At 71.3% G+C, this 56,825-nt stretch carries 53 protein-coding genes and 1 pseudogene (2 of these 54 only partly in view); 24 read left to right on the forward strand and 30 right to left on the reverse strand.

Features of this window, described 5'->3' with window-relative positions; all coding sequences use genetic code 11:
- The 3 genes from EGT67_RS14255 to EGT67_RS14265 all read right to left on the reverse strand — a co-directional run.
- A protein-coding gene (locus EGT67_RS14255) for a pirin family protein (RefSeq protein WP_127916745.1) crosses the window boundary here: on the reverse strand, positions 1-635 show its 5' portion. It extends 424 nt beyond the left edge of the window; 635 of the gene's 1,059 nt are visible here — the first part of the coding sequence; it begins with the start codon at positions 633-635; the stop codon falls past the left edge of the window.
- A 75-nt stretch (positions 636-710) separates the two neighbouring features.
- On the reverse strand, positions 711-1,586 hold the full coding sequence (locus EGT67_RS14260; RefSeq protein ID WP_127916746.1) for a DMT family transporter: 876 nt from the start codon (positions 1,584-1,586) through the stop codon (positions 711-713).
- A gap of 4 nt (positions 1,587-1,590) precedes the next feature.
- On the reverse strand, positions 1,591-2,943 hold the full coding sequence (locus EGT67_RS14265) for a DEAD/DEAH box helicase (RefSeq protein ID WP_127916747.1): 1,353 nt from the start codon (positions 2,941-2,943) through the stop codon (positions 1,591-1,593).
- Between the two features lie 112 nt (positions 2,944-3,055).
- Between EGT67_RS14265 and EGT67_RS14270 the strand changes: the two genes are divergently transcribed.
- Positions 3,056-3,529: a nucleoside deaminase gene (locus EGT67_RS14270; RefSeq protein ID WP_421958134.1), complete on the forward strand. Its 474-nt coding sequence runs from the start codon at positions 3,056-3,058 to the stop codon at positions 3,527-3,529.
- A 57-nt stretch (positions 3,530-3,586) separates the two neighbouring features.
- Here the strand turns inward: EGT67_RS14270 and gndA are convergent, their stop codons facing one another.
- The 4 genes and pseudogenes from gndA to EGT67_RS14290 form a co-directional block, all read right to left on the reverse strand.
- Complete coding sequence (gene gndA, locus EGT67_RS14275) at positions 3,587-5,047, reverse strand: NADP-dependent phosphogluconate dehydrogenase (RefSeq protein WP_127916748.1); 1,461 nt, start codon at positions 5,045-5,047, stop codon at positions 3,587-3,589.
- A 541-nt stretch (positions 5,048-5,588) separates the two neighbouring features.
- Positions 5,589-7,442 (reverse strand): annotated as a pseudogene (locus EGT67_RS14280) (DEAD/DEAH box helicase); the annotation flags it as partial.
- Between the two features lie 286 nt (positions 7,443-7,728).
- Entirely contained in the window at positions 7,729-8,694 is a 966-nt protein-coding gene (locus EGT67_RS14285; RefSeq protein WP_127916750.1) for a M56 family metallopeptidase, read from the reverse strand.
- Between the two features lie 28 nt (positions 8,695-8,722).
- A complete protein-coding gene (locus tag EGT67_RS14290; RefSeq protein WP_127916751.1) occupies positions 8,723-9,181 on the reverse strand; it encodes a BlaI/MecI/CopY family transcriptional regulator in 459 nt (152 codons plus the stop codon).
- Between the two features lie 134 nt (positions 9,182-9,315).
- On the opposite strand from EGT67_RS14290, the gene EGT67_RS14295 reads away from it, so the two are divergent.
- The 4 genes from EGT67_RS14295 to EGT67_RS14310 all read left to right on the forward strand — a co-directional run bounded on the left by EGT67_RS14295 (position 9,316) and on the right by EGT67_RS14310 (position 14,408).
- Positions 9,316-10,623, forward strand: coding sequence for an alpha/beta hydrolase (locus EGT67_RS14295; protein WP_127916752.1), 1,308 nt, complete (start codon positions 9,316-9,318; stop codon positions 10,621-10,623).
- Positions 10,620-13,172: a bifunctional lysylphosphatidylglycerol flippase/synthetase MprF gene (locus tag EGT67_RS14300; RefSeq protein WP_127916753.1), complete on the forward strand. Its 2,553-nt coding sequence runs from the start codon at positions 10,620-10,622 to the stop codon at positions 13,170-13,172. The genes EGT67_RS14295 and EGT67_RS14300 overlap by 4 nt, the downstream gene beginning before the upstream one ends.
- 85 nt (positions 13,173-13,257) lie before the next feature.
- On the forward strand, positions 13,258-13,791 hold the full coding sequence (locus EGT67_RS14305; protein WP_127916754.1) for a hypothetical protein: 534 nt from the start codon (positions 13,258-13,260) through the stop codon (positions 13,789-13,791).
- Positions 13,788-14,408: an RES family NAD+ phosphorylase gene (locus tag EGT67_RS14310; RefSeq protein WP_127916755.1), complete on the forward strand. Its 621-nt coding sequence runs from the start codon at positions 13,788-13,790 to the stop codon at positions 14,406-14,408. Before EGT67_RS14305 ends, EGT67_RS14310 begins: the two co-directional genes overlap by 4 nt.
- Before the next feature lie 26 nt (positions 14,409-14,434).
- Here the strand turns inward: EGT67_RS14310 and EGT67_RS14315 are convergent, their stop codons facing one another.
- Entirely contained in the window at positions 14,435-14,845 is a 411-nt protein-coding gene (locus EGT67_RS14315) for a RidA family protein (RefSeq protein ID WP_127916756.1), read from the reverse strand.
- Positions 14,846-14,927: 82 nt separating this feature from the next.
- On the opposite strand from EGT67_RS14315, the gene EGT67_RS14320 reads away from it, so the two are divergent.
- A complete protein-coding gene (locus EGT67_RS14320) occupies positions 14,928-15,311 on the forward strand; it encodes a winged helix-turn-helix transcriptional regulator (RefSeq protein WP_127916757.1) in 384 nt (127 codons plus the stop codon).
- 116 nt (positions 15,312-15,427) lie between these two features.
- Complete coding sequence (locus EGT67_RS14325; RefSeq protein ID WP_127916758.1) at positions 15,428-17,323, forward strand: alkyl/aryl-sulfatase; 1,896 nt, start codon at positions 15,428-15,430, stop codon at positions 17,321-17,323.
- A 39-nt stretch (positions 17,324-17,362) separates the two neighbouring features.
- On the opposite strand, the gene EGT67_RS14330 is transcribed toward EGT67_RS14325, so the two are convergent.
- From EGT67_RS14330 to EGT67_RS14340, 3 genes are all read right to left on the reverse strand, one after another.
- Positions 17,363-18,211: an ABC transporter ATP-binding protein gene (locus EGT67_RS14330; RefSeq protein ID WP_127916759.1), complete on the reverse strand. Its 849-nt coding sequence runs from the start codon at positions 18,209-18,211 to the stop codon at positions 17,363-17,365.
- Positions 18,208-19,203, reverse strand: a complete 996-nt coding sequence (locus EGT67_RS14335) for a FecCD family ABC transporter permease (protein WP_241566053.1) — start codon at positions 19,201-19,203, stop codon at positions 18,208-18,210. Before EGT67_RS14335 ends, EGT67_RS14330 begins: the two co-directional genes overlap by 4 nt.
- Before the next feature lie 116 nt (positions 19,204-19,319).
- A complete protein-coding gene (locus tag EGT67_RS14340; RefSeq protein ID WP_421958135.1) occupies positions 19,320-20,795 on the reverse strand; it encodes a FecCD family ABC transporter permease in 1,476 nt (491 codons plus the stop codon).
- 168 nt (positions 20,796-20,963) lie between these two features.
- Here EGT67_RS14340 and EGT67_RS14345 point away from each other — a divergent pair, with 168 nt between their 5' ends.
- Positions 20,964-21,710: a hypothetical protein gene (locus EGT67_RS14345; RefSeq protein ID WP_127916761.1), complete on the forward strand. Its 747-nt coding sequence runs from the start codon at positions 20,964-20,966 to the stop codon at positions 21,708-21,710.
- Positions 21,711-21,860: 150 nt separating this feature from the next.
- On the opposite strand, the gene EGT67_RS14350 is transcribed toward EGT67_RS14345, so the two are convergent.
- Both EGT67_RS14350 and EGT67_RS14355 read right to left on the reverse strand, forming a co-directional pair.
- Positions 21,861-22,214 (reverse strand): hypothetical protein, encoded by a 354-nt coding sequence (locus EGT67_RS14350; protein ID WP_127916762.1) that lies wholly within the window; start codon positions 22,212-22,214, stop codon positions 21,861-21,863.
- 76 nt (positions 22,215-22,290) lie between these two features.
- On the reverse strand, positions 22,291-22,857 hold the full coding sequence (locus EGT67_RS14355; protein ID WP_127916763.1) for a hypothetical protein: 567 nt from the start codon (positions 22,855-22,857) through the stop codon (positions 22,291-22,293).
- A gap of 204 nt (positions 22,858-23,061) precedes the next feature.
- Between EGT67_RS14355 and EGT67_RS14360 the strand changes: the two genes are divergently transcribed.
- On the forward strand, positions 23,062-23,526 hold the full coding sequence (locus EGT67_RS14360; RefSeq protein ID WP_127916764.1) for a PaaI family thioesterase: 465 nt from the start codon (positions 23,062-23,064) through the stop codon (positions 23,524-23,526).
- Between the two features lie 35 nt (positions 23,527-23,561).
- Here the strand turns inward: EGT67_RS14360 and EGT67_RS14365 are convergent, their stop codons facing one another.
- From EGT67_RS14365 to EGT67_RS14380, 4 genes are all read right to left on the reverse strand, one after another.
- Positions 23,562-24,935, reverse strand: coding sequence for an NAD(P)/FAD-dependent oxidoreductase (locus EGT67_RS14365; RefSeq protein WP_127916765.1), 1,374 nt, complete (start codon positions 24,933-24,935; stop codon positions 23,562-23,564).
- A 162-nt stretch (positions 24,936-25,097) separates the two neighbouring features.
- On the reverse strand, positions 25,098-26,471 hold the full coding sequence (locus EGT67_RS14370; protein ID WP_127916986.1) for an MFS transporter: 1,374 nt from the start codon (positions 26,469-26,471) through the stop codon (positions 25,098-25,100).
- A 560-nt stretch (positions 26,472-27,031) separates the two neighbouring features.
- Entirely contained in the window at positions 27,032-28,057 is a 1,026-nt protein-coding gene (locus EGT67_RS14375) for a tyrosine-type recombinase/integrase (RefSeq protein ID WP_241566036.1), read from the reverse strand.
- Between the two features lie 90 nt (positions 28,058-28,147).
- The gene (locus EGT67_RS14380; RefSeq protein WP_127916767.1) at positions 28,148-29,647 is read right to left on the reverse strand and encodes an adenylate/guanylate cyclase domain-containing protein; all 1,500 of its coding nucleotides are present in this window, start codon (positions 29,645-29,647) and stop codon (positions 28,148-28,150) included.
- Between the two features lie 317 nt (positions 29,648-29,964).
- On the opposite strand from EGT67_RS14380, the gene EGT67_RS14385 reads away from it, so the two are divergent.
- Positions 29,965-30,198 carry a hypothetical protein gene (locus EGT67_RS14385; RefSeq protein ID WP_127916768.1) on the forward strand — a complete coding sequence of 78 codons (234 nt, stop codon included), beginning with the start codon at positions 29,965-29,967 and terminating at the stop codon, positions 30,196-30,198.
- Positions 30,199-30,205: 7 nt separating this feature from the next.
- Here the strand turns inward: EGT67_RS14385 and EGT67_RS14390 are convergent, their stop codons facing one another.
- Positions 30,206-30,979 (reverse strand): SigB/SigF/SigG family RNA polymerase sigma factor, encoded by a 774-nt coding sequence (locus EGT67_RS14390; protein WP_277750154.1) that lies wholly within the window; start codon positions 30,977-30,979, stop codon positions 30,206-30,208.
- Between the two features lie 318 nt (positions 30,980-31,297).
- Here EGT67_RS14390 and EGT67_RS14395 point away from each other — a divergent pair, with 318 nt between their 5' ends.
- The 5 genes from EGT67_RS14395 (at position 31,298) to EGT67_RS14415 (ending at position 38,480) form a co-directional block, all read left to right on the forward strand.
- Positions 31,298-31,660, forward strand: a complete 363-nt coding sequence (locus tag EGT67_RS14395) for a hypothetical protein (RefSeq protein ID WP_127916770.1) — start codon at positions 31,298-31,300, stop codon at positions 31,658-31,660.
- A gap of 1,196 nt (positions 31,661-32,856) precedes the next feature.
- Entirely contained in the window at positions 32,857-34,542 is a 1,686-nt protein-coding gene (locus EGT67_RS14400; protein WP_206612392.1) for a sensor histidine kinase, read from the forward strand.
- Positions 34,543-34,557: 15 nt separating this feature from the next.
- A complete protein-coding gene (locus EGT67_RS14405; protein ID WP_127916771.1) occupies positions 34,558-37,029 on the forward strand; it encodes a glycoside hydrolase family 65 protein in 2,472 nt (823 codons plus the stop codon).
- Positions 37,030-37,066: 37 nt separating this feature from the next.
- A complete protein-coding gene (locus tag EGT67_RS14410) occupies positions 37,067-37,972 on the forward strand; it encodes a universal stress protein (protein WP_127916772.1) in 906 nt (301 codons plus the stop codon).
- Positions 37,973-38,057: 85 nt separating this feature from the next.
- Complete coding sequence (locus tag EGT67_RS14415; protein ID WP_127916773.1) at positions 38,058-38,480, forward strand: Hsp20/alpha crystallin family protein; 423 nt, start codon at positions 38,058-38,060, stop codon at positions 38,478-38,480.
- A 3-nt stretch (positions 38,481-38,483) separates the two neighbouring features.
- Here EGT67_RS14415 and EGT67_RS14420 read toward each other — a convergent pair whose 3' ends face one another.
- Genes EGT67_RS14420 through ppsA form a run of 3 tightly spaced genes read right to left on the reverse strand, consistent with a single transcriptional unit; the run spans position 38,484 to position 42,112 of the window.
- Positions 38,484-39,365 carry a universal stress protein gene (locus EGT67_RS14420; RefSeq protein WP_127916774.1) on the reverse strand — a complete coding sequence of 294 codons (882 nt, stop codon included), beginning with the start codon at positions 39,363-39,365 and terminating at the stop codon, positions 38,484-38,486.
- Positions 39,362-39,778 carry a CBS domain-containing protein gene (locus EGT67_RS14425; protein ID WP_127916775.1) on the reverse strand — a complete coding sequence of 139 codons (417 nt, stop codon included), beginning with the start codon at positions 39,776-39,778 and terminating at the stop codon, positions 39,362-39,364. The genes EGT67_RS14420 and EGT67_RS14425 overlap by 4 nt, the downstream gene beginning before the upstream one ends.
- 3 nt (positions 39,779-39,781) lie before the next feature.
- Entirely contained in the window at positions 39,782-42,112 is a 2,331-nt protein-coding gene (gene ppsA / locus EGT67_RS14430) for a phosphoenolpyruvate synthase (RefSeq protein WP_127916776.1), read from the reverse strand.
- 150 nt (positions 42,113-42,262) lie between these two features.
- Here ppsA and EGT67_RS14435 point away from each other — a divergent pair, with 150 nt between their 5' ends.
- Positions 42,263-43,240 (forward strand): Acg family FMN-binding oxidoreductase, encoded by a 978-nt coding sequence (locus EGT67_RS14435; protein WP_127916777.1) that lies wholly within the window; start codon positions 42,263-42,265, stop codon positions 43,238-43,240.
- Between the two features lie 34 nt (positions 43,241-43,274).
- Here the strand turns inward: EGT67_RS14435 and EGT67_RS14440 are convergent, their stop codons facing one another.
- The 3 genes from EGT67_RS14440 to EGT67_RS14445 are packed head-to-tail and all read right to left on the reverse strand — an operon-like array spanning position 43,275 to position 44,663.
- The gene (locus EGT67_RS14440; RefSeq protein WP_127916778.1) at positions 43,275-43,571 is read right to left on the reverse strand and encodes a hypothetical protein; all 297 of its coding nucleotides are present in this window, start codon (positions 43,569-43,571) and stop codon (positions 43,275-43,277) included.
- Between the two features lie 27 nt (positions 43,572-43,598).
- Positions 43,599-43,748, reverse strand: a complete 150-nt coding sequence (locus EGT67_RS25100) for a hypothetical protein (protein WP_164877569.1) — start codon at positions 43,746-43,748, stop codon at positions 43,599-43,601.
- A 24-nt stretch (positions 43,749-43,772) separates the two neighbouring features.
- On the reverse strand, positions 43,773-44,663 hold the full coding sequence (locus EGT67_RS14445; protein ID WP_241566037.1) for a universal stress protein: 891 nt from the start codon (positions 44,661-44,663) through the stop codon (positions 43,773-43,775).
- A gap of 151 nt (positions 44,664-44,814) precedes the next feature.
- Between EGT67_RS14445 and EGT67_RS14450 the strand changes: the two genes are divergently transcribed.
- Positions 44,815-45,444, forward strand: a complete 630-nt coding sequence (locus tag EGT67_RS14450; RefSeq protein WP_127916780.1) for a response regulator transcription factor — start codon at positions 44,815-44,817, stop codon at positions 45,442-45,444.
- Here the strand turns inward: EGT67_RS14450 and EGT67_RS14455 are convergent.
- The 4 genes from EGT67_RS14455 to EGT67_RS14470 form a co-directional block, all read right to left on the reverse strand.
- The gene (locus tag EGT67_RS14455) at positions 45,428-48,067 is read right to left on the reverse strand and encodes a cation-translocating P-type ATPase (RefSeq protein ID WP_127916781.1); all 2,640 of its coding nucleotides are present in this window, start codon (positions 48,065-48,067) and stop codon (positions 45,428-45,430) included. The genes EGT67_RS14450 and EGT67_RS14455 overlap by 17 nt on opposite strands.
- 87 nt (positions 48,068-48,154) lie before the next feature.
- A complete protein-coding gene (locus EGT67_RS14460) occupies positions 48,155-49,633 on the reverse strand; it encodes a bifunctional aminoglycoside phosphotransferase/ATP-binding protein (protein ID WP_127916782.1) in 1,479 nt (492 codons plus the stop codon).
- A 6-nt stretch (positions 49,634-49,639) separates the two neighbouring features.
- A complete protein-coding gene (locus EGT67_RS14465) occupies positions 49,640-49,810 on the reverse strand; it encodes a zinc transporter permease (RefSeq protein WP_127916783.1) in 171 nt (56 codons plus the stop codon).
- Complete coding sequence (locus EGT67_RS14470) at positions 49,807-50,784, reverse strand: 1-phosphofructokinase family hexose kinase (protein ID WP_127916784.1); 978 nt, start codon at positions 50,782-50,784, stop codon at positions 49,807-49,809. The genes EGT67_RS14465 and EGT67_RS14470 overlap by 4 nt, the downstream gene beginning before the upstream one ends.
- A gap of 140 nt (positions 50,785-50,924) precedes the next feature.
- Here EGT67_RS14470 and EGT67_RS14475 point away from each other — a divergent pair, with 140 nt between their 5' ends.
- From EGT67_RS14475 to EGT67_RS14500, 6 genes are read left to right on the forward strand one after another with little or no spacing between them, the layout of a single operon-like run.
- On the forward strand, positions 50,925-52,064 hold the full coding sequence (locus tag EGT67_RS14475) for a 4Fe-4S dicluster domain-containing protein (RefSeq protein WP_127916785.1): 1,140 nt from the start codon (positions 50,925-50,927) through the stop codon (positions 52,062-52,064).
- Positions 52,061-52,525 (forward strand): cyclic nucleotide-binding domain-containing protein, encoded by a 465-nt coding sequence (locus EGT67_RS14480; RefSeq protein WP_241566038.1) that lies wholly within the window; start codon positions 52,061-52,063, stop codon positions 52,523-52,525. Before EGT67_RS14475 ends, EGT67_RS14480 begins: the two co-directional genes overlap by 4 nt.
- Positions 52,522-53,355, forward strand: coding sequence for an FAD/NAD(P)-binding protein (locus EGT67_RS14485; RefSeq protein ID WP_127916786.1), 834 nt, complete (start codon positions 52,522-52,524; stop codon positions 53,353-53,355). The genes EGT67_RS14480 and EGT67_RS14485 overlap by 4 nt, the downstream gene beginning before the upstream one ends.
- Entirely contained in the window at positions 53,355-54,125 is a 771-nt protein-coding gene (locus EGT67_RS14490) for an NADH-quinone oxidoreductase subunit B family protein (RefSeq protein ID WP_127916787.1), read from the forward strand. Before EGT67_RS14485 ends, EGT67_RS14490 begins: the two co-directional genes overlap by 1 nt.
- Complete coding sequence (locus EGT67_RS14495) at positions 54,115-55,431, forward strand: Ni/Fe hydrogenase subunit alpha (protein ID WP_127916788.1); 1,317 nt, start codon at positions 54,115-54,117, stop codon at positions 55,429-55,431. The genes EGT67_RS14490 and EGT67_RS14495 overlap by 11 nt, the downstream gene beginning before the upstream one ends.
- On the forward strand, positions 55,428-55,931 hold the full coding sequence (locus EGT67_RS14500) for a hydrogenase maturation protease (RefSeq protein ID WP_127916789.1): 504 nt from the start codon (positions 55,428-55,430) through the stop codon (positions 55,929-55,931). Before EGT67_RS14495 ends, EGT67_RS14500 begins: the two co-directional genes overlap by 4 nt.
- Here the strand turns inward: EGT67_RS14500 and EGT67_RS14505 are convergent.
- Complete coding sequence (locus tag EGT67_RS14505; protein WP_127916790.1) at positions 55,873-56,205, reverse strand: hypothetical protein; 333 nt, start codon at positions 56,203-56,205, stop codon at positions 55,873-55,875. The genes EGT67_RS14500 and EGT67_RS14505 overlap by 59 nt on opposite strands.
- 172 nt (positions 56,206-56,377) lie before the next feature.
- Between EGT67_RS14505 and EGT67_RS14510 the strand changes: the two genes are divergently transcribed.
- A complete protein-coding gene (locus EGT67_RS14510; RefSeq protein ID WP_127916791.1) occupies positions 56,378-56,716 on the forward strand; it encodes an RNA polymerase-binding protein RbpA in 339 nt (112 codons plus the stop codon).
- Between the two features lie 83 nt (positions 56,717-56,799).
- On the opposite strand, the gene EGT67_RS14515 is transcribed toward EGT67_RS14510, so the two are convergent.
- Positions 56,800-56,825, reverse strand: the final stretch of a protein-coding gene (locus EGT67_RS14515; RefSeq protein WP_127916792.1) for a lipase family protein. 1,156 nt of this gene lie beyond the right edge of the window; only the last 26 of its 1,182 coding nucleotides appear in the window; the start codon falls outside the window, past its right edge — the gene reads right to left on this strand; its stop codon occupies positions 56,800-56,802.

Raw genomic sequence — 56,825 nt, forward strand, 5'->3', positions numbered from 1 at the left:
TCGAGGTCCACCAGCCAGATCGCGACGTCCGAGTCCGTCTCGGCCGCCCACGAGTTGGCGGGCGGTGCCAGCGGGTCACGGTCGCCGAAGCGGCCGGCGATCACCCGCACGCGCGCGGCGGCGGACCCGCCGTCGACCGTCACGTCGGGGATGTCCTCGTTCCAGAGCATCGTGAACTCGGCCGGTGCGGACTTGCTGCGGGCCGGCAGGTTCAGCCAGATCTGGTACAGCTCGAAGTCGTTGTCGCCGTCCTGGTTCAGCAGCGGGAACATCTCGGAGTGGCTGACCCCGCCGCCGGCGGTCACCCACTGCACGTCACCGCCGCCGTAGCGGGCGCCGGCGCCGGTGGAGTCGGCGTGGTCGACGAAGCCGCGCCGCACGACCGTCACGGTCTCGAAGCCGCGGTGCGGGTGCGCGGGGAAACCGGGCACCGTGGTGCCGTGGTACATGTTCCAGCCGGACGGGTTGCCGAAGTCCTGGCCCAGCGGACGGTCGGACACGTCGACGGCGGGCGTCATGTCCGGGGTGCCCGGCGGGTAGTGGTCGACGTGATGGACGGCGAACAGGAACGGATCCAGGGCCGGCCACGGGCCGCCGAGGCGGAAGACCTGTCCCGTACGGGTGGACGAGCTCATGATTCCTCCATGTGATTGAAGATTTGACTTCATTCTCGACGAATGGAACGTCGGGGTGCTCGGCGGGCATTCCCGTCAGTCCGCGACCGGTTCCGGTGCCGGGTGCCGTGCGGCCTCGTCCCGGGAGAGCGCGACGGTGGTGTACACCATCACCGCGAGCGCGAGGACGACGACCGCGACCGCCGGACCCGACACCCGCAGGCGCTCGTCGAGCACGGTCATCCCCAGGAAGATCGCGATCACCGGTTCGCCGATCGTCATCGCCGGCAGCGACGCCGACAGCGGGCCCACCTGGAACGCGCGCTGCTGCAGGTAGACGCCGACGATGCCGGCGGCGAGCAGCGCGTACGTCTGCCACGCGCCCAGCACCTCGGGCAGCCCCCGCTCGAACAGGTCGGTGACGTACTTGGTGAACGCCACGGCGACGCCGTACAGGGCGCCGCTCGCCCCGCCGAGCAGCAGCGCCCGCCAGCCCGCGTCGATCCGCGGCGACCAGCCGATCAGCGTCGCGACGACGATGACGGCGACCACCGCGGTCAGCGGGACCGCCCACGCATCCCACGGCGCGTCGGTGTTGCCCTCGGTGGGGTTGCCGACCACGAGGAACACCGCGAGCGACACGGTCAGGGCCCCGGCGAGCAGCCACGCGCTCCGGGTGAACCGGTAGCCGGAGAACCGCGCCGACAGCGGCAGCGCGAACAGCAGCGCGGTCACCAGCAACGGCTGCACCACCAGCACCGACCCGAGCGCCAGGGCCACCACCTGCATCAGGTAGCCGCCGCCGTCCCCCAGCAGCCCGGCCCACCAGCGCGGGCTGCGGATCAGCGACGCGATCAGCGCCTGGTCCTCCGGGACCGCCGACGCCGCGCTCTGCTGCGCGACGGACGCGCACGCGAACAGGAACGCGGCGATCAGCGCGCACACGATCGAGGCGACCGGCAGCCCGGGCATGGGCTCAGTGTCCTCCGCGGCGGCGCCTGCCGTGCCCGGAACCCGGTCCCGCCGAACGCCGGCGGTCGCCCTGCGCCCGGTATCCGGGGCCGCGCCCGCCCGTCCGGCCCGGGCCGCCGGACTGCTGGGTTCGCGGCGGTTCGGCCTGCGGGGGCGTCGACGCGCGCTCCGGGACCGGTGTGCCGCTCGGCTCCCGCGCCCCGGTCACCGCGATCCAGCCGCGGTCCCTGCCGCCGACGGCGAGCGCGGCGGCGTCGACCCCGGCCGCGCGCATCACCTTCTCGGCGGGGCCGCGCTCGTCCTCGGTCACCACCGTCACCACGACACCGGATTCCCCGGCGCGGGCGGTGCGTCCGGCCCGGTGCAGGTACGCCTTCGGCTCGGTCGGCGGGTCGACGTGCACGACGAGCGAGATGCCGTCGACGTGGATCCCGCGCGCCGCGACGTCGGTGGCCACGAGCACCGGCAGGGTGCCGTCGGCGAACTCGGTGAGCACCCGGGTGCGGTGGCCCTGCGGCTTGTCGCCGTGGAGGGCGCCGGCGTCCACGCCGGCCGCGCGCAGCTCGTCGGTGAGCCGGTCGACGCCCGCCTTGGTCCGCACGAACAGCAGCGTCCGGCCCTCCCGGGCGGCGATCCGGGCGACGGTGTCGTACTTGATCGCCCGCGGCACGTGCAGCACGTGGTGCTCCATCGTGTCGACGGTGGCGACGGCCTCCGCGGTCGCGTGGGTGACCGGGTCGTGCAGGTAGCGTGCGACGAGCGTGTCGACCTCGCCGTCGAGGGTCGCGGAGAACAGCAGCCGCTGCGCCGCCGCGGGGGTGCGGTCCAGGATCTCGGTGACCTGCGGCAGGAACCCCAGCTCGGCCATGTGGTCGGCCTCGTCGACGGTGGTGACGCGGACGTCGTCGAGCGTGATCGTGCCCTGCGCCAGGTGGTCGGCCAGCCGGCCCGGCGTCGCGATCACGACGTCCACGGTGCGCGCGAGCTTGACGGCCTGCCCCTTGAACGGGACACCGCCGACGATCGTGGCCGTGCGCAGCCCGAGCGCGAGCGCCGACTCGTCGAGCGCCTTCTCGATCTGGGCGGCCAGCTCGCGGGTGGGTGCCAGGACCACCGCACGCGGGCGGGAGGGCCGGCTCGCCCCACCCTTGAGGCGCACGAGCAACGGCAGACCGAACGCGAGGGTCTTGCCGGACCCGGTGGGGCCCCGGCCGAGGACGTCGCGTCCGGCGAGGATGTCGGGAATCGTCGCGGCCTGGATCGGGAACGGCGCCGAGATGCCCTCACGACCGAGGGAATGCACCAGCGTGGTGGGCAATCCGAGCTGGGCGAAGGTTGCAGCGGGACGGTCGGGCATGAGGTCGGCGAGCCTTCCGGTTGTGAAGTCACAGGCTACCGCGGGTGACAATCACGGTTGACGAGTGAAAGAGGAGGTATTCGTGTCCGAATCCGGGAGCACAGATCGATTGGTGACCGAGACCGAGTTCCGGCATCTGCAACGGTGCGTCGAACTCGCGGCCGAGGCGCTGCTGGCGGGCGACGAGCCGTTCGGGTCGGTTCTGGCGACCGCCGACGGCACCGCCGTCGCGGAGGACCGCAACCGCATCGCGGGCGGGGACCGTACCCGGCACCCCGAGTTCGAGTTGGCGCGCTGGGCCGCGGAGAACCTGAGCGTGGAGGAACGGGCCGGCGCGACGGTCTACACGTCCGGCGAGCACTGCCCGATGTGCGCGGCCGCGCACGCGTGGGTGGGACTGGGCCGGATCGTCTACGTCGCCTCCACCGAGCAGTTGGTGTCGTGGCTGGACGAGATGGGGGTGCCGCCGGCGCCGGTGCGCCCGCTGCCGATCCAGGACGTCGCGCCGGGCGTGACCGTGGTGGGCCCCGTCCCCGAACTGGTCGAGGACGTGCGCCTGCTGCACCGCCGGCTGCACGGGGCGTGACGCACGACGGGGGCGGACGCCGCAGCGTCCGCCCCCGTCGCCGGTCCGTTTACCGGCTCAGGCCTCGATCTCGGAGCGGTCGCCGCTCCAGAGGGTGTGGAACTTGCCCGGCATGTCGACGCGTTCGTAGGTGTGGGCGCCGAAGAAGTCGCGCTGGCCCTGTGTGAGCGCGGCCGGCAGCCGCTCGGCGCGCAGGCCGTCGTAGTACGACAGCGACGACGCGAACGCGGGCACCGGGATGCCCAGGGTGGTGGCGGTGACGACGACCCGACGCCAGCTGTCGATCGCGTTCTCGATGGCCTCACGGAAGTACGGCTCGACGATCAGCGACGTCAGATCCGGGTTGGTGTCGTACGCCTCCTTGATCCGGTTCAGGAAGCGGGCGCGGATGATGCAGCCGCCGCGCCAGATCGTGGCCATGTCGCCGGGGGTGAGGTCCCAGCCGTACTCGTCGCTGCCGGCGCGGATCTGGTCGAAGCCCTGCGCGTACGCGACGATCTTCGACGCGTACAGCGCGCGGCGGATGTCCTCGGTGAACTGCGCGACATCGGTCGGCTTGGCACCCAGCTCGCCGGACGCGAGCCCCTGCGCGGCCTTGCGCTGCTCGCGCGAACCGGACAGCGCGCGGGCGAACACGGCCTCGGCGATGCCGGTGACCGGCACACCCAGATCCAGCGCGGACTTGACCGTCCAGCGGCCGGTGCCCTTCTGCTCGGCGGCGTCGACGATCACGTCGACCAGCGCCTTGCCGGTCTTGGCGTCCTTCTGGCGCAGCACCTCGGCGGTGATCTCCACCAGGTAGCTCTCGAGATCGCCGGCGTTCCACTCGGTGAACACGTCGGCGACCTGCTCGGCGTCGAAGCCGAGCGCGTCGCGGAACAGGTTGTAGGCCTCGCCGATGAGCTGCATGTCGGCGTACTCGATGCCGTTGTGCACCATCTTCACGAAGTGGCCGGAGCCGTCCGGGCCGATGTGCGTGCAGCACGGGGTGCCGTCGACGTGCGCCGAGATCGACTCGAGCAGCGGGCCGAGCGCCGCGTACGACTCCTTGGGGCCGCCCGGCATGATCGACGGACCGTTGAGCGCACCCTCCTCGCCGCCGGAGATGCCGGCGCCGACGAAGTGCAGGCCCCGCTCGCGCAGCGCCGCCTCGCGGCGGATCGTGTCCGTGTACAGCGCGTTGCCGCCGTCGATGATGATGTCGCCGGGCTCCATCGCGCCGGCGAGTTCCTCGATGACCGCGTCGGTGGCGTCGCCGGCCTTGACCATGATCAGCACGCGTCGCGGCTTCTGCAGCGCGCCGACGAACTCCTCGATGGTCTCGGTGCGGACGAAGTCGCCCTCGTCGCCGTGCGCGGCCAGGAGCGCATCCGTCTTCGCGATGCTGCGGTTGTGCAGGGCCACCGTGTGTCCGTGGCGGGCGAAGTTGCGGGCGATGTTGGAACCCATGACGGCGAGCCCGGTGACGCCGATCTGGGCGCGGGCAGCCTCGGTGCTGGCAGAAGTCTCGGAGGTCATGAATACAGCTTCCCCCGAGACCCCACCGTGACGCGAACCGGCCCCGCTGTTCGGGATGTGACACCCGCAACGCAGTCGGCCCCGGCCGCCCTGGAGGGGGCGGCCGGGGCCGACTGTCGGTCATGGACCGGGGTGTTCGCTACCGGTTGCGGTCCCGGCTCGGACCGGTGAAACCGTCGTAGCTGCGACGCTCGGTGCGGCTACGGAACCCGTTGGAGCGCTGCTCGGACGGGGCGCCCGTCTGGCGACGGTCCCCGAAGCCCCGCTCACCGCGATCGTCGCGGCGGGGAGCACGGTTGTCGCGGTCACCGAAGTCGCGGCGCGGACGGTCGTCCCGGTTGTAGCCGCCACCGCGGTTGTCACCGTCGTGGCGGGGTCCCCGATTGTCGAAGTCGCGGCGCGGGCCACGGTTCTCGAAGTCCCGGCGCGGCGCGCGATTGTCCGAGCGATGGTCGTTGTCCCGGCGCGGCCCGCGGTCCCGATCGCCGAAGCTGCGCTCGCCGCGGTTCTCGCGGAAGCCGCCACCGCGGTTGTCACGGTCGCCGTAGTCCCGGCGGGGACGGTCGTCGCGGTTGTAACCACCACTGCGGTTGTCACGGTCACCGAAGCTACGTTCGCCGCGGTTCTCGCGGAAGCCGCCACCGCGGTTGTCGCGATCGCCGAAGTCCCGGCGGGGGCGGTCGTCGCGGTTGAAGCCGCCACCACGGCTGTCACGGTCACCGAAGTCGCGGCGCGGACGGTCGTCGCGGTTGAAGCCCGCGCCACGGTTGTCACGATCGCCGAAGTCCCGGCGCGGTGCGCGGTTCTCGAAGTCCTTGCGCGGCCCGCGATCCCGGTCGCCGAAGCTGCGCTCGCCGCGATTGTCGAAGTCCCGGCGGGGCGGACGGCTGTCGCCGTCGCGGCGGGGACCACGGTCGTCGCGGTCACCGAAGTCGCGGCGCGGACGGTCGTCCCGGTTGCCCCGGAATCCCCGGTTGTCGCCGTCGCGGCGGGGGCCCCGGTTGTCGCGATCGCCGAAGTCCCGGCGCGGTCCACGATCGCCGAACTCCCGGCGGGGGCCACGGTTGTCGCGGTCACCGAACGAGCGCTCGCGGCGCTCCGGACGGAAGTGGCTCTCACGCACCGGTTCTCCACTCGGCGCCTGCGCGCCGGTGATCGCGGCCAGTTCCTCGGAGCCGGGGAAGACCGGGACCGCGGTGGCGTCGACGCCGGCCATGCCGGTGAGTCGACGGAACTGACGACGCTGGTTGGGCAGCACGATCGCGGCGACCACGCCGGCCTCGCCGGCGCGGGCGGTGCGGCCGGCGCGGTGCAGGTAGTCCTTGTGGTCCTGCGGCGGATCGACGTGGACGACCAGGTCGATGCCGTCGACGTGGATGCCACGTGCCGCGACATCCGTCGCGACCAGGACCGGGGTGCGGCCGTTCTTGAAGCGCTCGAGCACACGGGTGCGCTGGTTCTGCGCCTTACCGCCGTGCAGCGCTTCCGCCGCGACACCCTTCTCCCGCAGTCGTTCGACCACGCCCTCCGTGCCCAGCTTGGTGCGCGCGAACATGATCGTGCGTCCGCCCTTGCGGGAGGCGATCTCGGCGAGCACGGCATCCTTCTGCCCGCGCTCGACGAGCAGCACGTAGTGGTCCATGGTCGTGACCGACGCGCGTCCGTCCTGCGTGGAGTGCAGCTCGTGCTGGGGCAGGAACTCGCGGACCAGGGCCTGGACGTCGTTGTCGAGCGTCGCCGAGAACAGCAGCCGCTGGCTGTCGTCCGGGGTGTCGCCGAGCAGCGAGCGGACCTCGGGCAGGAAGCCCATGTCGGCCATCTGATCGGCCTCGTCGAGCGCGGTCATCTCGATCTCGTCGAGCACACACGTGTTCTGCCGCAGGTGGTCGCCGAGACGACCGGGGGTGGCGACGAGGATGTCGACGCCGCGGCGCAGCTGGTCGACCTGCTTGGTGAACGGGGTGCCGCCGACGGCGGCGCGCACGTTGAGCCCGAGGGAACCCGCGTACGGGGTCAGCGAGTCGACCACCTGGAACGCGAGTTCGCGGGTGGGGACGAGGACCAGCGCGCGCGGGCGCTTGGGGGCCGGACGGTCGTCGTGGCGGGCCAGGCGCGCGAGCATCGGCAGGCCGAACGCGAGCGTCTTGCCGGACCCGGTCTGGGCGCGGCCGAGGATGTTCTTGCCGGCGATCGCATCCGGGATGGCCATCGCCTGGATCGGGGACGGCACCGTGATCGAGTTGCGGGCCAGCGCGGCCACGACGGGATCGGGCAGGCCGATCTCCGCGAACGTCATCTCGGGCTCAGCGGCCTCGGGTTCGGCGGTTTCGGGTTCGGTCGTGGTCTCGGGGGCCTCAGTGGTCTCGGTGGTCTCGAGGGTGGTCGGGACGACGATGTCGTCCTGGCCGTCCTGCACTGAAGGATCTTGGGCAGCAGAAGTCACGCGGATATACCTCTCCGGACGTCGGGCGCGTCGCGGAGCGGGCTGTCACGCAGCCGCACGAAGAGACGAGCCAGGGCACAATTCACCTGGCCATCCGTGCGCTCTGGGCGGGGGAGATGGGGCTGTGTGCCTCACATGAATGATCGGGCCCTGTCAGCGGGCCGTCGTCGAGTGTACGCGATCGCGCCCGCTGTCGGCGGCCCGCCGCAGCAGTTGTGACCCGCGCAACTCGCGGCGATCAGGGCTGCGACGGCGAGAACAGGCGGCTCAGCTCGACCAACCAGGGCACCGCGACGGCGATCGTGGGCACCACCAGGATCGCGGCCGCGGCGAGGTAGGCGGCGGCCGCGACCCGCATGTCCGCGCCGGCGCCGCTGAGGCGCTGGACCCGGACCAGGGTGCTGGGCCCGCCGACGGCCATCGCGCCGCGCGGGGCGGTGGATCCGGCGCACGTGACCAGCGCGCGGGCGAGCGGACCCGGGCCGGTGACCTTCACGGCGGAGTCGTCGGCCAGCAACTCGACGAGCAACTGCACCGAACCGAGCGCCGACTTGGACCGGACCACCCGCGGGAACGCCTGATGGACGGCGGTGAACGCCTCGAGCACCAGGTCGTGGCGGGCCCGCAGATGCGAGCGTTCGTGGGTGAGGATCGCGGTGACCTCGGCGTCGTTGAGGGAGTTCAGGGTCCCCTCGCTCAGCACGACCCGCTGCCGCAGACCCGGCAGGCAGTACGCGATCGGCTCGGCGGCGTCGAGGACGCGGACGTCGGGGAGCCGCTTGAGCGTGGCGGACAGGTCGACGTCACCGCGGTCGAGCAGGTCGACGAGCATGCGGTGCCGCGCGCGCCGGCGGCGGGTGTGCACCGCCACACGCACGATCGAGAAGATCAGCTTGGCGCCGATCAGCACCGTGAAGACGAAGACGACGACGTACAGGATCCACAGCGGCAGCCCGAGCGCGTCGATCTCCGCCATCGGCTCCGTCGTGGGACGGCCGTCCGGACCGGGAACCAGGAGTCGGCTGGCGATCGCGAGTCCCGAGCTGAACGCGGACAGCACCGCGGCCAACGCGATCGCCTGCCACAGCACCAGCGCGGCACGGGGCGAACGGAACGGCCACTGCGCGCGGCTCAGCAGCGCCGGCACGGGACCCGTCAGGGCGAGCGCGAGCACACCGAATGCAAGCGCCGTGGGGGCGTTCATCGGTTACATGTCATGGCGTCGACGGGCCTCAGCTCGCCCGGCCGGTACCCGGGTGCAGTCCGGCGGTGCCCGGCGGGCGCATCGGGGTGGGCTCGGTCGCGTTCTTCGCCTTCTCCGCCTCGGACTCCTCGAGCGCGGCCAGTGCCTCGCGCAGCGCGGCGGCCTCGTCGGCGCCGACCTGTCCGACGAAGTGGACGAGTGCGGCGGCGCGCTCACCGGACGCGTCGGCCTGCTGCAGCGCGTCGACCATGAGGCTCGCGACGAGTTCGTCGCGCCCGTGCACTGGGACGTAGCGGTGTGCGCGGTCGTCGCGCTGCTGGATGACGAGATGCTTCTTCGCCAGCCGCTGCAGGACGGTCATCACCGTGGTGTACGCGAGTTCCCGCCGGGCGGCGAGGGCCTCGTGCACCTGCCGCACCGTCTGAGGTTCCGACATGGACCACAGGTGGTCCATCACTGCACGTTCGAGCTCGCCGAGTCCAGCCATGCTGCGATTCTACGGACCGCATGCCCCGAATGCTTACTACTGGTGGTAGTAAGTTTCGGCGCGTCGTGTGGTATTGGCCGCACCGCGGATCAGACCGGTATACCGGTGGGGAAACCCGTCACGCTGGAGGTTCGGTGTCGCAGTGGCTCGATCGTCTCTCTTTGGTCTCCGGGCCCCTGCCTGTCCTGATCGCGGTCTGCGGCATCGTCGGCGCGGGATGGCTCCTGGCGGGACCGCGCCGATGGTTTCTGCGGTGGGCGCTGCCCACGACGCTGATCGCGGCGGCCGCGATCACGGCGGTCCTGTACCTCGTCGTCGAGCGCGTGTGGCGGCCGTTCCCGGACCCGATCGAGAAGCCGGTGTACCTGTGGATCGGCATCGGGGTGTGGGCGGTGCTGCTGCTGATTCCCCGGTCGCTCGCCGGACGCCGGTGGACTATTCCGGTGTCCGTCGTCGCGACCGGGGCGGTCGTGCTCGCCGTCGCCCTGCAGATCAACCAGATCTTCTACGCCTACCCGACGGTCGGGACGGCGCTGGGGCTCCCGGACCCCGACCGGGTCGACTTCGCGCAGGTGCCGCCCCCCACGGGCCCGGTGGTCACCGGACACCCCCTCGAGGAGGCGTGGGCACCGCAGGCGCCGAGCGACATGCCCGCCAGCGGGAAGTATGCGACGGCGCCGATCCCGGGCGAGAAGTCCGGCTACGCCGCGCGTGACGCGGTCGTCTACCTCCCGCCCGCCTACTTCACGTCGCCGCGGCCGCTGTTGCCGGTGCTGGTGCTGCTCGCCGGGCAGCCGGGCTCGCCCGAGGACTGGCTGAACGGCGGCAAGCTCACCGCGACGATGGACGAGTTCGCGCGCGCACACCACGGGCTCACGCCGGTGGTCGTCGTCGCCGACGGCACCGGATCGCAGCTCGCCAACCCGCTGTGCCTGGACTCGAAACTCGGGAACGTCGCCACGTATCTCGCGGTGGACGTGCCGGCCTGGACGAAGGCGCATCTGCAGGTGGACCCGGATCCGCGGGCGTGGGCGGTCGGCGGCCTGTCGTACGGCGGGACGTGTGCGCTGCAGTTGGCGACGAACTACCCGCAGGTGTATCCGACGTTCCTCGACCTGTCGGGGCAGGAGGAGCCGACGCTCGGCGACCGCAAACGCACCGTCGACGAGGCGTTCGGCGGTGACGAGGCGGCGTTCGTCGCCGTGAATCCGATGGATCTGATGAAGACGCGACGCTATCCGGACACGGCGGGGATCATCGTCGTGGGCACCCGCGACGACGCCTACCGGGGCGGCGCGCAGAAGGTGTTCGAGGCCGCGAAGGACGCAGGCATGGACGTGCAGTACGTGGAGGTGCCGGGGGCGCACAGCTTCTCGGTGTGGTCCGCCGGGCTGCGCGAGGAACTCGACTGGCTGGCCAAGCGGCTGGGGCTGATCGCGTGACCGCGCTGCGGCGCTACGTCCGCCGGGTCGTCGAGCTGCTCCGGTACGGGGCGGCTGGGGCGCCGGTCAGCATCACCGTCCTGGCGTTGGTCTGGGTGCTCGGGTTCGCGACCGACTCGGTCGCCCACGGCCCCGGACAGTTCGTCGACCGCCACCTGGCGGTCGGGATCGGCCCGGTGGAGCACTGGCGGCTGTGGACGCCGCTCACCGCGGGGCTGTGGGCGTCCGGGCTCGCGGGATACCTCGGGGCGACGGTGCTGGCGTTCCTGGTGGCGGCGCCGCTCGAACGCCGCATGGGATCGGGCCGATTCGCCGTCTCGGCGCTCGTGACGCAGGTCGCGGGGACGGTGCTGGGGTTGGCCGTGGCCGCGCTCGTCAAGCTGCTCGACGCCGACTGGGGTTTCCGGCTGCACATCGGGACGGCGGTGGGCCCGACGGCGTGGATCGCCGGTGTCGCGATGGTGGCCAGCGCATCGATGGACACGCTGTGGCGCCGGCGGATCCGCGTGGGCCTGCTCGCGCTGACGATCACGCTGGTGCTGTTCGCCGGTCAGCTGCAGGACGTGATCCGCCTCGGCGCCGTCGTGGTGGGGCTGTGCCTGGGCCCGTGGATCGTGGGCCGCTCGGCCCGCGGGTCGCGGATCACCGGCACCCGCCGCGAGGGCCGGGTGCTGGTCGCGATCGTGGTGGCGGCCACCTCGATCGGCACGATGCTCGCGGCGCTCTCGCCGCACGCGGTCGGGCCGCTCGCCGTGCTGCGCGACCTGTTCCGCGGGGTGCCGTGGACGGCCGCCGAGGTCCGCGAGATCTGCGAGGAGGCGCCGTCCGGCCCGGACTGCCGGCGCGGCGAACTCGACCTGCGCCTGTCCGGCCTCGGCCCGACGCTGCTGAGCCTCATGCCGTCGGTGTTCCTGCTGGTGCTGTGCGACGGGCTGCGCCGCGGGCGGCGGTTCGCGTGGATCGCCTCCACCGTCGCGCAGGTGGTGCTGTTGGCGCTGTCGCTGCTGAACTTCGCGGTCCGGTACATCGACGTGGTGGACGGGGAGACGCTGTTCTACGGGCTCGAGTCGCCCAACGTGTACCGAACCCTCGCGCCGTTCCTGACCCCGCTGGCGCTGCTGATCCTGCTGCTCGCGACCCGCAGACTGTTCGACGTGTCGGCGCCCCCGAAGACGTATCGACGCCTGTTCGGCAAGCTCGCGGCGCTGGTCGTCGGGCTCGGTGTCCTCTACGTCCTCGGCGGGCTGTGGGCGCGGAACGGCTTCGACCGGCGGCCCACCGTGGCCACCCTGATCGCGGACTTCCCGGAGCGGCTGGTGCCCCCGGTGTACCTGCAGCTGATCGATCCGCGGCTGCTGCCCGTGGACTGGGCGTCGACGCTGCTCTACGAGTGGACCGGAGTGGTGTTCTGGGTGACCGCGTGTGTGCTGGTGGCGGCGACGTTCCTGCGCCCGGCGTACGGCGCCGACAGCGGTGCCGTCGAGCGTGCGCGGGAGATCCTCACGTCGGGGTCGGGCAGCGCGCTGTCGTGGATGACGACCTGGCGCGGCAACTCGTACTGGTTCGGTCCGGGCGGCGACAGCTACGTCGCCTACCGCGTCATCGGCGGGGTCGCGCTCACCACCGGCGGGCCGGTGGGGCGGCCGGACCGGGTCCGCGACGACGTCGCGGGCTTCGCCGAGTTCGCGGCCGCCAACGGGTGGGTTCCGTGCTTCTACTCGGTGACCGCCGACGTCCGCGACGCCGCCGACGCGCTCGGCTGGGTGACGGTGCAGGTGGCGGAGGAGACGGTGCTCGACCTGGGCTCGATCGCGTTCACCGGCAAGAAGTTCCAGGACGTGCGCACCGCGCTGAACAAGGCCGCGAAGTCGGGGATCACCGCGGAGTGGATCGACTTCCACACCGCGCCGCTGGCGATCACCGACCAGATCACCGCGATCTCCGAGGAGTGGGTCGCCGACAAGGGGATGCCCGAGATGGGCTTCACCCTCGGCGGGCTGCAGGAGATGGACGACCCGCAGGTGCGGTGCCTGGTCGCCGTCGACGAGCAGCGGACGGTGCACGGGGTGACGTCGTGGCTGCCGGTGTACCGGGACGGCCGGGTGGTCGGCTGGACGCTGGACTTCATGCGCCGCCGCGCCGACGGCCTCCAGCAGGGCTTCCGGCCCGCGATGGAGTTCCTCATCGCCTCGGCGGCACTGCTGCTCGAGCAGGAGGGTGCCGAGTTCGTCAGCCTGTCCGGCGCGCCGCTCGCGACCGTGCGGCAGGACGGGGACGCACCCGACGTGCCGGCCGATGTGCGCCCGGGGATGGCGGACGCGATGGATTCGGTGCTCGAGGTGCTCGGGCAGACTCTCGAGCCGGTGTACGGGTTCCGGTCGTTGCTCGCGTTCAAGTCGAAGTTCCAGCCGCGCTACGAGCCGATGTACATGTGCTTCGCGGACCCGGTGGCCCTGCCGAGTATCGGGAACGCGATCGGCCGCGCCTATCTGCCGGACGTCTCCTTCGGGCAGGGTGTGCGGCTGGTGCGGACGCTGATCAGGCGGTGACGCACACCCCGGACCGATGGTTGACGTGGTTGACGGGCTGGTGGCACAGTTGGTTGACACGGTTGACGCGCGAGAGGACTGGGCCATGACGACGCGGGCATCGCTGGTCGAACAGGAACACGCACTGATGGAGTTGCTCGAGCAGCGCGTGCGCGACACGTTTGCCGCGGCCGCGGAGGCCGGGGTGCCCGCCGAGACGTTCGCCGACGTCGAGGCCATCGCCGATGCCATGTCCGCGGCGCTGCCCACCAGCCACGTGTACGACCAGATGGTGGGGCCGTTCTACGACACCGCGGGCCTGACCCGGTGGTGGCGGGTGAGCCGGCAGGCCGTCAGCAAGAAGGTCGCGACCAACGCGGTCATCGCGTGCCGGCTCGACGACGGCCAATGGGTGTACCCGACTTGGCAGTTCACCGACGGCGGTGCCGTGCATCCGGCGCTCGTCGAGGTGTGGCGGATCCTGCGCGCCGCCGCGGATCCGTGGACGGGCGCGCTGTGGCTGTGCACCCCGCAGGACGGGCTGGACGGCCGGTCCGCGGCGGACTGGCTCACCGGGGGCGGGCCGATCGACCCGGTCCGCACCGCCGCCCGCGCGGACGCGCAGCGGTGGGCTGCATGACCCGTGAGGTCGTCGCGCTCGGCTCGCCCGGGAACCGTTCCCTCGCAGGGTTTCCCACCTGGTCATTGACCACTCGCCGGGACCTGTGGCGTGGGCACAAGACCGGCAACGGGCCGTGGTGGTTCGCGTCGACCGGGCGGGGCCGATTCGATCTCGGCGAACCGCACGGCACCTGCTACGTCGCGTTCGACGAGCGGACCGCGATCCGGGAGACAGTCGGGGAGGTACTCGCCACCACCGGCGTGATCTCCCGTGAGTTCGCCGACGAGCGTGCGCTGTCCCGCCTGCGGATTCCCGCCCGCCGCACCCTGGCCGACACCTGTGCCGAGGCGGCCGCCGACTACGGGCTCACCCGCGAACTGTGCACCGTCACCCCGTACGAGATCCCGCAGCAGTGGGCGACCGCGCTCGCCGGAACGTGCGACGGGCTGCGCTACCAGACCCGGTTCACCACGGGTACGGCTCCGAACGCGGCCGCGTTGTTCGACGCCGCCGGCGCGCGCGACGACTGGGCCGTCGACGACAGCCCGGAGCCCTTCGCGTCCGCCGCGCGCCGCTGCGGGTTCACTGTCGGCGCGGTCCCGCGCACGGTGCGGATCGTCGAACCGCCGGCCTGATCGACCCGCTACCGCCGGAAATCGGGTCAGTCGACGACGGCGGTCGCCTCGAGTTCGACGAGCACGTCGGGCTCGAACAGGTAGTCCACGCCGATGAGCGACGCCGGGGGCAGCGGCAGCGGGAGCCCGATCTCCTCGGCGACCTGTTCGACCCCGGCCATGAACTCGCCGATCTTCTCGGGCTGCCAGTCGGTGACGTAGAAGGTCAGCCGGAGGACGTCGTCGAAGGTCGCTCCCGCCCCGGCCAGTCCGGTCGCGGTGTTGCGCAGCGCCTGAGCGACCTGTCCCGCAAGATCGCCCGGGGCCACTGGGGTTCCGTCCGCGAGCCGCGCGATCTGACCGGCGACGTGGACGTGCCGGGTTCCGGTCCCGACGGCGACGTGGTGATAGGGGGCGGGCTGCGTCATGCCCTCGGGGGTGCAGTAGTGGACGGTCATGGGTTGTCTCCTCGAATGACGAACGGCTCGGTATCCAATTGATACTTGGTATCCGCAGGTCACTTCAACGAGACTAGGTAGCGTGCGCGATACCTCCCTGCCCGCTCGAGGCGAACTGACCGTCACCCCGCCGCATCGAGAGTTGCTCGATCAGATCCTCGACAAGTGGTCGTTGGCGGTGCTGGGCGAACTGTGCGAGCGACCCAGCCGCTTCAACGATCTGCGCCGCGCGATCCCCACGGTGACGCAGAAGTCGTTGACCGCCACCCTCCGTCGACTCGAACGCAACGGCATCGTCGAGCGCGAGGTTCTCCGGTCCCGCCCGGTAGCGGTCGAATACCGAATCACCCCGCTCGGCAAGACCCTCCGCCACCCCGTCGACGTCCTCGTCGGCTGGGCCGACGCGCACATGCCCGGGATCGAAGAGGCCCGCGCGCGCTTCGACGCCGAGTCCGAACCCGCCTGACGCAGACGGGCGTCGGCCGATTCACCCGGATCGGATGACGCTGGGACGGTTCCCGGGGTGCCACGCTGCGACAGCGTCCAGAAGTCGGCGCGGTGCGGAACGGCGAGAGGGGAACGATGACGAGTCAGTCGGATGTCACGGAGACGGTGCAGGCACAGCACGCGGACGCGCTGAAGACGCTCCCGTTCGACGAGAGCCAGGACTTCGCCGACGCGGAACGCGGCTTCGTCGCCGCGTTGGAACCGGGCGTCGTGAAGAACAGCGACGGTGACGTCGTGTGGGACAGTCGTTCGTTCGCGTTCCTCGACGAGGACTGCCCGGAGACGGTGCATCCGAGCCTGTGGCGGCAGTCGCGGCTGTGCGCGATGCAGGGCCTGTACGAGGTCGCCGACGGGATCTACCAGATCCGCGGACTGGATCTGTCGAACATGACCCTGGTCGAGGGCGACACCGGTGTGATCGTGATCGATCCGCTGATCTCCGCGGAGACCGCGGCCGCCGGCCTGGCGCTGTACCGCGAGCACCGCGGCGACCGCCCGGTGACGGGCGTGATCTTCTCGCACTCGCACATCGACCACTTCGGCGGCGTCAAGGGCATCACCACCGAAGAGGACGTCGCGGCGGGCCGCTGCCCGATCCTGGCCCCGGTCGGTTTCGTCGAGCACGCGGTGTCCGAGAACGTGTACGCCGGCACGGCGATGGGCCGGCGGGCGGCCTACATGTACGGGGCGGCGCTGCCGCGCGGTCCGCTCGGCGCGGTCGGGGCGGGACTCGGCCCCACCACCTCGACCGGCATGCCGACCCTCATCACCCCCACCGTCGACGTCGACCACACCGGTCAGACCGAGACGATCGACGGCGTCCGCATCGAGTTCCAGATGACGCCCGGCACCGAGGCGCCGTCGGAGATGAATTTCTACTTCCCGGACCGGCGGGCCCTGTGCATGGCCGAGAACGCGACGCACACGCTGCACAACCTGCTCACGCTGCGGGGGGCGCTGGTGCGCGATCCGCACGTGTGGTCCAAGTACCTGACCGAGTCGATCAACCGGTACGCGTCGCGCTCGGACGTGCTGTTCGCCTCGCACCACTGGCCGACGTGGGGGACCGAGCGGCTCACCGAGTTCCTGTCCGTCCAGCGCGACCTGTACGGGTACCTGCACGACCAGACCCTGCGGGCGATCAACCAGGGCGCCACCGGCATCGAGATCGCCGAGAGCATCGAACTGCCGCCGGCGGTGGCGCAGGCCTGGCACACGCACGGCTACTACGGCTCGGTCAGCCACAACGTCAAGGCCATCTACCAGCGCTACATGGGGTGGTTCGACGGCAACCCGGCCACGCTGTGGGAGCACACACCGGTCGAGGCCGCCAAGCGGCACGTCGAGTTCATGGGCGGCGCGGACGAGGTCCTGGCGAAGGCGCGGAAGTCGTACGAGGACGGCGATTTCCGCTGGGTCGCGCAGGTGCTCAACTACGTGATCTTCGCCGAACCCGGCAACGCCGAGGCGAAGGCGCTGCAGGCGGACACCCTCGAACAGATGGGCTTCGGCTCGGAGAACGGGACGTGGCGCAACTTCTTCCTCATGGGTGCCTACGAACTCCGCAACGGGCCGGTGGGGACGCCGACGGTGACCGCCTCCCCGGACATCGCCGGTGCCCTGTCGGTGGAGCAGGTGTTCGACGCGATCGCGCTGCGGATCGACGGACCCCGCGCGTGGGACGCCGACATCACGATCGACTGGCGCATTACCGACGAGGGCATCGACCACCGCACCAGCCTGCGGAACGGCCTGCTGGTGCACTTCGACCTCGCGGGCGAGGCATCCACACCCGATGCGCGGCTGACCCTGTCCCGCCAGGACCTCATCGCGGCCGTGGTCGGCGGCGCGGACGTGGCGGGCATGATCGCCGCCGGCAGGATCACCGCGGAGGGCGATGTCGGCAAGCTGACCGAACTGATCGGCTACCTGGACTCGCCGGACCCGGACTTCGCCATCGTCACGCCGTGACGTCGTGAATCGGCGCGGTGACGTGGTTCGGTGCGACGACTATTGCTCGCGCGTCGGCCCACCCACCGCGCCGTACACGTGCCGGGTGCCGATCGGCACGATCAGCGGACGGTCGGAGACGGGGTCGTCGATGACCGCGGCCTCGAGCCCGAACACCTCGTCGAGCAGTTCCGAGGAGATGACGTCCTGCGGCCTGCCCGACGCGACGATCCGGCCCTGCGACATCACGATCAGGTGGTCGCTGTAGCGGACCGCGAGGTTGAGGTCGTGCAGCACCATGATCACGGTACGGCCCATCTCCTCGTGCATGCGGTCGACGAGGTCGAGCACCTCCACCGAGTGGGACAGGTCCAGGTAGGTGGTCGGCTCGTCGAGCAGCAGGATGTCGGTGCCCTGGGCGAGCGCCATCGAGATCCAGGCGCGCTGCCGCTGCCCGCCCGAGAGCTGGTCGACCGGACGGTCCGCCAGGTCCGCGACGCCGGTCAGCGCGAGTGCCCGGGCGACCTCGCCCTCGTCGTCCGACGACCACTGCCGGATCCACGACTGGTGCGGGTGCCGGCCGCGGGCCACCAGGTCGGCGACCGTGAGCCCCTCGGGGGCGACCGGGGACTGCGGCAGCATGCCGAGCGTCCGCGCGACCTCCTTGGTGCGCATCGTGCTGATCGCCTTGCCGTCGAGCAGGACGGTACCGGTGCGCGGCTTGAGCAGGCGGCCGAGGGCGCGGAGCATCGTCGACTTGCCGCAGCCGTTGGGGCCGATGACCGTGGTGATGACGCCGGTGGGGATCTCGACGTCCAGTCCCTCGACGATCACCCGGTCGCCGTAGCCGAGGGTCAGGTTCTCGGCGACGAGGCGCGGCGCGGGGACGGAGTGAGCCGTGGTGGTCATGCCGAGACCTTCCGGTTGTTGCGGACGAGCAGGTACAGGAGGAACGGGCCGCCGAGCGCCGACGTCACGATGCCGACGGGCAGTTCGACGGGCAGGATCGTGCGGGCGATGATGTCGCTGCCGACGACCAGCACGGCGCCGGTGAGGCCGGACGCGATGATCGGTGGGCCCGCCGAGCGGACCAGGCGCATCGCGACCTGCGGCGCCGCGAGCGCGACGAACCCGACCGGGCCGGCCGCCGCGGTGGCGACCGCGGCCAGGATCACCGACGCGAGCAGCATCTTGGCCTGCGCGGACTGCTGCCGCACGCCCAGCGAGCGGGCGTTGTCGTCGCCCAGGCGCAATGCGCCGAGCGTGAACGTCGAGACGACCGCCCAGCCGCCGATGATCACCAGTGCGATCGCCACCGGCCACACCTGGGTCCAGCCGGCACCGTTGAGCGAGCCGTTGAGCCACACCTTGGCGCGGGAGACGTCGTTGATGTCGGCGGAGATCAGCAGCCACCCGGTGACCGCGATCAGCATGGCGTTGATGCCGATGCCGATGAGGATCAGCCGGTAGCCCTCGACCCCCTTGCGCCACGCGAGCATGTAGATCACCGCCGCGGTCAGCAGACCGCCGCACAGCGCGGCCAGGGGGATGCCGAGCGTGGCGAGCAGCCCGACGAACGACCCGCCTCCGCCGAGCACGATCAGGGCGACCGCGGCGGCGCTCGCGCCGGAGGTGATGCCGAGGATGTCGGGGCTGGCGAGCGCGTTGCGGGCGATCGACTGCGTGATCGCGCCGGAGATGCCGAGCGCGACGCCGATCAGGACGGCGGTCAGCGCGCGCGGCAGTCGCAGGTCCATCACGATGAACCGCTGCACCTTCGATCCGCCGCCGAAGAGCACGTTGGTGACCTCGGGGACGGACAGCGGGAAGTCGCCGCGGCCGATGCCCACGCACACCAGCACGAACAGGGCCACCGCCAGCACGACGTTGACGACGATCATGTGCGGCCGCAGCACCAGCGAGACCGGGCCGACGCGGAACCCCGGCCGCGACGGCACCTTCGTGGGGTCACCGTGCTCGACGGCGGCGGCCGGGTCAGTGGTGGGTTCGAGGACGCTCACAGGCTGGCCAGCTTCCTGCGCCGGACCAGCGCGATGAAGAACGGGGCACCGAAGACGGCCAACACGATGCCGACCTGCAGTTCGCCCGGTCGCACGACCACGCGGCCGATGACGTCGGCCATCACCAGCATGAGGCCGCCGAGCAGACCCGCGTACGGGACCAGCCAGCGGTAGTCGGGGCCGGTGATCGCGCGGGCGACGTGCGGGACGACCAGGCCGATGAACGCGATCGGTCCGCACGCGGCGGTGGCGGCGCCGGTGAGCAGGGTGATCGCGACGATGCCGATGGTGCGCGACAGCGCGACGTTGGTGCCGAGCGACCGGGCGACGTCCTCGCCGAGGCTGATGACGTTGAGGCTCGGGGTGCTGGCGAGCGCGATGAGCAGGCCGACGATCAGGAAGGGCAGCACCTGCCAGAAGATGTCGAACCCGCGGCCGGCCACCGAGCCGACGACCCAGAACCGGTAGCCGTCGAGGCTGGTCTGGTCGAGGAGCACGACGGCGTTGGTCATCGCCTGCAGGAAGAACGCCACGGCCGCGCCGGCGAGGGCGAGGCTGAGCGGGCCGGCTTTGCCGTTGCCGATGGAGGACAGGCCGAACACGGTGATCGAGGCGAGCGCGGATCCGGCGAACGCGAACCACAGGTACTCGCTCGGCGCGGTGAGGCCGAGCGTGTAGATCGCGAGCACGACCAGGAACGCCGCACCCGCGTTGAGGCCGAGCAGTCCGGCGTCGGCGAGCGGGTTGCGGGTGTGGCCCTGGATGAGGGCGCCCGCGACGCCGAGCGCGATGCCGACGACCAGGCCGAGGAGGGTGCGGGGGATGCGCAGGGAGCGCACGATGATGTCGGTCTCGCTGCCTGTCGCCTGGAACAGCGCGTGGAAGATCTCGTCGAAGGACAGCGGGCGGGCACCGACGGCGATGCTCGCGAACAGCACGAGGGCGAGCAGCGCGGTGAGCGCCGCGAGCCCCAGGAGCCGGCGGCGACGAACCGCCGCGAGTGACGTGTCCGGGGCGATCGGTTCGAATCCGTCTGCGCGGGCGGTGGATTCGCGGACCACCTCGGTACCGCGGTCCCACCAGCGGCGCAGCGCCCGGCGGACGCCGATCGGCGCACCCGTCTGCGCGTCGCGGGTGACGAGACCGAACCAGCCCTTGCCGACGGTAGTGCCGGCGTTGCCCTCGCGGAAGCCCCGGTTCCAGACGAACAGTGCGATCGCGACCGCGACCGCCGCGCCGCCGAACACGGCGCGGTCGGCCTCGCCGCCGCCGTTCGCGTCGGCGAGGGAGTCGACCAGGTACCAGCCGATCACGAGGGGGATCGCGATCACACCGAGATCGACGAGGTTCGACAGCGCCCGCAGATGCCAGGGGGCGGGGCCCTCCGGGACGACCTCCTTCGCGAAATCGTCGGGCACGCGGTGGTGCCTCGACGCGTCCGGATTCGAGTCCGGGAGGCGGGTCGTCGTCACGGCTGGGGTGCTCCTAGGAAAAGCCATTGCTGTCTCGCGTCAGGTTACGGAAGCCTAACCGAAGATGCGACGGCGGGATCCGTTGTGCGGCACGAGTGGACGCGTTGATGGTCGATATGGTTAGGCTAGCCTAAAAGTCAGGCTAGGTGATCGACGCTCGATGGAGGCATGGTGTCCGTGAACACGCAGGCTCAGTTCGGTACGTCCCAGGGCGCGGCGCTCGCGGAATCCTGTACCCGACTGCGCAGCATCTCGCCGGACTACCCGAGGGTGTACGCCGTCGCAGTGATGTCCGAGCAGGGCAAGCGCAGGTGGTGGCCGATCGCGGCGTGCGCCCGCGCCGAGGAGTCCCCGGCCGACCTGCCGAAGGATCGCGTCGGGCAGATGTACGCGCACATGCTCGCGGACCTGCACTCCCCGCGCGGTGCCGCGATCCAGGTGGCGGCCGCACTGGTGCACGCGGTCGTCGGCCGCGTGTCGGCGCTGGTCGTCCTCGAGGGGCGGGCCTGGGATCCCGGCGTGGACAACCTCTGGGTCCACATGGACAACGACTGCGGGATCGATTGGGCGGGCGTCGTCGACGACACGCTGCGTGTGTTGCCGGACGACCCGCTCGCCGGCTCCCGGGGCGTCGTCACCCTGCCCTGTGAGCGGGCGCTGCTGGTGTGGACCGTGCACCGGTGCCTCACCTCGCTCGCGGCTATCCGTCACGCGCTGGACGCGACGGCGCCCGTCGACGCCCCGCGGTTCGCGGGCCTCGTCGCCGACGCCGTCCTCGGCGCCGCGACGCACGTGCCGATCCGCGTGGGGTCGTCGCGCGCGGTGGCCGCGCGCCGGGGGCAGGGGCTGCTCGACGCCTTCGAGGCGGCCGGGGTGCCGGTCCGGGCCCGGGCGGCCCTCGCGACGGCGTGCTGACGAAGGGGTTGCCGAATTAGGGCAGCCTTTCCTATACTCATTCCTGTCGATACTGCTGGACCGCGCCGGAGTCCTGAGGGCTGCAGTGACTCCCGGTCCCTTCCACGGCGGGTTCCGCGCACTGCGCGCGGAACCCGCCGTCTCGTCTGCTCACAGACCGGCGACGAAGTCGTGGGCCTCGCGGGCCGCGCGGCGCCACGTGGTGAGCGTTCCGTCGAGGTCGTCGTCATCGACGGGGAAAACGACCCATTCCCTCATCGTCCGTGTGCCCATCGTGACCTTCCGGGCGACCCCGGCCTCCACGACCTCATCGGCGCGGGGCCGCGGCAGCTTGACGATCAGGCCGTGATCGCGGCCGAGGAACGCGAAGATCTTCCCGGCCACTCGCAGGCCCGGGCTGCGGAACATGGTGCCGAACTCGACGTCGGGTTCGCGGAGGAACTCGGCGGCCAGGTCGTCGAGCAGTGCCCGCGTCGGATCGGAACTGCCGGACGCTTCACCCATGCTGTCCTCCCGCGGGGAATCGGTTCACTTCCGGGTCCACACACTGCGACCGTAGCGCTCGCAGGGATCCCGGGCGTCACGAGGAGGGGACTACACGGAACATCCCGCAGGGGCTTCCGCCGGCGGCGATCTGGAACGTCGCCACCGGCGTTCCGGTCGGGTCGAGTACGGCGTACTCGTCGAAGGACGTCACGATCGTCGACGGGCAGCGCCACAACGGGCGATCGGTCGAATCCGGAAGCGACACCAGGATCTTCTGCACCTCGGTGCCGTCGGTGACGAACGACGGGGGCGGAACGAGGTCCTCGGCCGCGGCTTCGATCGGTGCCTCACTGCCGCCGCTCCCTTCGTGCGCGTAGTGGCAGCGAAGCAGCGATACACCCGAAGTAGTCGGGTTCCTCTTGTAGGCGAGCAGCCATTCCCTGCCGAACAGTCGTCCTTCGTCGCCGTACCTCGACGACTCCGCGCATTCCGCTGATCCCGTGCCCGTCTCGTCGGATGTCGATTCCGTGGCACTCGCGGTGGGTTCGGCGGTCGAGGTGTCCGAAGCGCAGCCGGCGAGCACGAACGACGAGACCGCGCCCACGGCGGTGAGCGCGATGGTTACGGCGGCACGACGCGAGCGCGCGTGAGGTGAGGGCATGGTTAGCGACGCTAAGCGGCGACGGGCCGTCTAGGTGGGGTTTTCGGCAATCCGGGTCCGCCGGACCGGCCCTGCGGCGGGGTCGGTTGCCCGGCTCGCCGCGGTGTGGATCACTATGACGAGGTACATATTCGGCAGGCGGTCACGTCGACAGGACATTCATCGGCATCGGAGCGACCGCCCGCACAGCGGATGGAGCAATTCATGGCGAGCGAGGCAGAGCACGCATTCGTGCTGACGGACGGGGCCGACCCGGCCGAGGTCAACGCGTTCCTCAACAAGGGGTTTGGTGAGGCCCTGGGGCTTGAGTTCACCGAACTGACCCCCGACCGCGTCCGCGCGCAGTGGAAGGTCACGCCCGCGCTCTACCAGCCGTGGGGAATCATGCACGGCGGCGTGCACTGCGCGGTGATCGAATCCGTCGCCAGCATCGCAGCGAGTCTCTGGCTCGGCGACCGCGGCCACGTCGTCGGCGTCAACAACAACACCGACTTCCTCCGCGCCACCCGCGACGGCGTCCTGTTCGCCGAGGCGAGCCCGGTGCACCGCGGGCGCACCCAGCAGTTGTGGCTCGTGACGATCACCGACGAACAGGAACGGACCGTCGCACGCGGACAGGTCCGCCTCCAGAACATCACCGAGACCGCGGCGCTCGGCAACAACAAATAGGCACGTCGGCTGAGCTGCCACCTCGAGGGGGCGGCTCAGCCGGCCTCGCGTGATTCGGCGTCGCGGCGCGCGCGACTCTGCTCCTGCAGGATGTCGATCGCGTTGCGCGCGAACACCTGCTGCTCGGTCGACGCCATCTGGGCGCGCCCGCGACCGAGGAACGAGACCGTCCACGAGATCACCGTCGACAGGCGACTGCGGAACCCGATCAGATACATCAGGTGGATGACGAGCCACATGATCCAGCCGATGAACCCGCTGATCTCGAGCTTGCCGACCTTCGCGACGGCACTGTGCCGGGAGATCGTCGCCATCGAGCCCTTGTCGAAGTACTTGAACGGCTGCCGGTCCTCGGGGCGGGCGCCGTCGAGCCCCGCACGGATCTCCTTGGCCGCGTACTTGCCGCCCTGCATCGCCACCTGCGCCAGGCCGGGCAGCTTGTCCAGCGACATCATGTCGCCGATGACGAACACGTTCGGGTAGCCGGGCACCGTCAGATCCGGGTTGACGTGGACGCGTCCCGCCCGGTCCACCTCGGCACCGGACTGCTCACCCAGCTGTCGGCCCAGCGGGCTGGCCTGCACGCCTGCCGACCACACCTTGCACTGCGCCTCGATCCGCGTCTCGGTGCCGTCCTTGCTCTTGACGACCAGCCCGTTCACGTCGACGTTCGTCACCATGGCGTTCAGCAGGATCTCCACGCCGAGCTTCCCGAGCCGCTCGGCGGCCTTACGGCTGAGCTTGCCGCCGTACACCGGTAGCACCGCGGGCGCACCGTCGACGAGGATCACCCGGGAATCGCGGGGATCGATCCGCCGGAACGCCCCCGCCAGCGTGCGGTGCGCGAGTTCGGCGATCTGCCCGGCCATCTCCACGCCGGTCGGCCCCGCGCCGACCACCACGAACGTGAGCAGGCGCCGCCGTTCCTCGGGGTCGTCGGACAGTTCTGCCTGCTCGAACGCGCCGAGGATGCGCCCACGTAACTCGAGGGCGTCGTCGATCGTCTTCATCCCGGGCGCGAACTCCGCGAAGTGGTCGTTGCCGAAGTAGGACTGCCCGGCCCCGGCGGCGACGATCAGCGAATCGAACTCGGTGACGGTCTCGCGGTCGAGGAGCCGCGAAGTGACCTTGCCGGCGGCGAGGTCGATCGTCTCGACGTCACCGAGGAGCACCTCGACGTTCTTCTGCTTGCGGAGCACCATCCGGGTGGCCGGGGCGATGTCGCCGACGGACAGGATCCCCGTCGCCACCTGGTACAGCAGCGGCTGGAACAGGTGATGCGTCGTCCGGGCGACGAGCGTGACGTCCACGTCGGCGCGCTTGAGCGCCTGGGTGGCGAACAGCCCGCCGAAACCGGATCCGATGACCACGACGCGATGGCGAAGGGCTTGTGCCGAGGGGGTGCTCATTCCGCGCTCCTCGAAGGTTCGTCGAAAAGTGCTGTCCCTGTCACCGTAGCCGCCGGGTGCTCAGTCGTCCCGTCAACTCGGCCGCCCCCGGGCGATGCGCCGAACGCCGATGGGCGGCGGGATACTCCCACCGCCCATCGGCGCGATTGTCGGGTGTGCGGGTCACGCCTCCGTGAACGAGCTACCGCGACGGATCAGCAACGTGAAGCCGATCGTCACCAGGCCCAGGACCACCATCATCGTCGCGACCGTGTTGAGGCCGCTCACGGTCGGTGCGGCACTGCCGGCGGCGGTGGCGGACGACGCGAGCAGCATCGTCGCGATCGACGTGCCGATGCCCTGACCGCCGGTGCGGAGCACCGAGTTGGTTCCGGTCGCCTCGCTGGTGTTGTCCTCGGGCACGGCCTCGACGATGAGGTTCGGCAGCGCGGTGTACGCGAAGGCGGTACCGATCGAGACCGTGATGATCATCGCGACCATGCCGGCCACCGAGTCGTGGAAGACGATCAGCATCGCGCTGCTGAGCGTGAACAGTGTGGTGCCGAGCAGCATCGAGGCGCGGGAGCCGACGGTCCGCGAGATGCGGCCGCTGAGCGGGGTGCACACGAAACCGAACATCGAACCGATGAACGACAGCCAGCCCGCGTTCGTGGCGGAGATACCGAGACCGAACGGCGCGGTCGTGGGGGACTGCAGGATCATCGGGATGATCATGGTGCTGATGCCCATAGGGCCCACGGCGATCGCAAGCGTCGCGGCCATCGTCAGAGCCACCTTGCGGTCGGTGAACATGCGCACGTTGACGATGGGATCGGTCACCCGGAGCTCCCACAGCACCCACAGCGCCAGGACGACCAGACCGCCGACGATCAGCCCCAGGGTCTTGACGTCCGTCCACCCCCACGCGCCGGACTTGTTGATGCCCAGCAGCACCGCCGCGATGGCCGGCGCGAACGCGATCGTGCCGAGGTAGTCGACCTTCTGAGTCGTGCCCGTCGGCGGGCGCCACGGCAACACGAACAGCACCAGCAGCAGAGCCAACACCGCGTACACGGCGGCGACGACGAAGATCATGTGCCAGCTGGCGTGGTCGAGCATCACGCCGGCCACCAGCAGCGACGCCGAGCCGGCGGCGACGGCTGAACCAGAGATGACCGCGATGGCCACGGGTACCTTGGCCGCGGGCAGGTGCTCACGCGCCAGACCGATGCACAGCGGCAGGATCGCACCCGCCACACCCTGGATCGCGCGACCGACGATGATGCTGCCGATGCTGTCCCCGATGGCGCTGATGAACGAGCCGAGTGCAGCGGCACCGAGGAGCACGACGAGTACCCGCTCACGCCCGTACATGTCACCGAGGCGACCGCACACCGCGGCCGAGGCGGCGGCGACCAGGAGGAACGCCGTGACGGCCCACCCGACCGTCGCGGCGTCGCTGTGGAACTCCCGGATGAACGTCGGGATGGCGGCGTACACCATCGACGTCTCGAAGGCGCTGATGATCTCGACGAGCACGAGAACGGTGATGATCACCCATGCGGGGCGCTGGCGGCTGTACCGGCCACGCGCGGCCGGGGGAGCCGCGACCGTGGTGCGGGCGTCTGCGGTTGCTGTCACTGAAGTAGATGTCCAGACTCTTGACCGGCCCGAAACGCGGGCCGTGGTGCGTGAAATTCGAAGAATCGCGAGGTCGTCGCGCCTGCGGGCCGAGAGCGGCCATGGGTGGGCGACGCTGCTGTTCCGTGGGTCACAGTGTGGCAACTCACTATCGACGCACCGCGTACGTGCGCACTCAGTGGGACTGCACCGTGACGGGCGTAACAGCGGCGAGCTGGGGAAATGGCGAAAAGGCCTGGTGGCGGCGCTGCATCGTCATCGGCTTACGACGGGCGGGACTCTCGCTGGCCGGGACGGAAGGGCGCGGTTCGGCGCACCTGTGCATCACGCCCCGACGCACGCGCGGCGAACAAACCATCGATCAGTGTTCCAGCCGGTCCGTCGTTCCGGTGCGGAATCGCCGAAATCCCCGGTACCACGACGCCGTCGAATCCCGTCCGGCACAGAGCAGGTGGGAACGGGCGCACCGGGTGCGGTCAGTTCCCGTCGAGCAGTCGATACAGGGGATTCCGGGCTGCCGCCTCCCGCACCCCGGTGCCGGCGCCCTCCGTGTACACCTGGGTCGTGTTCATCGACTCGTGACCCAGCATCCGCATCAGCGTGAAGATGCTGACGTTCTCGTCGGCCATGTTGGTGGCGAAGGTGTGCCGGAACTGATGGGTCAGAGCACCCTTCGCGCGTTCCCCGTTGATGCCGGCACGCCGATAGGCGCGCAGCACGCGGTACTGCAGCGTCCCCCGCGTGATGCGGTCCCCGTCGGCGCCGACGAACAGGGGATCGGTGCTGCGGAAATGCTGCCACGCGGTCGCGTCCGACGGGACCCGCCGCTTGGTCGAACCGGGGAACCGTTCGATCCGTGACTCCAGGTAGCCGGTCAACGCGGCCACCAGCGCGGGCTCGGCCGTCGCGACCCGCTCCTTACTGCCCTTGCCACGAACCAGGATCACCTTCGCCGCCCCGGCCGCGGCGTCGACCGCGCCGCGCACGTCGCCGATGTCGACCGCGATCAACTCCGACGAACGCATCCCCGTCAACAGTGCCATCAGGATGATCGCGAAGTCCCGTTCCCCCCACGGACGGACACCGTCGGTGTCATCCTCCTGCAGCGTCGCCACGAGCCGGGCCACCGCGTCGGACGGCAGCGCCTTGGGAATCCGCTTGGGCGCCTTGGGGCGAAGCACCGCCGACATCGGATTCGCGACGATCGCGTCCAGCGAGAACAGGAAGTCGCACAGCGTGTTCCAGGTGGACCAGCAGCGACGGATCGACGCCACCTCGTGCGTCGCGGCGAAGGACGCGAACGCCTGCTGCATCGACGGCTTGGTGATCACGTCCAACGGCAACTCGCCCGCGGGCACGCCGGCCTGCTGGGCCAGGAACTCGCAGATCCCCGCATAGTCCTGCCGATACGCCTTGAGTGTGTGCGGCGACGGCTTCGCCGTGCTGCGGTGCAGCAGGAACTCGCCGAACCAGGCGTCGAGTAATCGTCGATCGTCGCTCACGCCGGTCCGCTCCAATGTCCTTCCGCTGCCCCTCGACTCGGACGGACCAGCACATGTGTTCGATCCGTACCGCAGCAGTGTATAGGCAGATCACCCGGACTCGGGTCGACGCCACCGGCCCCCGCGGTCGGACAACCGGACCACGGTGCGCGCGAGACCCGGGGTCCCGCGCACCACCCTCAGGAACATCCGGTCCAACAGGTTCGGTGCCGGCGGACCGTCGCACGGCCACGGCTTGTCGGACTCGTCGGGATCGCCGTTGCCCACCGCGAACAGCTGCCACCGGCCGGGAACGCCACGGAGCGTGTGGACGCCGCGGCACGCGAACCCCAGCCCCGAGCCCTGCGCGAGGTCGCGCACCGCCTGGGAGACGAGCACCTCACCCGCACGCGCGACGCCGCACGTGCGGGCCCCGATATGGACAGTCATCCCGGTCAGATCCGAGCCGTCGTGCTCGACGACACCCGAATGCACGCCACATCGCACCATCAGGCCGATACCGGACACGGCCGCCCGGATGCGGTCCGCGCAGCGCACGGCAGCGATCGGACCGTCGAAGACACTGAACGTGCCGTCGCCGACCACGTTGACGACGCGGCCACCCGCCGACTCCACCAGTTCGTGCACCTGACGTTCGTGCGCCGCACGGACATCCCGGTACGCGAGGTCGCCGATACGGGCGAGCAGTTCCGTCGACCCGACGAGATCGGTGAACAGGACGGTGGCGAGAAACTCGTCGGCCTCGACGGGGCGGTTCGCGCCGGTGGCCGCGAGCTCGAGCTGATCGAACGCGGGAGTGAAGGACTCACCGAGCGACGAACCCCGCAACGTCTTGGGCAGCCACTGGAACGTCCCACGCGGTATCCGATCGGCCACGTAGCGCGCGACGTTCTCCGGCACCGGGCCGGAAGGCACCAGCAGCACGCGCGTCGGCGCCTGGATCGCCGGCAGCATCGACGAATAGTCCGAGCGGAGCGACCGTTCCAGATAGGCGCGGGCCGTACCCGGGGTGGCCGAACAGCGCTCCATCATCGCCATGATCCGACGATTCCGCGGGGAGTCGAGCGCGGGATCCCACATGGCCAGGCTCATGCCCGAGCCCCACGCATCGAAGGCGGCACGCCACCCGTCGACGAACCGCGCGCGTGACGTCGAGGTCCACCCGTGCGGGACACCGGAATCGACGAGTGCCTCGGCGAACGGCTGCACCAGGACGAGCCCGGCGACCCGCTCCGGAGAACGGGCAGCGACCAGCGACAGCGGGGCACACGTGCTCGCGACGCCGCTCATGGTCGCCGACGCCATTCCCAACTCGTCCATGACGGCGACGATGTCGTCGGCCTGTTCCTCGATCGTCGGGATGTGATCGACCGGGTCGGACATGCCGAGGCCGCGGCACTGGAAAAACGCGGTCCGGGCATAGCTGGAGCCGCGCTCGAGGAGATAGTGGATATGCGGATCGGTCCACATCAGATCGAGATGAAGATTGATCTCCATGAACCAGACCACATCATGGCCGTCGTCACCGACGACCTGATAGGCGAGAGCACGCCCGGCGCGTTGGACGTACCGGGTGACCGGTGGGTCCACTCGTCCAGAATAGCCGCACGTCCACGGCATTTCGCGTCGCGCGGGACGCCGGCAGCGGGCGCGAAGCGGGTGCTTCACCCTCGATTTCACCCCAATCCAGCTTTCGCTGAACGACCTGCTGTCGCTAACTTCATATCGCCAGGCACACCCCCCGACGTGTGCCTGGCTTCAACTTTCCGGCGTCCCGTTGCCCCGCGCTCGTCCGCGTGGGCAGCGGGACGTTGTCGTATGCGGATTCGCGTGTAGTGCCACCGCGGCCGGGGTACCCACTTGCTATGCCGGTCGGGTGCCGGCCGGATCGGACGAGGAGGCGAACGATGTCGACCTGCGAGACGTGCGGCAACGACTACGACAAGGCATTCACGATCATCATGGGCGACCGCCGCGGGGTCTTCGACAGCTTCGAATGCGCCGCGCAGGCGATGGCGCCGGTGTGCGGGCACTGCGGCTGCCGCATCCTCGGCCACGGTGTCGAGGACGAGAGCCGCATCTTCTGCTGCGCCAACTGCGCGCGGCGGGCGGGGCACGAGCAACTGGTAGACCGCGTCTGACCGGATGTCACCGCTCGAGCTGGTCACGAAGCGTCGCGAGCGAACGAGCCAGTAGGCGGGACACGTGCATCTGGGAGATCCCGACCTCCTCGGCGATCCGACTCTGCGTCAGATTCCCGAAGAACCGCATCAGGACGATCCGCCGCTCGCGGTCGGGGAGTGCGGCGAGGACCGGACGCAGCGTCTCGTGGTCCTCGACCGCCTGGAGGTGGGCATCGTCGCCGCCGAGGACTTCGGTCAGCGGGTGATCGTGTACGCGGCTTCCGGCGCCCGCATCCACCGACACCGTCTGATAGGCGTTCGCCGCCAGCAGACCCTCGGCGACGTCGTCCTCACCGATCCGCAACTCGGCGGCGATCTCACGGGGTGTGGGCGGGCGGCCCAGCCGCTGTGAGAGAAGCGCGTCCGACCGGGTGATCTCGAGATGCAACTCCTTGACGCGCCGGGGCACCCGCACGGCCCACCCGGTGTCCCGGAAGTGCCGGCGGACCTCGCCCATCATCGTGGGAACCGCGAAGGCCACGAAGTCGGATCCCACCTGCACGTCGTACCGGTTGACGGCATTGACCAGTCCGACCCGGGCGACCTGGACGAGGTCGTCGTGGAACTCGCCTCGGCCGTCGAACCTGCGTGCGATGTGGTCGGCGAGGGGGAGGCAGCGGGTGACGACGGAGTCGCGCAGCACCCGGTATCGCGGATCCGTGTGGTCGAGCGTCGCCATGGACTCGAAGACCGGACCCACGTCACGGTATTCGTCGGTGTGCTCGACCGGCCGGCTCACACGATCGCCCCGCACGGTCGGCGGGGGGAGTGGAACGGTGGTCCCGCACGATCTGTATGCCCCGCATCATGTTCGGGCGAGTCGTACCTCACGTGTCCTCCATTCGGCCGGACATCGGATGAATCCATCGTAAGACGGTTCGGCACGCCCGCGAGGCCGACGGCAATGGAGAAGAACGACGGGTCCTGCCCTTCGAAGGCGCTGACCGGTCGCTTTGCGGCTGATGTCGTCAGTGTCCGCGCCCGGTTCGGGTAGATCCTGTACGCACGGCACGGGTGTCGTCGCGCGCGGCCTCACTGCACGGGTGTTCCGCTGAAGATGTCGGGAACCAGCAGTTTCTGCGTTTCCATGTGGTGGGGAGAACTCTTGTGTAACGATGCCGCGCATCGAGAGCCGGTGCCGGTTGGCGGCGCCGGACACGAGCGCATTGGGGGATCGGGAATGAAACGGCGCTTCATCGCAGGCCTTATGTTCGTCACTGCGGGAATCTTGACGGTGCCGGCGGTCGGAACCGCCGCCGCGGAGGGGATAGACCTGGACCCGGGGCCGAAGCTCTGTCTACTGATCTACCCTCCGGAGCCGGGCTGTGAATTCGGGGGCAACGGCTCCAGCTTCGGCAGCATCGACCTCGCGGCGCTGCTGGGGCGGCTCACCAATGCACTGGGCAGCGTCCAGTCGTAAGTTCCCGACCAGGGACGAGGGGATGCGGATCCAGTGGATCCGCATCCCCTCGTTCGTCCGCCGCCGGTATCAGCCCAGAACGGGGGACTGGGCGCGAGCGCTGGTTTCCGCGGCTGCGCTTCCTCGAACGACGCGCTGCGGGAGAGCGCCTCGAAGGCATTCCCTCGAAGCGGATGAGGCTGCCGTGACGGCTAGTCGACGCAACGCTCATACGGAAGTACGACGTGCTGAACCGATTCGGCTTCTGAGTCATGCGCCATAAACACCACCGTCAGCCGGCGGGGGTGCGCAGTTCAGGGGAGTCGATCGAAATCCTCACGCACACATGGATATTCGGCATTATCCATGACGGTGGTGCGGACGTCCGCCGGAGCCGGCGGGGCAGCGTGGTCGGTCTCGCGACACCGTATACCGGCTGGCGCGACCGTGCATGTGCGCGACGCGCGTAATGTCGCGAGTTCACGTATCCGGTGTCGCTGCAGATCGTGCGAGTCGGTACGACGTCGACTGATCCGGCACGCGAATCTCGGGAGCTGCACCGATCGGCGGCCGTCGGGTGCCGCGTCCGCAGGGCACCGCTGGGCGTTGGGCGGACCCGCCGCGCCCGAGTTGACCTCCCGCGCCCACGATTTCGCCCGCGGGAGGTCGACTCGGGCGCGGGACCGGGTTCGAGGTGGTGCACCGCGTGGGTGCGACACCCGGACACCGTCGGGGTCCACTCGGCTCCTGGGGGGCCGCCCGAAACGCATTACTTGACATAATGTGGATTATCGGCGAAACGGTGAACTGCGGAAATGCTGCAGGCTCGGCCGATTCGGCGCCGCCGCCGACTGGGACGTCGTCACTGCCGCAGCGCTCGTGCACGCATCCATTGCGCGCGTCGACTGTCGCGCCGCCACGACGACCGCCCGTGTGTCGCCGTTCCGTTCGCGCGACGGATCGCGTCGGCGGGTTCCGTCGCGGTACGGCGTGCATCATGTCGATACCGCCTCGGGCCGTCGCGCGACGATGCCGTCTGCCGGCCGGCGTCCGACTTCGGTACGCCTCGGCGTCACCGGGTCGCCGCGCCGACGCTCTCCCGCCCTGCCCGGCGCACCCCGTCAAAACGTCACAGTGACGTAATCCCTGGCGTTGGCGGGGTCCGATGATCACGCGCAACGCCCGAAGTTGCGCAGGTTACGTGGAACAATGACGCTGTGACTCGCGCGTCGAGACCGGGCGGTGCGGATCAACTCGGCGGGTCCGAGTTGATCGTCGAGTCCTGCCGTACGAGTGACCGGCTGGAGACGCTCGTCGAGGCCCTGCTGGACGTCACGTCGGGCCTCGGGCTGCCCGACACCCTCCGTCGCGTCGTGCGTGCCGGAATGCGACTGACGGGTGCGCGGTACGGCGCGTTCGGTGTCCGGGACGATTCCGGGACCCGGCTGGCGCAGTTCGTGCACGAGGGCATCGACGGGGAGACGGTCGAACATATGGGCGAACTCCCCCGCGGCCGCGGCGTTCTGGGTGTGGTGTTCGACAATCCCGAGCCGCTGCGGCTCGACGACCTGGCGCGGCATCCCGCTTCCGGGGGCTTCCCGGCCGGACATCCACCGATGCGAACGTTCCTCGGGGTTCCGGTCCGGGTTCGCGGCCGGGTGTTCGGGAACCTGTACCTCACGGAGAAGGAATGCGGGGCGGCGTTCACCGTGGACGACGAAACCCTCGTCCGCGCACTGGCATCGGCCGCCGGCACCGCGATCGACAACGCTCGGCTCTACGACCAGTCGCGGGTGCGGCGGCGGCGGCTCGAGGCGTTGCAGGACGTCAGTACCGAGTTGCTGGCGGGCGGAGATCCGCGGCGCGCGCTGCAACTGGTGGCCGACCGGGCGCTCGCGCTCACGGACTCGGACCAGTCGTTCCTGGCGATGCCCGCCGAACCGGATGCGCCGCCTGCGGGTGTGGTCGAACTCGAGATTGCGGTGGCCGCCGGTCCCGAGTCCGCGCGCGCCGTCGGGCGTCGGCTCCCGGTCACGTGTTCGAGTGCCGGCCGGGCGTTCCGGACGCGCACGCCGAGCAACTTCGACCGTCTCGAGTACGCCCCGTTCGACCATGCGCTCGATGCGTTCGGGCCGGCGCTGATCGTCCCCCTGCGGGCCGCGGGCGCCGTCACCGGCGTCCTCGTGACGATGCGGCGGCGTGGGCGTCCGGCGTTCGACGCGGACCAGTTGGCGTTGATGACGTCGTTCGCGGACCAGGCGGCGCTGGCGTTGCGGTTGGCTGCGGCGCAGCGCGAGAAGAACGAGTTGCAGCTGCTCGCGGACCGGGACCGGATCGCCCGCGACCTGCACGACCACGTGATCCAGCGGCTGTTCGCGGCAGGATTGTCGTTGCACGGGACGTTGACACGGGTCGAGTCGTCGGATCTGCGTGGCCGGATCGATTCGACGATCGACGAGTTGCAGGCCGTCGTCGGTGACATTCGCACAGCGATCTTCGATCTGCACGACGGCTCCGGGGAACCCGAGTTGCTCGGGCGGCGGGTGCGGCGCGCCGTCGCGGACCTGACCGCGGACAGCTCGATGGGAACAGATGTTCGATTGGAGGGGCGGCTCGCGGACCTGTCCCCCGTCCTCGCCGACCACGTCGAGGCGGTGGTGCGCGAGGCGGTGGCCAACGCGGTGCGACATTCGGGGGCCGAATCGGTGCGCATCGTGGTCGATGTCGGTGACCGGGTGACGGTGGAGGTCGTCGACGACGGGTCCGGTGTCGGGGAACCCGGCGACCGCAGCGGTCTGGCCAACCTGGCGGCGCGTGCCGAGGAGGTCGGGGGGACGTTCGAGTTCGGTTCGAGGAGCGCCGGCGGGACTCGGCTCTGCTGGTCGGCACCCGTGGCGGAGTGAGCGGAGGGACTGGGCATGGTGGCGGTCGGTGCGTCGCGCGATCCCGATTGCGAACTGTGCGCGTTGACCGCGGCGGCGGGCGAGGCCGGCGAGTGGCTGCTGATGTACACCGGGTTCGACCCGGAGACGGAGGGTCGGCGGGAGGCGCTGCTGACGCTGGCGAACGGGTACATGGGCGCACGCGGTGCGTTGTCGGAGTGCCGGGCGGACGGTGTCCACTACCCGGGTGTGTACGTTGCGGGCTGCTACAACCGTCTGACCTCGATCGTCGACGAGATGCGCCACGAGGACGAGAGCCTGGTCAACCTTCCGAACTGGACCGGGGTGACGTTCCGCACTGCGGGTGGTGAGTGGTTCTCCCCCGCAGGCGGATTCGAGTACGAGCATCACCATGTGGGGCTCGATCTGCGAGGTGGGGTGCTGCTGCGGGAGTCGGTCGTCGTCGACGGCCAGGGGCGACGCACGCGGTTGCGTCAGCGGCGGATCGTGTCGATGGCGGCCCCGCATCTGGCGGCGGTGGACACTGTCGTGCGCCCGGAGAACTGGTCGGGCACCCTGGCGCTTCGTTCGACCCTGGATGCGGACGTGCGGAACGCGAATGTTCCGGACCTGTTCCGGTTCGCCGACCGGCACCTGACCGAGGTGACTGCCGGCGGCCTGGGGGCGGACATGATCTGGCTGCGAGCGGAGACGAGTCAGTCGCGGGTACAGGTGGCGCAGGCGGCCCGGACGCGGGTGCGGGTGGACGGGATGGGGGTGGCGGCCACGCATTCGCGGCGGTTCGCGCCGGAGGCGGTCAGCGATCACGTCGCGGTGGAGGTGCGGCGGGGGCAGCGCGTCGAGATCGAGAAGGTCGTCGCGGTGTACACCTCACGGGATCGGGCGATCTCGGAGGCGGTGGCGGCGGCGCAGGAGTCGGTGAACACGTCGCGGGGGTACGAGGCGTTGTTGGCCGCGCATGTCGAGGCGTGGGACACGTTGTGGCGTCGGTTCGCAGTGTCGTTGGACACGGGTGTGCGGTCGCGGCAGGCGGCGAACGTCCAGATCTTCCACGTGCTGCAGACGTTGTCGCCGCACACCGCCGATCTGGACGTGGGTGTGCCGGCCCGTGGCCTGCACGGCGAGGCGTACCGGGGTCATGTGTTCTGGGACGACGTGTTCGTGTTCCCGCTGCTGAACATGCGGCTGCCGGAACTGACCCGGGCGCTGTTGCTGTACCGGTACCGGCGGCTGCCGTACGCGCGGCGGTTGGCGGCCGCGCAGGGGCTCAGCGGCGCGTTGATCCCGTGGCAGAGCGGCAGCGACGGCCGGGAGGAGACTCCGCGGGTCTTCTTCAACCCGCGGTCGGGTCGGTGGATGCCGGATCATTCGCGCCGCCAATACCACGTCAACCTGGCGGTCGCGTACAACGTGTGGCACTACTGGGAGGCGACGGCGGATCTGGGGTTCCTCGCGGTGTTCGGCGCGGAGTTGTTGGTGGAGAACGCGCGGTTCTGGGCGAGTCTGGCGGTGTACGACCCGGTCGCGGATCGGTTCGACATCCGCGGGGTGATGGGTCCGGACGAGTTCCACGACGGGTATCCGGACCGGCCGGGCACCGGAATCGACAACAGCGCGTACGTGAACGTGATGCTCGCGTGGTCGTTGGCGCGGGCGTTGGACGCGTACCGGATCCTCGGCGAGAACGAGGACGTGGGGCTGTGGGAGCGGCTCGACGTCGACGACGCCGAGCTCGAGTTCTGGGACCGGCTGCGCCGGCGGTTGCGGTTGTGCTTCCTGGACAACGGGCTGCTCGCCCAGTTCGAGGGCTACGAGTCGCTGGCGGAGCTGGATTGGGAGGCGTACCGGGCGAAGTACGGCAACATCGGCCGGTTGGATCTGATCCTGGAGTCCGAGGGCGACAGCTGTGTCCGCTACCGGGCGTCCAAGCAGGCGGACGTGCTGATGCTGCTGTACCTGTTCACCGCCGAGGAGTTGACGTCGCTCATCGAGGAGTTGGGTTACCCGTTCGACCCGGAGACGATCCCGGACACCGTGGAGTACTACCTGGCGCGGACGACGCACGGGTCGACGCTCAGTCGGGTCGCGCACGCGTGGGTGCTCGCGCGCGGCAATCGGCGGGGTTCGTGGCAGATGCTCGGCGAGTCGCTCGAGGCGGATCTGTCGGACACCCAGGGTGGGACCACGCGGGAAGGGATCCATCTGGGTGCGATGGCGGGGAGTATCGACATCCTGCAGCGCTGCTACACCGGGTTCGACATCCGTGGCGACGTGCTGTGGCTGCATCCGCTGCTGCCCGACGAGCTGCGGGTTCTCGAGTTCGACATTCGGTACCGCGATCACTGGATCCATCTGCGGTGCGATCACAAGGAGCTGACCGTGTCGACGAAGGCGAGTGCGGCTGCCCCGATCCGGGTCGACATCCACGGTCACGAGTACGAATTGGCGGCCGGTGAATGGGTCACCGTCGCCGCGGACTGGTCGTGAGAGGGCGGTGCGTGTGGACAGGGAGGCGGGTGCGGCGGTGAACGGGGACACGGACAGGACCGGCGTCGTGGTCGGGGTCGACGAGTCCGGTGCGGCGTTCGATGCGCTGGACTGGGCGGCCCGGGTGGCCGGGATGCGGCGCGCTCCGCTGCATGTGGCGCACGCGTTGCCGACCCCCGGTGTGTACCTGAGTGGGGCGGCGGTGCTGGTGCAGGCGCAGTTCGACGAGCAGCTGCGGGAGTCGGCGGAGCAGGTCGCGGCGCGGGCGCGGGAGGAGCTGCGCTCCGCTCATCCGGACGTCGAGTTCACCGCCGCGATCTATCCGGGCCCGCCGGCGTCGGCGTTGCTCGAGGTCGGCGCGGACGCGGAGCTGATGGTGCTCGGCGCGACGGGCGCCGGCACGATCGGTGCGGCGCTGGTGGGGTCGACGGGCCAGCGGGTCGCCAATCACGCGCGCTGCCCGGTGGTGATCTGTCGGGGCAGCCGGGTGCCGGCGGGTGATCCCCGGCCGGTCGTGGTGGGGGTGGACGGCAGCGAGTCGAGTCTGCGGGCGGTGGCCGTGGCGTTCGAGTACGCGGCGCTGTTCGGTGTCCCCCTCGTCGCCGTCCACGCGTGGGGTCCGGATCGTCCGGTGGACCGGCACGGGGCCTTCCGGCTGGTGGATTGGGCGAAGGTGGAATCGGAGGCGCGGGCCGTCCTGGGCGAGGGCGTCGCCGGGTGGGCCGAGGACTACCCGGACGTCGTGGTCGACGAGCGCCTCGAGCGGACGAGTCCCGGGCGGGTGCTCCTTAGGTATTCGCGGCGGGCGCAACTGGTGGTGGTCGGGAGCCGGGGGCACAGTCGGCTCCGCGGGGTGCTGCTGGGTTCGACCAGCCAGAATCTGCTGCACCACGCCGAGTGCCCGGTGATGGTGTGCCGCGTGACCCACGAGGACCCCGAGTGACGAACGGCCCTCCCCTGTTCCGTGTGATCGGAGTCGAATGGGGTGTGCAGCCGGTTTCGTGGTTGCACGACAGCGAGGAGTGGTCATGTCGAATGTTCCCGCGCGTCGCCGGTCCGTCTTCCCCGATCTGACCGAGTTGTTCGACGCCTTTCCGGTGACCGGGTTCCGTCCGCCGTTCGGCGGCAACCTGATTCGGGTCGAGGACCGGGTCGAGGAGGACAAGTACGTGCTGCGGGCGGAGCTGCCCGGGCTGGATCCGGCGACGGACATCAAGGTCAGTGTGCAGGACGGTGAGTTGACGATCGAGGCGGAACGGTCCGAGGAGAAGTCGGAGGGCGGTCGATCGGAGTTCGCGTACGGGTCGTTCAGCCGGACGGTGACGCTGCCGGCCGGTGCGGACGAGGACCAGGTCGAGGCGAGCTACTCGAAGGGCATTCTCGAGGTGACGGTGGGTCTGGCGGCGAAGGAACGCGGCGCCAAGCACATCGAGGTCAAACCCGGCGACTGACGTTCATCGGGACCGCACCACCAGCAGCGGGCAGGTCACGGTGTGCAGCAGTGCGGTGCTGGTCGATCCGAGGGTCATGCCCTGGAACCCGCCGCGCCCGCGGCTGCCGACCACGATGAGCCGCGCCCCGGTGCCGTGCATGAGGAGGTTGCGTACGGGACGGTCCTGCACGACGATCGTGCGGACCGCGACGTCGGGGTATTTCTCCTGCCAGCCGGCGAGGGCTTCGGCGAGGACCGCGCGTTCGGCGGCTTCGGTGGACGGCCATTCGATCCGGTCACCGCGGTTCGGTGGGGCGGTCCCGAACACCGCGAGGTCGCGATCGGACCAGGCGTGCAGGGCGACGAGTTCCGCGTGGTGCAGCGACGCTTCCTCGAACGCCGCGGCGGTCGCGGGTTCGCCGGCCGGTGAGCCGTCGACGCCGACGACGACCGGTCCGGTCAGGGCCGGCTCGCCGGGGTTGGGCCAGCCGGGGACGACCGCGACCGGGCAGCGGGCGTGGCGTGCGACGGCGGAGGTGACCGACCCGGCGAGCCCGCTGGTGAACTCCCCGAGCCCGCGGGTGCCGAGCACGATCATCCGTGCGGACTCGGCGTGCTCGAGCAGCGCCTGGGCGGGGGCCAGTCGGGACAGTTCGGTCCGCACCTCGACGGTGTGCTGCGGGTCCTCGACCGCGACGAGTTCGCGGGCGTCGGCGACGGCGCGCTCCCCCGCGATCTGCAGGTCGTCGATGAACGGGGAGCCCAGTCCGATGCCGCCGGTGCTCACGCTCGACACCAGGAGCAGCGCGTCACCGCGGATCCGGGCTTCGTGGGCGGCCCAGCGGACCGCGTCGCGGGACGTGGTGGAGCCGTCGACGCCGACGACGATCGGGGCGGTGATCATGGGTGGCTCCTCGGTGGTGGTGTGGGGGCGGTCAGCGCGCGGACCAGGTCGAGGCGGGTGATGGTGCCGATCGGGGTGAAGCCGTCGACGACGGGCACCACGTAGGTGTCGGTGTCGGCGAGCGCGGCGGCGACGTGTGCGATGTCGGTCTCGGCGCGCATCGCGAGGACCGGGGTGGTCATCGCGTCGGCGACGGCGCCGTGCACGGCAGTCACGAGGTCGGTGTCGGACAGGACCGCGCGGATGCGGTCGAGCAGGTGGGTGGCGGTGAGGATGCCGACGAGATGACCGGCCGCGTCGACGACCTGGAGTGTCGCTTCGGGGGCGGCGTCGAGCAGGCGGGCGGCGTGCGCGAGCGTGGCGTGTTCGGGGACGGTGACGACCCGTCGGGTCATGATGTCGCCGGCGCGCATCACTCACTCCCCGGCTCTGGACGTGGTGCGTGCGTGGTCGAGGAGGATGCGCCGTTCGGCCGCGGCGACGACGCGTCGGGTGCGGGTCGCGGAGTCGGGTGTCACGGACACCGAGGTGATGCCGCGGCGGACGAGGTGTTCGGCGAGTCGGGGGTCGGTGGAGACGGCCTGCCCGCACAGTGACGTGGTCAGCCCGGAGGCGCGGGCGCGGTCGATGATGCGGTCGATGGCGTCGAGGACGGCCGGGTCCATGGTGTCGAACAGGTCCTTGCACACCTCGGAGTCGCGGTCGACGCCGAGCATCAGCTGGGTCAGGTCGTTGCTGCCGATGGAGACGCCGTCGATGCCGAGCTCCGCGTAGGCGGGGATCCAGTAGGCCACCGACGGGACTTCGGCCATGATCCACCGGTGCATGCCACGGTCGGCGCCGAGCGGGTGGGCGTCGAGTTGGGCGAGGCATTCGGCGAGTTCCCAGCGGGTGCGGACGAACGGGATCATCAGGTGCACGTTCGGCAACCGCTGCCGGACCCGGTGCAGCACGTCCAGGTCGAGGGCGAACAGTTCGGGTTCGCGCACGTACCGGAAGCAGCCGCGGTAGCCGATCATCGGGTTGTCCTCGTCGGGTTCGACGTCCCCGCCCTCGAGTTCGGCGAACTCGTTCGAGCGCAGGTCGACGGCCCGGTAGACGACGGGGCGGGGCGCGAACGCGGCGGCGATGTGCTCCACGCCGGCGGTCATGTCGTCGACGTACTCCTGGCGCCGGCCGGCGGCGATCATCGCCGCGGGGTGCTTGCCGCCGAGGGCGCCGGTGATCATGAATTCGGCGCGCAGCAGTCCGACGCCGTCGACGTCGGTGGCGGCGACCGACTCGGCGGCATCGGGGGTGGCGAGGTTGACGTACAGCGCGGTGGCCGTGGTCTCGTGGGTGGCGGCAACCGGGGACGGTGCGGCCGGTTCGGTCCGGGTGGGCTGTGCGGGGGTGACGGCGCCGGCGTACACGGCCCCGCTGCCGCCGTCGACGGTGACGAGCGCGCCGTCCTCGATGATGCTGGTGGCGTCGTGGGTGCCGACGACGACGGGGCGCCCGAGTTCGCGGCCGACGATCGCGGCGTGGCAGGTCACTCCGCCGCCGTCGGTGACGATCGCCGCGGCGCGACGCAGCACGGGCAGCCAGTCGGGCCGGGTCATGGGGGCGACGAGGATGTCGCCGTCGGCGAGCCGCCCGGAGTCCGCGAGGGCGGTCAGGACGCGGGCGGTGCCGGTCGCGGTGCCGGGGCCGGCGCCGAGACCGCGGACGAGTGGCGTCCGGCTGTCGCGGGCGGGTTCCGAGGTGGGTTCCGTTGCGGACGAGGTGTCGACGGTGTCGCCGAGCGTGGTGATCGGGCGGGTCTGGACCAGCCACAGATGTCCGTCCTCGACCGCGAACTCGAGGTCCTGCGGGGCGCCGTAGTGCTTCTCCACGGCGGCAGCGAGTTTCGCAATCTCCTGAACGTGTTCGGTGTCGAGCACCTGCCGTGCGCCCTCGGTGGGTGACAGGTCCACCTTCCGGTCGCCGGCGGGACCCGGCCGGATCGCGAACGCCTGGGCACCGATGTGCTTGTCCACCAAAGCGAAATCGTCCTTCGACAGCACATACGTGTCGGGCTCGACCTGGCCGCCCACGATCACCTCGCCGAGGCCGACGGCGGCCTCGACGACGATCCGGTCCCGCGCGCCGGTGCGCGGATCGGCGGTGAACGCGACCCCCGAGCGGTCCGAGCGCACCATCTGCTGGACGACGACCGCGATCGACGGCTCGTCGTCGTAGCCGCGCAGGATGCGGTAGGTCAGGGCGCGTGGAGTCCACAGGGACGCCCAGCAGTCGCGGACCGCGTCGATCAGCGCATCGTCGCCGACGACGTCGGTGTAGCTCTCGTGGATGCCGGCGAACGAGGTGTCGGCGGCGTCCTCGGCGGGCGCGGAGGAGCGTACGGCGACCGGAACGCCTTCGCCGAGATCGTCGTAGGCGCGGCAGATCTCGGTGCGCATCTCGTCCGGGAGGGTCACGGAGCGGACGAGGGCCTGCAGTTCCCGCGACTCCCGGGTGAGGGTGGCGTCGTCGGCCCCGCGGCAGGCGGCGCCGCGGGTGGTCAGCTCGCCACGGATGCCGGCGGCGTCCATCGCGGCGAGGTACGCCTGCTCGGGGATGGCGAACGCCGGCGGCACCGGGAAGTTCCCGCGGGTGAGTTCGCCGAGGTTCGCGGCCTTGCCGCCCACCGATGGGGCGTCCGCGGGGCCGAGACGGTCGATCGACGCGGTCCACCGCTGTCCCGTCGGGGACGACTGCGCTGTCATCTTCGCTCCTCGGTGTGGATGCGGATGCCTGTTCTCAGCAAACACCCGGCGCCTGCCGGGCCACAGGGCCCAAGGTCATCGGTCGGCCGACCGGGGTGCGAGGGCACTACGGCCCTTGTCGTGGTACTGGGCGGCGACGAGACTTGGTGAATGGTGGCCGTTCCCGGAATCGAGGAGATTCGCGGCGCGGTGATGACCGCGTGTCGGGCGCCGTCCCTGCACAACAGTCAGCCGTGGCGCTGGCGGATGGTCGACGGGCGGCTGGAACTACACGCGGACGTCGCGCGTGCGGTTCCGGTGGCGGATCCACTGGGCCGCCAGATGGTGATCAGTTGCGGCACCGCGCTCCACCACTTCGAGGTGGCGGTGACGCGGTACGAGGTCGGCGCGGTGGTCGAGCGGCTGCCCGACCCGGAGGATCCGATGCACCTGGCGTCGATCACGTTCGCGCCGTTGTCGGCGAGCCGGGTGGCGGCGACCGAGGAGACGATCGTGGCGATGCGCCGGGCCATCGACCGCCGGCGTACCGACCGCCGGCCGTTCGGTGAACCGGCGTCGAAAGACCTGGGCGGGCTCGGCGACGACGTGGTGGAACTGTTCGCGGCATCGCTGACGATGCTCGGGGACGACGGCGCCGCGCGCCTGGCGGAGGCGGCCCGGTGCAGCGCGTCGGTGCGGCGCTACGACCCGGCGTACCACGCGGAGCTGTACTGGTGGGCCGGGCACGCACCGTCCGCCGAGGGCATCCCGGACTCGGCGCTGCCGGTCGAGGGCGCCGTCCCTGTGGGACGGGAGTTCCCGATCGGGACGCTCACCTCGCCGTCCCCGGGCCCGGACCGGGCGGCGCTCGCGGTGATCAGCACCGACGCCGACACCCGGCTGGACTGGCTGCGCAGCGGCGAGGCCCTCTCCCGCCTGCTGCTCACCGCCACCGCGCGCGGCATGGCGACGTGCCCGGTCACCCATCTCACCGAGGTCGCCGCCAGCCGGCGCATCGTCCGCGACGCGGCGGCGGCCGGCGGCGAGGAGCGCGAATTCCCGCAGGTGGTCGTGCGCCTGGGGGTGGGCGCCGGGGGCGCACTGCCGGTGACCGGGCGCCGTCCGGTCGACGAGATATGGACGGGATGATCCGTCCCGTCGGCGCGGCGCCGTGGGTTGCGGGTCAGGGGCCGGGCGGCCCGACCGCGGGGCCGTCGCCGACCGCCGGCGGGCTGTCGCTCTCGGAGGACCCGTGGTCGTAGGCGTCGCGCGCGAACTCCTCGATCGTCACCGGTTCCGGCCCCTCCACGATGGGGTCCTTCTCCCAGTCGTGGTCCTCCGGGATCGCGCTCGGACCGGGTGCGCTCGTCGCTCGATCACCGCCTGCCGGTTCGGAGACGCTCGCCGCGGCACCCACGACGACCACACCTCCGATGGCGATCGCCCCGGCCGCCACGGCACCCATCAGAACCTTCCCCACCCTGCACCTCCAGTTCGCGTGTGCAGGTTACCGCTCCGCGGCGTCCTCGGGTTCCGCGCCCGTCGCGTCGCCCAGCACCACGCACGGTCGCCGGCACGCGTAGGCGTAGGCGATCGCGTCGGTCACCGCGATCGACGCCCCGGCGAGAAGGAAGATCTGCTCGTCCGGCCTGTCCACGGCGCGTCCTCTCCACCTGCCCGGTCAGGACCGGACGATCATCAGCGGGCACGTCGCCGAGTGCAGCAGCACCGTGCTCGTCGAGCCGATCAGCATGCCCGCGAAGCCGCCGCGGCCGTGGGTGCCGACCACCAGCAGCACGGCGTCGGCGGCGCGTTGGCGCAGTTGCTCGGCCGAGTTCCCGCGGACCACGACCCGGGCGACGGGCGTCTGCGGGTAGCGCTCGGCCCACCCGGCGAGGCTCTCCGCGAGGACGGCCTGCTCGGCCACCTCGACCTCGTCCCACGGCAGGTCGAGTTGGTCGTCGAACACCGTCGACAGGGTGAACGGCGACCACGTGTGCATCGCCACCAGCCCGACGCCGCGCAGTGACGCCTCCTCGAGCCCGACCGCGAGCGCGGGGCGGCTGTTCTCGGTGCCGTCGATGCCGACGACGACCTCCCCGACGCCCGCGACCCGCTCGGCCGGTTCGCGGATAACGACCACCGGGCAGTGTGCGTGGGCGGTGAGCGCCACGGCCACCGAGCCCGCGAGCGCGGCGGTGACCTGTCCGAGGCCGCGGCTGCCGACGACGACCATGCGGGCGGACTTGGACTCCTCGATGAGGGCGGGGCGGGCCGGTCCGGTGAGGATCTCGCTGGTGATCTCGGTGACCGGCGTGGCGCTCTCGACGGTCCGGGCGATCGCGGCGGCCCGGTCGAGGTGCCCGTGTACCGCGCGGTCGCGGTCGGCGAAGTAGCTCGGCGGCAGCCGGATGCCGTCGCCGTACGGGGTAGGCGCCCCGAGCGCGGCGACGAGGTGGATCGGGCATCCGTGGAGCCGTGCTTCGCGGGCGGCCCAGTTCACGGCGGCGAAGGACGACGCGGAACCGTCGATTCCGACGACCACCGGTGCTTTCGTCTCGACTGTGTCCACGGCGGAACCTCCACACATTCGAGTGCCCCCATCGTCGCCGCGACCGCGGCGGGCGGGTAGGGCCGGAAGTCACCCCGCCGGAACGTCCACGGGGTCGGGGCGGGCGGATCGTCGTACCATCAGCTCATACGCACCCCGGGAGGTGCCGAAGATGCTGACAGTGTTCCTCGTGGACGATCACGAGGTGGTCCGCCGCGGCCTCGCCGAACTCGTCGACGCGGACGACGACATGCAGGTGGTCGGTCAGGCCGAGACCCGGTCGCAGGCGCTGGCCCGGATCCCCGCGCTGCGACCTGACGTGGTGTTGCTCGACGTCCGCCTGCCCGACGGCAGCGGCATCGACGTGTGCCGACAGCTGCGGACGCGGATGCCGGACCTGCGCTGCCTGATCGTGACGTCGTTCCGCGACGAGCGCGCGATGCGGGAGGCGGCGGCCGCGGGCGCGAAGGGGTACGTCGTCAAGGACATTCGTGGCATGCAGCTGATGGAGGCGGTGCGCGAGGTCGGTGCCGGTGGCACGCTGCTGCCGGCGCCCGCGCCCGCCGGCGGTCGGCCTCGCCGCCCCGTCCCGCTTCCGGAGGAGCTCACGGCGCAGGAGCGCCGCCTGCTCGCGCTGCTCGGCGAGGGGCTCACCAACCGGCAGATCGCGGCCCGGATGTTCCTGGCGGAGAAGACGGTCAAGAACTACGTCTCGCGGCTGCTGGCGAAGCTGGGCGTCGAGCGCCGCACCCAGGCCGCGGTGCTCGCCGCCCGCCTGCAGATCGTCACCGACCCGCGCTGACGGCCCGTCCCCGGTCCCGGTGCCGGGCACGCTTGTGCAGATAGTCCGCGCCCAGCAGCGCGGGCATTCCGGCCACGGCGATCGCCCAACCGGCGATCGACGGCGGGGACTGCCCCAGAAGCGCCGCGACGGGGCCGACCGTGAGGAGCCCGACGAGGACGACGAACTCCGCCGCCACCGCCCACACCAGCAGCCGGTTGGTGAACCAGCCGAGCTGCCACACCGGACGAGTGGCGCTGCGGCACGCGAACGCGTTCGCGATCTGGCCCAGGACGACGGCTGTGAAAGCGGCGCCGGAGGCGGTGACCAGGACCGATCCGTCCGGCGGATCCCCACCGAGGTGCCATCCGGCGATCGCGAGCACCGTGAGGAAGGCCGCCATCTCGGTCACCGACTCGGTGGGCCCGAGGACACCGAACACCCGGTTGAGGAGTGTGCGGTCCATCAGGTGTCGGCGTTCGGGGCGGCGCGACATCACGCCCCGACTCGGGGGCTCGCCGCCGAGGGCGAGCGCCGGGAGGAGGTCGGTGACGATGTCGATGCACAGGACCTGCAGGACCCCGATCGCCAGCGGTACCCGACCACCCGACAACGCCCAGACCACGAACGGCGTCAGTTCCGCGACGTTCGCCGTCAGGTGATAGGTGAGGAACCGTCGGATGTTCGCGTAGGTCGCGCGGCCCTGTTCGACGGCCGCGACGATCGTCGAGAAGTCGTCGTCGAGCAGGACGAGGTCGGCGGCCTCGCGGGCGACATCGGTGCCGCTGCGCCCCATCGCGACGCCGATGTCCGCCTCGCGGAGGGCCGGTCCGTCGTTGACGCCGTCACCGGTCATGGCGACGACGTGCCCACGTGCCTGCAGGGCGCGGGCCACGGCGAGCTTCTGTTCTGGTGACACCCGGCTCACGACGACCCCGTCGCGGTCGAGGAAGTCACCGAGGGCGACGTCGTGTTCGGGGAGGTCGCCGCCCTCCACCACGACCGGGCGGGTAACGCCGTCGACGAGGCCGATCTCGCGGGCGACGGCGACGGCCGTCGCGGGGTGGTCGCCGGTGAGCATCACGACACGGATGTGGGCCCGCCGGGCCGCCGTGAGCGCGGCGGGGACGGCCGGCCGGGGCGGGTCCTCGATCCCGAACAACCCGACGAGGGTCAGGTCCCGTTCGAGGTCGTCGGCGGTGGCGTCGCCGGCGGCGGGCGCGGACAGGTCGCGCACGGCGGCGGCCAGCACCCGCAGCCCGCGACCGGCCATGTCGTCCACCGCGCGGCGGGCGTCGGCGAGCGCATCCGGATCGGGTCGGGCGCACCGCGGCAGCACCGAGTCCGGCGCACCCTTGAGCATCAGCGTGCGCCCAGAGATCGCCGATTCGCGGCGCCGCCGGGGGTCGAACGCGTAACGGCGCTCCGGGGTGGCCCGGGGCGCGCCGACGGGGCCGCTCACCCGGCGGGCGAATGCGTCGAGGGCGCCCTCCATCGGGTCACCGACAACCGACCACGTCCCGTCGGTCGACACGAGGCCGCCCTGCGACGCCGTCACCGCCACCGTCCCGAGGTGCCGCGCCGCCGTGACCGCCGCGTCCGGGCCGCTGACCTGCCCGGTCGGTTCGTAGCCCTCGCCGGTGACACGGACGGTGCCGGACGGTGTCCACGCCTCGGTGACGGTCATCCGGTTCTGGGTGAGCGTGCCGGTCTTGTCGGTGCAGATCACCGTCGTCGAGCCGAGCGTCTCGACGGCCTCGAGGTGCCGGATGAGCGCGTTCCGGTGCGCCATGCGTTGGGCCCCCATGGCGAGCGAGAGCGTCACCGTCGGCAGCAGCCCCTCGGGGACGAGCGCCACGGTCACACCGACCGCGAACAGGAACCCGTTGTGCGCGGGAGCGCCGACGAGCAGGGACAGGCCGAAGAACCCGATGCCGACGCCGATCGCGATGATCGCGATCGTCCGCACCACCCGGTGCAGTTCGGCGGCGAGCGGGCTGCGGGGGCGACGCACGCCGGCGGTGAGGGCGGCGATCCCGGCGAGCCGGGTGTCGGAGGCGGTCGCGACGGCGACGGCCTCCCCCTGCCCGCCCATCGCGTAGGTTCCCGCCCACACGCGGCCGCCGGCCGCCTCGTGCACCGCCTCGCTCTCGCCGGTGAGTGTCGATTCGTCGAGGGCGAGAGCGTGCGCGACGACCACGGTCCCGTCCGCGGGCACGCGATCCCCGCTGGCGAGCACCATGACGTCGCCGACCACGACGTCGGCGGCGCCGACGGTGCGGAGTTCCCCATCCCGCCGTACCGTCACCGCCGACGGCAGCAGGTCGCGCAGCCGCTCGGACGCCTTCTCGGCGCGTTCCTCCTGGACGAAGGCGAAGACGCCGTTGACGACGATCACCACGACGATCGCGACGGCCAGTTGCGGCATCCCGGCGACCGCGGCGAGGCCGGCCGCGACCCACAGCATGATCGCGAAGAAGTGGGTCAGCTCGGCGGTGAGCTTGCGCCAGGCCGGGACCGGCCGCGCCGCCGGGAGCCGGTTCGGGCCGTCCTCGCGCAACCGTGCTGCCGCGACCTGGGAGGTCAGACCCGCCGCTCCTGGGGTCGCCAGGACGTCGAGTGCATCCGTGGAAGCTCGTGCCATCGTCCGCTCCGCCCCGTCAGCTGTGGAACCGCCCCCGTTCGAGGGTGCTCGGCGACCGGTCCGGCAGGTAGGGGCCTTCGTCACCGGTCACGACGGCTGCGGGTTCTCCCACCGGGCGGTGGCCGCCCCGAGGGACCGTTCGACCGCCCCGCCGGTGTCGATGTCGGTGGCCTCGGGCCAGGCGTCGGCCCGGTCGGCCATCGCCCGCGCGACGGCCGGGGTGGCCTCGGAGTCGTGGTCGCGGCCGGTGGCGGCGCGGTCGCGCAGGCGTCGTTCGGCGACGTCCGGCGGGGCCACGCACCGCAGCGGCACCAGGTCGGCTCGGGCCGCCTCGGCCGCCTCGGCGGCGCGCTTGCGCCAGTCGGCGTCGCTCCAGGACGCGTCCAGGACGACCGACACCCCCCGGTCCAGGTGTGAGCGGGCCCGGTCCAGCAGCGCCTCGTACACGCGGGCGGTCGCCGCGGCCGAGTACCGGCCGCGGCCGAAGCCCGGGTCGGGGTCGGCGGCGCGGTCCGCGGCGAACAGGTCGCGCCGGATCGCGTCGCTCGACACCAGCACCGCGCCCACCCGTTCGGCGAGGCCCCGGGCGACGGTCGACTTCCCGGTGGCGGGCAGGCCGCCGACGATCGCCAACCGGACGGCGCCGCGGTCGAGGTGCGCCTCGGCGAGCGCGGTGTGGCGCAGCGCGTCCTGCGTCGACTCCGCGCGGCCCTGCAGGTGTCGGACGCAGTCGACCTTCGCGCGCATGAACGCGCGGTACGCGACGTAGTGGTGCCGCAGCGAGTCCGGGGCCGGGTCGGCGGCGGCCGCCGCGTACCGGTCGAACAGCCGACCGGCCAGGTCGGGGCGGCCGAGGAAGTCGAGATCCATTGCCAGGCAGGCGATGTCGTCGAGGCCGTCGAGGTAGCGGAGGCGGTCGTCGAATTCGAGGCAGTCCAGGATGCGGGGGCCGTCGCCCTGCCAGAAGATGTCGTCGGCCAGCAGGTCGCCGTGCCCGTCGACGATGCGCCCGGCCGCGAGGCGTTCGGCGAACAGCGCCGCGCGGCCGTCGAGGTACCGCCCCACGCGCCGCTCCAGGGCGTCGAGTCGGTCGTCGTCGAGGATGTGCTGGTCGAGCGCGCGGGTCTCGCGGATGTTGTTGCGCCACCGTCGGCGCACCGCGGTCGCGGCGCCCTCCGTGTCGATGTCCGGCCCGCGCAGCGCCCCGGCGTGGAAGCGGGCGACCGTGTCGGCGATCGCGTCGATCCGGTCCCCGCAGTCGCCGCGCTGCACCAGCGCCGAGAGCCGGGCGTCCTCGGGCATCCGGCGCATCACCACCATCGGCTCGCCGCCCGCAGCGCAGGGATCGGGCAACTCGCCGACGCCCAGGTAGACGTCGGGTGCCAGGCGCCGGTTCAGCTCGACCTCGCGGGCGCACACGGCGCGCCGGGCGTCACGGCTGCGGAAGTCGAGGAACTCGGTGCGGATCGGCTTCTTCGTCTTGTACACGCGGTCGCCGAGGAGGAACACCACCCCCGAATGCGTCTCGTGGACGGCGGCGTACGGCTGCCCCTCGGTCGCGTCCACCGACGCTCAGCCGGCCTCGCCGTGCTCGTCGTAGTGGCCCTCGTGTTCCGCGTGCCGGTGGCCGTCGTGGAGGTAGTCGACGTGGTCGCCGTGCTGGATCTTCTCGTGTCCGCAGTTCTCGCCGTGGACGTGCGGATGATCGGACGGATCGTGCGGATGGTGCTCGGATGAGGTCATGGTCCCTGCCTCTCGGTCGTCTCCACCCTGACGCTGTCCACGCTAGTGGCGTGGGTGGCGCGGTGGTAGAGGTTCTCGATCTCCTCGCGACGGCACGGCCGAGTGCCCGGGGTCGTGAGCATGGCGGACCCCGCGGCCATGCCGAGGTGGACGGCGTCGTGCAGCGGCCGGCCGCGCGCGAGCCCCACGGTGATCCCGGCCAGCATCGCATCGCCGGCGCCGACACCGCTGCGCACGGCGACCGGGACCGCCGGGAATCGGGTCGCGGAGTCGGCGGTCACGGCCAGGGCGCCGCCCGCGCCCAGCGACAGCACCACCACCTCGCAGCGCCCGGTGGCGACGAGTTCGCGGGCGGCGCCGGCCTGCGCCGCCTCGTCGGCGAGGTCGCGGTCCACCAGTTCCCGTAGTTCCCGGATGCTCGGTTTGAGCAGGTACACCCCGGCGCCGCTGCGGCGTAACGGCTCTCCCGACGTGTCGAGCACGCATCGGGCCCCGAGGTCGCGGGCCATCGCGGCGACGCGGTCGTAGAAGTCCGGGGGGCAGCCCGGCGGCAGGGTCCCGCTGGCGACGACATATCGGGCGTCGCGGGCCGCCTCGGCGAGCAGTGTCAGGCACCGCTCCTGCTCGGCTCGGCTCAGGTGGGGTCCGGGCAGCACGAACCGGTACTGGTCGCCGGTGCGGTACTCGTCGACGGTGAAGCTCTCCCGGGTGGCGCCGGCGATCGGCACGCGGCGGGTCCACACGCCCTCGCGATCGAGGAGTTCGCCGAGCACCGTGCCGGTCGCCGAGCCGACCGGGAACACCGCGACGACGGGCTCGCCGAGCACCCGCACGGTGCGGGCCACGTTGATGCCGCCGCCACCCGGGTCGTACCGGGGCTCGGCGCAGCGGATCTTGTCGGTCGGCCCGACCCGCTCCGCATTCGTCGAGATGTCCAGCGCCGGATTCATGGTGAGCGTGACGATCGCCGGCATCGCAGGGCGCCTCCTCGGACCCGGGCCGGTGGGCGCCCGCTCCTGCGTCCGATCGTGGGCGGTGCGGTCGGGCCCGCACAGGGTCGAACGGCCCTTTACAGAGGGTGCCCGCCCTGCCCCAATGGAGCGGGAGGAGTGCCATGGATGCCACCGAGTCAGCTGTCATCGATCGGCGGGCGCTCGACGACCTGATCCGCGTGCTGCGCGAGGACGGGCGCCGGGTCGTCGGCCCGACGGTGCGCGACAGTGCCGTAGTGCTGGCCGAGATCGCGTCCGGCGCCGAGCTGCCCGACGGCTGGGGTGTGGCGACCGCGCCGGGCGAGTACCGGCTGCATCGCCGCGAGGACGGCGCCGTGTTCGCGCACTCGGCGGGACCGATGTCGTGGAAGCAGTTCGTGCACCCACCGCACCGCGTGCTGTGGACGGCGTCGAACGGGCAGTTCACCGAGCCGGATCCGGAGGAACCCCGGTTCGCGTTCCTCGGGGTGCGCGGCTGCGACCTCGCGGCCATCCACACGCTGGGGACCGTGCTGGGTGCCGACCCGGGCGGCTACACCGCCCGGGTGCTCGCGGACCTGGTGGTGGTGGCGGTCGGTTGCACCGAGCCGGGCGGGGTGTGTTTCTGCGCGTCGATGGGCACCGGGCCCGCCCCCGGGCCGGGCTACGACCTGGCGCTCACCGAGCGCATCGACGAGCGCGGACACCGGTTCCTCGTCGATGTCGGGACGGACACCGGACGACGGCTGCTCGGCCGCATCCCCACCGCGGACGCCACCGACGCCGACGTCGAGGATGCCCGCGCGGCGGTGGACGACGCGCGTGGCCGGATGGGGCGCACGATGCCGGCCGTGGATCTACAGGCGCTGCTGCGGGCCGCGCGGGACGAGCCGGTATGGGACGACGTTGCCGATCGCTGCCTGACGTGTGGGAACTGCACCATGGTGTGTCCGACGTGCTTCTGCACCAGCGCCGAGCAGGTGAGCGACCTCGACGGCGACCACACCGAGGGCCATCAGCGGTGGGCGTCGTGCTTCGAGCTCGACTACTCGCACCTGCACGGCGGCAACGTGCGGACCAGCAGCGTGAGCCGGTACCGGCAGTGGATGACCCACAAGCTCGGCACGTGGTTCGACCAGTTCGGCTCGTCGGGCTGTGTGGGGTGCGGTCGCTGCATCGACTGGTGTCCGGTCGGCATCGACATCACCGCCGAGGCCGCCCGGCTGACCGCCGCGCTGCCGGGGTTCCCCGATGTTCCCGGCGACGCGGAACCGAGATCGTGACTCGCCCGCCCGACGACTCGCCCGCGGAGCTGCTGCCCGGACTCGACGACACCGCGCGGGAGCGGCTCGCCGAGCTGTGGACGCCGGCGCTGTGGGTGCCGGGCGAGTACGTCTTCCGGGAGGGTGAGCCCGCGCGCCGCTGCTGGCTGCTGCGGCGCGGCCGGGTGGTGCTGGCCACGTCGGTGCCCGGGCGCGGGGACGTCGTGGTCGAAACGCTCTCGGACGGCGACCTGCTGGGCTTGTCGTGGCTGAGGCCCCCGCACGTGTGGACGTTCGGGGCCCGTGCTGCCGACCCCACCGAGGCGTGGCAGATCGACATCGCGGCGCTGCACGCGGCGTCCGAGCGGGACCCCGCGTTCGGGTACGCGGTGTCGCGGGCGATGTCGGGTCTGCTGCTGGACCGGCTGCAGGCGACACGGGTGAGGCTGCTCGACCTGTACGCGAATCCGGGTGCGCCGTGACCGCGCTGGCATCGTCGCTGGTCCCGCTCGCGTACCGCGTGACGGGGCGGACCGTGGAGACGCACGACTCGGTCACCCTCGACCTGACGCCCACGGGCGCTGCGGTGCCGCGCTTCCGGCCCGGCCAGTTCATGATGTTGTGCGCGCCCGGGGTCGGCGACGTCCCCATCTCGGTGTGCGCGGACCCGACGCGCGACGACGACGTGCTCGTCCACACGGTGCGCCGCGTCGGCGCGGCGAGCGCCGCCCTGCACGACGCGCCGGTCGGGGCGGTGGTCGGGGTACGGGGGCCGTACGGGACGACCTGGGACCTCGGGGCCGCCGCCGGCGGCGACCTGGTGATCGTCGCGGGCGGGGTCGGTCTCGCGGCGGTCCGCGCGCCGGTGCTGGCGGTGTGCGCGGATCGCCCCCGGTACCGGACCGTCACGCTCGTGGTCGGTGCCCGCAGCCCCGAGGAGATCCTCTACCGCCGGGAACTCGACGCGTGGCGCGCGGCCGGCCTCGACGTCGTGGTCACGATCGATCAGCCCGCCCGCGACTGGACCGGGCCGGTCGGCTTCGTCACCGAGGCACTCGCCCGCCTGTCCGTGGATCCCGCGCACACCCGGGCGCTGGTGTGCGGGCCCGAGGCGATGATGCGGTTCTGCGTGCGGGTCCTCGAGGGGTACGGCGTGGAACGGCGGCAGATCCAGGTCTCGCTCGAGCGCAACATGCAGTGCGGCGTCGGCGTGTGCGGGCACTGCCAACTCGGTGAACTGCTGCTGTGCCGCGACGGCCCGGTCGTCGACTACGCGGTGGCCGGTCCCCTATTGCACACCCGGGAGCTGTGATGACCTCACTACCGACGCTGGCCGTGTGGAAGTTCGCGTCGTGCGACGGTTGCCAACTGTCGCTACTCGACTGCGAGGACGAACTGCTCACGGTCGCAACGGAACTGAAGATCTCGCACTTCTTGGAGATGTCCAGTGCGACGGTCGCCGGACCGTACGACCTCTCGCTGGTGGAGGGATCGGTGACCACCGCCGAGGACGTCGAGCGGATCCACCGGATCCGGGAGAACTCCGGGCGGCTGGTCACGATCGGGGCGTGCGCCACCGCCGGCGGGGTGCAGGCGCTGCGCAACTTCGGTGACGTCGCCGAGTTCGCGGCCGCCGTCTATGCCAGCCCCGAATACATCGACACGCTCGCGACGTCGACCCCCATCTCGGCGCACGTTCGGGTGGACTTCGAGCTGCACGGCTGCCCCATCGACCGCCGGCAGCTGATCGAGGTGATCACGGCGTTCCTCGCCGGCCGGACGCCGAACGTCCCGAACACCAGCGTGTGCAACGAGTGCAAGCGGCGGGGCTTGACCTGCGTCATGGTCGCCGACGGCACCCCGTGCCTGGGGCCGGTCACGCATGCCGGGTGCGGCGCGCTCTGTCCCGCGCATTCCCGCGGGTGCTACGGCTGCTTCGGACCGACCGAGAACCCGAACATCGCGTCGCTCGCCGGGTGGCTGCGCCGGTGCGGGATGGACGACGCCGGCATCGGGCGGGTGTTCTCGACATTCAACGTCGCGGCCCCCGGGTTCGAGGAGGGCCGCCGTTATGGGCGGTGACGATCCTGATGCCACGGAGCGGCGCCGGTTGACGGTGCGGGCCCTCGCCCGCGTCGAGGGCGAGGGTCGACTCGACGTCACCGTCGCCGACGGCGCCGTCGAGCACGCGCGGCTCGACATCTACGAGCCGCCACGCTTCTTCGAGGCGTTCCTGCGGGGCCGCGACTTCCGCGAGCCGCCGGATATCACCTCCCGGATCTGCGGGATCTGCCCCGTCGCATACCAGGTGAGCGCCTGCAACGCGCTCGAGCAGGCATGCGGCGTCACCATCGACCCGTGGGTGCGCGCGCTGCGACGGCTGCTGTACTGCGGCGAGTGGATCGCCAGCCACACGCTGCACATCTATTTCCTGCACGCCCCCGACTTCCTGGGGCTGCCGGATTCGATCGAGCTCGCCCGGGCCGACCGGGCCGCCGTCGAACGCGGCCTCGCGCTGAAGAAGGCGGGGAACGCGATCCTCGAGACGATCGGGGGCCGGCCGATCCATCCGATCAACGTCCGCGTCGGCGGGTTCTACCGAGCCCCCACCCGCGCGGAGCTGGCCCCGCTCGCCGAGACCTTGCGCCGCGCCCTGGACGACGCGCTCGACACCGTCCGGTGGGTCGCGGGCTTCGATTTCCCCGACGTCCGTCTCGATCCGGTGTTGATGGCGTTGCACGACGATGCCGGGTACGCGATCGAGGACGGTGTGGTTCGCACGAGCGCCGGCGGACAGTTCCCGGCCGCCGAGTTCACCAACCGCGTCCGCGAGCGGCAGGTCCCGGATTCGACGGCGCTGCACGCCCGCCTCGACGGTGGCCCGGTCCTGACCGGTCCCCTGGCCCGGTACACACTCAACCACGCGCAGCTGACCGGGGCGGCGGCCGCGGCCGCGGCCGCGGCGGACGCCGGGTTGGGCGGCGAGTGTCGAAACCCCTTCCGCAGCATCGTGGTCCGGGCGGTGGAGGTGGCGTACGCGGTCGAGGAGGCGCTGCGGCTGATCGACGAGTACGAGCGGCCCGAGCCCGCCGCCACGGCGGTCGCGGCCCGCGCGGGCACCGGACACGGGGTGAGCGAGGCGCCGCGGGGGCTGCTCTACCACCGGTACGAGATCGCCGGTGACGGGACGATCCGGTCCGCGGACATCGTGCCGCCGACCGCGCAGAACCAGGACGTGATCGAGACCGATCTGGTGGACCGGATCGGCGCGCACCTGGACCTGCCGGACGCGGAGCTGACCGCGCTGTGCGAGCGGGTGATCCGCAACCACGACCCGTGCATCTCGTGCGCCACGCACTTCCTGGACCTGCGGGTGACGCGGCGGTGAGCACGCCGGGGCGGATCGTGGTGGTCGGGCTCGGCAACGAGTACCGCCGCGACGACGGCTTCGGTCCCGCCGTGGTGCGGGCGCTGCGCGGACGTCTGCCGGCCGCCGCCGGTGTCGCGGTCGTCGCCGACACCGTCGACCTGCTGACGGCCTGGGACGGGGCACGCCTGGCGATCGTCGTCGACCTCGCGCTGCGCACGCCCGCCGTCCCGGGCCGGATGCACCGGCTGACGGTGGACGGTAGCGCCGCGGCGGGGGCACCGGGCGGTCACGGCGTGGACGTGGCCGCCGCCCTCGCGCTGGCGCGGATCCTCGGCATCGCCCCCGGGCGGGTGGTGCTGTACGCGGTCGAGGGGGCCGACGTCGGGGCGGGCGTGGGGCTGTCGCCGGCCGTGCGCCGGGCCGTTCCGGCAGTGGTCGCGGCGGTCGCGGCGGAGGCGATCAGCGGTAGCGTTCGGCGTCGCGCGCCATCGCGACCAGCCGATCCGCGAGCGCGGTGAGCTCGGCGCGGTCGGCGTCCTCGGCGATCGCGGTGGCGACATCCTCCGCGGCGCAGCGCAGCTCGAACATGCGGTCGGACAGCGCGGACGCCTCCTCCGCGGTGAGCACCACCGCGTCGGCGGGAATCGACGTCCCCTTCACGGCGGTGCGCTGCTCGTAGGCCCGCTGGCGGCACGACTGGCGGCAGTACCGGCGGCGCCGGCCGATCCCCACCGCGGCGACCTCCCGCCCGCACCACACACACGACACGGGTTTCCGGGAAGCTGCGGCCATGGTCGAACACCTTACTGCGGACCGTCGGCGGTGCCCCCGGTAAGATGATGCGGCCGCATCCACAGGAATCTCGGGAACGAATCGAGATTTCGGGACGTTGTAGATGGTTGTGAACGCTCGGTGCGCCGCCCAAGGCGAACTGGCGCGGTGACGAACGAAGAGAGGACACACCATGGCAGATCGCGTACTTCGAGGTAGTCGACTCGGAGCGGTGAGCTACGAGACCGATCGCGACCACGACCTGGCGCCCCGCCGCATCGCCCGCTACCGGTGCGACAACGGCGAGGAGTTCGACGTCCCCTTCGCGGATGACGCCGAGATCCCCGGCACCTGGCTGTGCAAGAACGGCCTCGAAGGCACCCTCCTCGAGGGCAGCGCGCCCGAGGCGAAGAAGGTCAAGCCGCCGCGCACCCACTGGGACATGCTGCTCGAGCGTCGTTCCGTCGAGGAACTCGAGGAGCTGCTCAAGGAGCGTCTGGACCTGCTCAAGGCCAAGCGTCGCGGCGCGTAGCGACCGCGGACGAATTTCAGCCCGGCGCCGCCACGGATTTTCCGTGGCGGCGCCGGGCTGTTTCCGGAACGAAACGGGAGAGGTCAGCAGTTGCTCGGGGCCGGCTCGC

Origin of the sequence: Prescottella agglutinans (assembly GCF_004011865.1) — a bacterium.
Lineage (GTDB): Bacteria > Actinomycetota > Actinomycetes > Mycobacteriales > Mycobacteriaceae > Prescottella > Prescottella agglutinans.

Coding starts and splice junctions, on each gene's coding strand:
- EGT67_RS14260 (WP_127916746.1), bottom strand. CDS start 1,586: ATGCCCGGGCTGCCGGTCGCCTCGATCGTGTGCGCGCTGATCGCCGCG.
- EGT67_RS14265 (WP_127916747.1), bottom strand. CDS start 2,943: ATGCCCGACCGTCCCGCTGCAACCTTCGCCCAGCTCGGATTGCCCACC.
- gndA (WP_127916748.1), bottom strand. CDS start 5,047: ATGACCTCCGAGACTTCTGCCAGCACCGAGGCTGCCCGCGCCCAGATC.
- EGT67_RS14285 (WP_127916750.1), bottom strand. CDS start 8,694: ATGAACGCCCCCACGGCGCTTGCATTCGGTGTGCTCGCGCTCGCCCTG.
- EGT67_RS14290 (WP_127916751.1), bottom strand. CDS start 9,181: ATGGCTGGACTCGGCGAGCTCGAACGTGCAGTGATGGACCACCTGTGG.
- EGT67_RS14305 (WP_127916754.1), top strand. CDS start 13,258: ATGACGACGCGGGCATCGCTGGTCGAACAGGAACACGCACTGATGGAG.
- EGT67_RS14310 (WP_127916755.1), top strand. CDS start 13,788: ATGACCCGTGAGGTCGTCGCGCTCGGCTCGCCCGGGAACCGTTCCCTC.
- EGT67_RS14315 (WP_127916756.1), bottom strand. CDS start 14,845: ATGACCGTCCACTACTGCACCCCCGAGGGCATGACGCAGCCCGCCCCC.
- EGT67_RS14325 (WP_127916758.1), top strand. CDS start 15,428: ATGACGAGTCAGTCGGATGTCACGGAGACGGTGCAGGCACAGCACGCG.
- EGT67_RS14330 (WP_127916759.1), bottom strand. CDS start 18,211: ATGACCACCACGGCTCACTCCGTCCCCGCGCCGCGCCTCGTCGCCGAG.
- EGT67_RS14335 (WP_241566053.1), bottom strand. CDS start 19,203: ATGATCGTCGTCAACGTCGTGCTGGCGGTGGCCCTGTTCGTGCTGGTG.
- EGT67_RS14345 (WP_127916761.1), top strand. CDS start 20,964: ATGGTGTCCGTGAACACGCAGGCTCAGTTCGGTACGTCCCAGGGCGCG.
- EGT67_RS14350 (WP_127916762.1), bottom strand. CDS start 22,214: ATGGGTGAAGCGTCCGGCAGTTCCGATCCGACGCGGGCACTGCTCGAC.
- EGT67_RS14355 (WP_127916763.1), bottom strand. CDS start 22,857: ATGCCCTCACCTCACGCGCGCTCGCGTCGTGCCGCCGTAACCATCGCG.
- EGT67_RS14360 (WP_127916764.1), top strand. CDS start 23,062: ATGGCGAGCGAGGCAGAGCACGCATTCGTGCTGACGGACGGGGCCGAC.
- EGT67_RS14365 (WP_127916765.1), bottom strand. CDS start 24,935: ATGAGCACCCCCTCGGCACAAGCCCTTCGCCATCGCGTCGTGGTCATC.
- EGT67_RS14385 (WP_127916768.1), top strand. CDS start 29,965: ATGTCGACCTGCGAGACGTGCGGCAACGACTACGACAAGGCATTCACG.
- EGT67_RS14395 (WP_127916770.1), top strand. CDS start 31,298: ATGTCGGGAACCAGCAGTTTCTGCGTTTCCATGTGGTGGGGAGAACTC.
- EGT67_RS14405 (WP_127916771.1), top strand. CDS start 34,558: ATGGTGGCGGTCGGTGCGTCGCGCGATCCCGATTGCGAACTGTGCGCG.
- EGT67_RS14415 (WP_127916773.1), top strand. CDS start 38,058: ATGTCGAATGTTCCCGCGCGTCGCCGGTCCGTCTTCCCCGATCTGACC.
- EGT67_RS14420 (WP_127916774.1), bottom strand. CDS start 39,365: ATGATCACCGCCCCGATCGTCGTCGGCGTCGACGGCTCCACCACGTCC.
- EGT67_RS14425 (WP_127916775.1), bottom strand. CDS start 39,778: ATGCGCGCCGGCGACATCATGACCCGACGGGTCGTCACCGTCCCCGAA.
- ppsA (WP_127916776.1), bottom strand. CDS start 42,112: ATGACAGCGCAGTCGTCCCCGACGGGACAGCGGTGGACCGCGTCGATC.
- EGT67_RS14435 (WP_127916777.1), top strand. CDS start 42,263: ATGGTGGCCGTTCCCGGAATCGAGGAGATTCGCGGCGCGGTGATGACC.
- EGT67_RS14450 (WP_127916780.1), top strand. CDS start 44,815: ATGCTGACAGTGTTCCTCGTGGACGATCACGAGGTGGTCCGCCGCGGC.
- EGT67_RS14455 (WP_127916781.1), bottom strand. CDS start 48,067: ATGGCACGAGCTTCCACGGATGCACTCGACGTCCTGGCGACCCCAGGA.
- EGT67_RS14465 (WP_127916783.1), bottom strand. CDS start 49,810: ATGACCTCATCCGAGCACCATCCGCACGATCCGTCCGATCATCCGCAC.
- EGT67_RS14470 (WP_127916784.1), bottom strand. CDS start 50,784: ATGCCGGCGATCGTCACGCTCACCATGAATCCGGCGCTGGACATCTCG.
- EGT67_RS14475 (WP_127916785.1), top strand. CDS start 50,925: ATGGATGCCACCGAGTCAGCTGTCATCGATCGGCGGGCGCTCGACGAC.
- EGT67_RS14490 (WP_127916787.1), top strand. CDS start 53,355: ATGACCTCACTACCGACGCTGGCCGTGTGGAAGTTCGCGTCGTGCGAC.
- EGT67_RS14495 (WP_127916788.1), top strand. CDS start 54,115: ATGGGCGGTGACGATCCTGATGCCACGGAGCGGCGCCGGTTGACGGTG.
- EGT67_RS14505 (WP_127916790.1), bottom strand. CDS start 56,205: ATGGCCGCAGCTTCCCGGAAACCCGTGTCGTGTGTGTGGTGCGGGCGG.
- EGT67_RS14510 (WP_127916791.1), top strand. CDS start 56,378: ATGGCAGATCGCGTACTTCGAGGTAGTCGACTCGGAGCGGTGAGCTAC.